The organism is Adlercreutzia muris, from assembly GCF_008831045.1.
GTDB lineage: Bacteria > Actinomycetota > Coriobacteriia > Coriobacteriales > Eggerthellaceae > Adlercreutzia > Adlercreutzia muris.
This window is the reverse complement of the sequence record NZ_WAJS01000004.1, coordinates 57,672-99,844: the sequence shown is the minus strand read 5'-3', so window position 1 is coordinate 99,844 and position 42,173 is coordinate 57,672. Positions and strand designations below refer to the sequence as shown.

Here is a 42,173-nt window from a genome sequence, read left to right as displayed (position 1 = left end):
GCAAGCGCGGGCGGGATGACGGGGCTCCCGAGGAGTACGGGTCCGGCATCGACTGGAACGAGTTCCACATGCCAACCCGGTACAGACAGTGAATAATGCTAAGAGCACACTTTTTGAGCCTTAACCCGCAACACCGCTCTCAGCCAAACGACCACATGCCGCACAATAAAATATCCCCCGAAGTTTGCATGCAAAGCAGAGGCCCGGGGGATTTCGCATTGCCTATGATAGCATGTACTTTCCCAAAGAGAAGGATTTATTTGCAATGAGCACACCACCGGCCGAGGAGCGGAAGCCGCATGTCAACGTCTATCTCGATCTTCACCGCAAAGGAGCTCCTCAGTTTTTAGCCGCCAAAGTGTTCAAAGGCATTGCCGATGGAATCACTTCCTTCAAATTGAGAGTGCGACCGGGACAGAGCGCTTGCTATCCCAATATTTGCGTTCCTATTGCGGGCATCATCGATTATTTCACCATTGAGCATGGCTGCTCGTTTTCTCCCGCAGCTAGCTGGAGAAACGCTCCTGTTCTCAATCAATCAGAAACCATCCATCCTTATGTTCACGATCCCCTTGCTTCCCCCTCCAGTCACCTCAGCAAGGTATGGAAGTTCTCTTCCGACGACCATTATGATGTCGTTCACGGCATTATTGGCTCCATGCAGCGGGCCGGCGAAATGCCCCGAGGAGTTCTACAGGGACTTGAGCTCGCTCTCTATGAAGTCACCGACAACATTCTCCTCCACTCTCAAGACGAGACCAACTCGCCCAATGCCGCTGGTTATGTAATGGCCCAGTACCATAAATCGGAGCAGAGGATCGCCGTTGCCGTCTTTGACCTGGGTCAGGGAATCCCCTCCTCCCTGGCAAAGGGAGGGATTCGGGCGAGCTCTCCTTCGGAGGCCCTTAGCGCAGCCATTCAGCGCGGTGTCGGCGACGGTGCAGGAGCTGGCAACGGACTTTGGATGATGAAGCAAATCGTCAGCTGCTCCTCCGGCTCCTTCGAACTGACTTCTGACGGAGCGCGCTATGCCGTGCGGCACCACCAGAATTCGGAAGCCGCCGTGCCCGCCATTTCCGCAGTAACCCCTTTCAAGTCGGGCACGACTCTGGTCGATTTTCAACTCCACACATCACGCCCTCTTGATATTCAAACGGCGCTCAATGCCGACCCCGTCAACCTTTGGGTAGATAATCATCTGATCGACCTGCAAATTCCCTCAAACCAATCCAACGAAGCACTTCTTATCTCAGTTGCCCAAGAATCTCGCGGCTGCGCCAGTCGTTACGAGGCGAAAGCCTTTGCCAACATAGCTGGGAACCTTATGGAATCGGCCCCAGGCATTTGCATACTAAACTTCAATGGCATCTCCATGGTAAGTGCGTCTTTTGCGGACGAACTTCTCGTACGCCTCATTGACCGATTCGGCATCATCACCGTCATTCAACGACTCAACTTCCAGGGCCTTACCCCCACAAATGCGGCAATGTTCGACCACTGCTTCCAAGGACGCCTCTTTGGGTCCAGCCCTCAAAGCGAATCCCACTGATCCCGAGAACGAAGAGGGCGCTCAAAGAGGCGCCCTCGTCTCATGGGTTTACGCGCTCGTCTCGACAGCCGCCCCGGGCGATGCCGGTGGCGCGACCGTGCCGAGACCTGGCTGGCAGTTCCCTACATGCCCTCGCTCTCGAAGCGCTTCTTCAGGGCCTCCTGGTGGATGGCGTGCTGCAGGGCCACTTCCCGGGCCACGATGCCGTCCCTCACCAAGCGGTACAGGCTCTGGTCCATGGTGCGCATGCCGGCTCCGGCGCTGCTGGCGATGACCGAGTCGATCTGGTGGGTCTTCTCTTCGCGGATGAGGTTGCGGATGGCCGGCGTGGCGGTCATGATCTCGAAGGCCGGCACGATGCCGCCGTCCACCGTGGGCACCAGCTGCTGGGACACCACAGCCTGCAGCACCATGGACAGCTGCATGCGAATCTGGCGCTGCTGGTTGGCGGGGAAGGCATCGATGATGCGATCCACCGTGGAGGATGCGCCTGTGGTGTGCAAGGTGGAGAACAAAAGCTGGGCCATCTCGGCGGCGGTCATGGCCGTGCCGATGGTCTCCTGGTCGCGCATCTCGCCAAGCAGGATCACATCGGGGCTCTCGCGCATGGCAGAGCGCAGGGCCTCGGCGTAGGTGGCCACGTCCGAGGGAATCTCGCGCTGGGTGACGATGCAGCCCTCGTGGCGATGCACGTACTCGATGGGGTCCTCCATGGTGATGATATGGCCGCAGCGCGCCTTGTTCAGTTTGTCGATGATGCAGGCGAGCGTGGTGGACTTGCCGGCGCCGGCCGGGCCGGTCACGAGCACGAGGCCCTTCTGGAAGTCGGCGCAGGCCATGACATCGTCGGGAATGTGGTAGTCGGCGGGGTTCGGCAGCGTGAAGGGAATGACGCGGATGACGGCGCCCAGAGAGCCGCGCTGGCGGAACACGTTCACGCGGAAACGGCCCATGCCGGCCACGGCGAAGGAGAAGTCGTCATCGTGGTTGTGGCCCTCGACGAATAGGGCCATGTCGCGACCGGACAGCCCGTAGATGGCCTCCACGAGCGCCCGGGTGTCGGCGGGCATGAGCGGCGCCATGTCCATGCGAATCTGGCGGCCGTCGGCAGTGTAGGTCAGCGGCAGACCGGCCACGATGAAAACGTCGGAGGCCTTCTTGTCGATCATTTCCTGCAGCAGTGTCTTCAGTTCCATAGGTTCGCTTTCTCCTATCTCTAGCCGAGCCACAGGGTTTCGCCTGTGCCGTCGTCAATCCATTGGGTCGTCATCTTCCATTGCTCTATGCGATAGGTGCCGTCGTCGTTCAGGCGCAAGGCCAGAGCCAGGGTGCGGCCGCTGTCCATGGCGAACGTCGCGGAGATGAGCTCGCCGTCGAAGGTGCCGGATGCCGTAATGGAGCCGGCGCTCCCGTCGCCATCGACGATGGTCACACCGGCGGCCGGGGCTGTGGTGCCCGAGGGGGTCTCGTCCTCGATGGTCTCGCCGGCCGGGGCGGCGTCGGGCGCGGCGGTCGCGGCGGCGCCGTCAGCGCCGGGGGCCGCGGCCGTCGTTTCCACGCCGTAGTCCGCGAGCACCGCTTCCAGAGCCGCGGCATCGCCAGTCGCCAGGGAGCCGTCCACCGCCGCCAGGAACTCCTGTCCCCGCACCTCCAGCTGGTAGGTTTCCGTAGTGGTGGCCGCCTGGCGCTCGGTGACCGAAAGCTCTGCCCGAGCCGTCGTGACCGACAGCACGGCCAGCACTGCCAGGCACAAGATGATGATGAGGGTGAACAGGCTGATAGGGCCGATGCGCACCGATCCGTGGGGTCTAGCCATGGGACACCTCCCCTTCGGTCGGAGCCGCTCCCGCACCATCGGCGGACGGGAGGGCGGGCCGAGTGCCGGCGCTGGCCACGTAGCGGGCCGTTTCCACGGTGTACACGGGCTCCTCTTCCCAGCGCTCGAAGACAGCACCCTCGGGATCGTTGATGACGTAGCCCTCATCCGCCGCCTGCTCCCGATCGGTGAGCACGCGCTCCTTCCACACGGTCAGGGTCAGCCGATGCAGCAGGCCGCCCTCGGTGGGCTCGGTGGCGAAGGTGCACTCCGCGCGGAGGATACCGGAACCGCTCTCCACCGCGTCTAGCGGGCAGGAGAACCACCGGTCGGCCGCCGGGTCGGCGGCGTAGGCCTCCTGGAGGACCACCGGGTCGGCGGCGAATTCTTCCGCCACGTTGGAGGCCAGAACCAGAGCACCCATGAGGTCGGTGCTCTGAGCGCCGGCGGCGTCGGCGTCGGCGTTCAGATCCATGAGCACCGCCAGGGACCCGGCCAGGAACACGAGCAGCAACAGGGCCTCCACGATGAAGGCGGCACCGGGCCACACCCGGCGCTCGGCCCGGTGGCGGCCCACGTACTCGTGATAGCGCTCCAGGCGCTCATCGCCGGCCGCCACGCCCCGGGCGTGGGAGGCCACCGAGTAGTCGGCCATGGAGCGGCGGGCATTTCCCCGAGCCATCAGCGCTCACCTCCCCCGCTGCGCAGGGCCACCGCCGTGGCGCCGGCATCGGTCTCAATGGTGAGCAGACCGTCTTCGTAGGAGAACGCGAACACCGAGGAATCCACGATGGCCGTGGCCTTCAGGGGATCGTAGGGGGCATCGGCCAGGGCGTACTCTTCCATAATGGTGCCGTCGTAGCGGTACAGCCGCGTCTCGTACACGCCGCTGGGCAGGGTCTCACGCAGCACAAGGGCCGGTCCTTGGAAGAGGCTGCGGCCGTCCTCTGCAGCGGCGGCCGCCTCAAAGCCGTCGGCGCCGGCCACTTCCACGGACACCGCATCCTCGGTCACCCAGGCCCGGGCCACGGCGTCGATCTGGTCGTTGGCCCGCACATCGTTGGCCAGCAGCGTCAGCGACAGGCGCTGGTTGTCGGCGACGGCCCCCTCCTGGTGCAGAACCCGGTACACGCCCGTGCCCACGAGGATGGCCATGAGCAGCGTGGCCACGAACAGCGCGAACAGAAGCCCCGTGAACACGCGGCCGAAATCGCGCTCCTGGCGACGGGGGCTGCCGCCGTAGGCCTTCGCGGTGCCCGGACCATCGGCCCCGGGCATACGGGCGGGATTCCACGGGCTCATCGGGGCCTCACCTCCACGCTCGGCGGCTGATTAGCGGCGAAGGCCTCGTAGGTGACCACATAGTCGGCATGGTTCACAATGAGCCCGTAATGCTCTTCCAGGTAATCGAGACTCGCAGGATAGGCCCCCTCCACAGCGGCGCACTGCATGGCAGATTCCAGCACGGCGTTGCGCACCGACACGGCGCTTTGGGCCGCAGTCTGGGCGTTTGCCGTATCCCAGGCGAACCACAGCACCGCAGCCAGCACACAGGCCGCGACGACCGCCACCGTGCGCCGAGCGCGGTCCCTTCTCATCTGGGCTGTCTTCCCGTGGATCATAGGGCTATCCGATCGATCCCATGATGCCGATGAGGGGCATCATGACCGAGATGAGCGTGGCGCCCACGGCCACGGTGAGGAAGGCGGCCAGGGCCGGTTCGATGTTGTCGATGGCGGAGTCGATCTGCAGGATGGCGTCGTCGAAAAAGTTGGCCGACAGGCGATCGAGGGCCGCGTCCAGGGAGCCCGACCGCGTGCCGATGGTGAGCATGCGGGCGTGAATCTGCTCGAATACCGCAGCCTCGCTGATGGCCTGGGCCAGGGAGCGCGGCTCGTCGCTGTCGATCATGAGGGCATAGGCGCCGGCGGCCTTGCGCTTCAGGCCGGCGTGCTCCACCACTTCCATGGCCTCCTTCATGGCCGTGTCGGTGTTCACGCCCGAGGCGGTGTAGGCGGCCAGGGCCGAGGCGAAGCGGGACACGGCCAGCTGCTCCATGGCCCCCTTCGTAGCGGGCACCTTCTCGAACAGGCTCATCACCGCCATGCGGCCGGCCTCGGAACGGCAGGCAATGACGGCGCCGAGGGCCACGATGGTGCAGGCCAGCGTCACGCCGAGGGCCACCCAGCCGATGGCCACCGACAGCCCCACGGCCCCCGAGGAGCCGTTGGTGAGCGAGCCGGCGATGGAGACGTACACGTCCTCGAACACCGGCAGGATGATGATGACCGTGAAGGCCAGGATAATGGACATGATGCACAGCAGCGCCGCCGGATAGCCCACCGCCGAGCGGATCTTCGCGAACAGGCGGTCCTCCTCGTCGTAGTAGACGCCCAAGGAGCGCAGCACTTCCTCGGTGCGGCCGGCATTCTCGCCCACCCGCACCATATCCACGGCATAGCGGGGGAAGGCCCCCGACGCCTCCATGGAGCGGGCCAGGGTCTCGCCCGCGTTCAGGCTGCGGTACACCGTCGTGCAAGTAGCCTGCAGCGCGGTGTCGCCGATGTCCTCGGACAGCATCCCCACCGCCTCGTCGGTTTGGATGCCCGCCGCCAGCATCATGGCGACGCTCTCGCAGAAAAGGCTGATGCCCGCGCTGTCGAGTTTCGGTTTGGCCATGTCCTTTTGCCTCTCCCTAGTACGTGTAACGGTCGGTATAGCCGGTCCCATCGCCGATGGTGCTGCTCGCGCCACTGGCGGCGAAGGTCAGATCCACCCGGGTCCAGCTGTTCGGTTGTATGCTAATTTCCACGCTCACCCATTCTCCGTCAATATATACCATGTTCCAAGCGTGATAGATGTCATCGGGGGCAACGTAGCCCGTTATGAGCTGACAGGGAATGCCCAGGGAGCGCAACATGGCGGCACCAAGCGAGGCGTAATCGAAGCAGATGCCCGTGCCCGCGGCCAAGGTGGCGTCGGGATCGGGCACGTAGCCGGTAACCGAGGCCAGCTCGGCGGCCTTATCATGGTCGTAGGAGATGTTGGCCACCACCCACTGGTAGATGCTGCGCACCACGTCGCCCTGGTTGGCAGCGCCCTGGGCCAGCTCGCGGGCCTTGGCCACCACCGCCGAGGACTCGTCGTAGTTCACGAACATATTGGGCACGAGGAAGGGAGCCTGCTCGCTGGCCAGCGACACGTCGGCCGTGGTGGCGAACAGCTCGACGTAGTTGTTGCCCGAGGTGTTCTGCATGACGCGGAAGCTGTAGGAGCCGCTGCCCATGTTGAGAGGCGCCACGATGGGCGTGCCATCGCTGGGCAGATCGTAGTTGTAGCTGGCCTCGCCCTTGCTCACCTGGAACTTGAGCCGGCTATCGCTTTTGGCCGACGCCCCCACGTAGCCGTCGGCCACCGCCGAAACGTCGATGGAGCAGCCGTTGCCGGTTTCGGCGAAGTCTCCGTGAAAGGCAGAGAGAGCCACCGAGCCCGGGACCGTGAAGGCCGGGCCCGCCGTAGTGCCCCCGTCGCCCTCGGCCGCCGGCTCCGAAGCGCCCGGGGCCGCCGGCGTGCCGCCGCCCCCGCCGCCATCGCCGCCGGAGCCGCAACCGGCGAGGGCCGTCGCGCACAGCAGCAGCGCCAGGGCGGCGGCCACCGGAGCGCTATGGCGACGCAGATGAGCCATGGCCCTACAGCCACTCCTTCAAGGTCTTCACCAGCAGCTCAATTTCCATGGGCTTGGACATATGGGCGTTCATGCCCGCTGCCCGGGCCCGGGCCACATCGTCGGCGAAGGCATCGGCCGTCAGCGCCACCACGGGAATGGTGCCCAGATCGGGCCGGGGATCGATGGCCTCGCCGTCGAGACCCGTTCCCTCAGCGGCGGCGCGGATGGCGCTCGCGGCCTGGTAGCCGTTCATCACCGGCATCTGAATGTCCATGAACACCAGGTCGTAATGGCCCGGTTCGGCGCGCAGGAGCGTCTCCACGGCAACACGGCCATTCTCGGCGTGATCCACTTCCAGGCCGGTCATGCCCATGATATCCAGAGCGATGGCCGCGGCGATGGAGTTGTCCTCAGTCAAGAGCACCCGGTGTCCGCTGAAGTCGCTCTGCTGGAGCACCTCGTACTCACTGGCCGGCTCGACCTCCTCGGACACCAGCAGCCCCCTCATCACATGGACGAGGCGGCTGCGGAACAGCGGCTTGGCAATGAAGGCGTCCACGCCCACGGCGCGCGCCTCCTGTTCCACGGCAGTCCAATCGTAGGCCGACAGAATGATGATGGGCATATCGTCGGACACGATCTCGCGGATCTCCTGGGCCGCTTCGATACCGCTTTTGCCGGGCATCTTCCAATCCAGGATGATGGCCACGTAGCTGCGGCCGTTCTTCTCGGCATCGCGCACGGCGGTCACAGCGTCGTCGCCCGACATCACGTAATCGGGTTCCATGCCGATGGAGCGCAGCACCTCGCACGCGCTCTCGGCAGCCGCCTCCTCGTCATCGGCCACGAGCACGCGCAAGCCCTCCAGGGGCGTGAGATCCTGGTCGTCGCCGTCGCGCAGCTTCATGTACACGGTCACCGTGAAGGTGGTGCCCTCGCCGAGCTTGCTCTTCACGTCGATAGTGCCGTTCATGAGGTTCACCACCGAGCGCACGATGGACATGCCAAGGCCGGTGCCCTCCACTTTGGTGACGCGGGAATCGTTGGCCCGCGTGAAGGGCTCGAATACCGTCTTCACGAAGTCCTCGGACATGCCGCAGCCCGTATCGGAGAAGGTGAACTCGTAGCAGCCCGACCCCTTCACCCGGCTGGGAAGCTCCTTGATGCGCAGGCTCACGGTGCCCCCCTCGGGGGTGAACTTCACCGAGTTGCCCATGATGTTCACGAACACCTGCTGCAGGCGCATGGGATCGCCCACCACATGCTCGTGCTTGATGTCGGCAATCTCCACCTTCAGGTTCAACTTCTTGTCGTTGATCTGCGGCGTCATGATGGACAGCAGGCTCTCCACGGTCTCGGGCAAATCGAAGTCCTCCTCGGACAGGCCCAAATTGCCGCTCTCGATCTTCGCCATATCGAGCACCTCGTTGATGAGGCCGAGCAAATGTCGGCTCGAGGTGGTGATCTTCGTGAGGCAGTCCTTCACCCGCTCCGGATCGTTCACGTACATGGAGGCAATGGCCGTCAGCCCCATGATGGAGTTCATGGGCGTGCGAATATCGTGGCTCATGGAGTTCAGGAAGTCGGTCTTGGCGCGGCTGGCGCGCTCAGCCTCGTTGAAAGCGTCCTGCAACGCGTTGTGCTGGGCGATCTCGCGCTCCTTCACATCGGTCACGTCCTGAACTGACAAGAGCACGCTCGTCACCACGCCGGAGCCGTTGCGCTGCAGCGGGATCATGGAGGCCTGGTTCCATTTCACCTCGCCGGTCTCCTGATCCTTAAGGCGATATTCGAAGTGTAGGTAGGGCACCTCGGGCGTCAGATGCTCGCGGACGTACTCGGGCGTCAGCTCCGCCTTCATGCGCTCGCGCTCGCCATCGTCGCAGAAGCGCGTCTCCCAATAGTAGCGGAACATGTGGTACTCGCCGTTGCGGGGCAGATCGTCCTTGATGCCCTCGTCCTTCAGGTACTCGTAGGTGTTGTTCTCCAGATCGATCACAGCGAAGCGCTGGAACAGGGCCAGCGATGAGTATACGATGCTCGTCACATGCTCGCTCTCGCTGATGAGCTTACGGCGCTGGCGCATAGTCTGCACGAGCAGGAAGCCCGCCACCAGGGCCAATGCACCGCCCACCAGGGCTACCAGCATGAGGCCGGCCAGATTGGCGCGAGCCTGCATGGCGTCGGTGATGGAGGCGGGGAAGGTGCGCATGAGCATCCAGTCGTAGTTGGCCACCTGCATCACATAGGCCGTGCCGGAGCCAGAATCGCCCTGGTAGCTGAAGGTGACCGAGGTGCCGTTGCGGAAGGCCTCTTCCAGCTCGGTGCGTGAGATGTTACCCGAGCCCTCCCCTTCCAGGTACAGATCGACGGCGTTGCGCACGTTGTTGCTGTAGGTGGTGGAGGAATGGGCCACCACTGCGCCGTCGCGGTCGACGAGGTAGGTATTGGTCTGCTCGTCGAAGATGTAGGTGCGCAGGAACTCCTCCATGGAGCCCTCGCGGTAGGCGCCGCTGATGACGCCGACTACCTCGCCCTGGAAGTACAGGGGCGTGTAGAAGATCACGGACAGATCGTCATAGAACAGAGAGTGGTCGGTGGCGCACACCCCCGAAGCGCCCTCCATGCCCTGCAGATAGTACTCGCGGTCGGAGGCGTCGCCCTCTTTCCCCGTGTTGTCGAAGGTTCGGCCGCCGGCCAGGGAAATGGTCGTGTAGTCGAACTTCGTGTAGTCGGCCAGCTGCTTGATGCTGTCGACGTCGATATCCTCCACGCTCTCAAGCGTGCTCTCGTACATGGAGGCCAGCAGCTTCACCTCGGTCTGCGAGTCGGTCATCCACTCGTTGATGCGGCGGGCCGACTGCTCGGTAGATCCCTGGAGGTACTTGGCGTTCTGCTCGGAAATGCGCTCGTTATTCATAGAGGTGAACAGGACGAATGCGGCAATGACCACGGCCAGGGCGGCCAGGATCACGATAATGCGCCCGCGTCTTACTTTGTTGTCAGTTCCAGTCATTCGTCTCAGTTCCTTTCGGAAGTCGTGCTGCGGCTTCCTCGGCCTCGTGCCTCCACGGCCCCGCCGGCGTCGGCGCGGACCCTTGCGATGCCCTCCCTACTTATATAATGGCGATGGAATCCACCACGAGGCTGTGGGCTGTGCGTACTGCCGGCAGCAGCTCGGGCACGGCGGCCAGGTCGGCGGGGGTGCCGGCATCGTCCAGACGCAGAGCGTCGGACAGGGCACAGGAGGCCTCGTACAGCGGGGTGAAGCCCAGATCGCGGCTCACGCCCTTCAGAGTGTGGGCACCGCGGTAGGCCTCGGGGAAATCACCGGCTTCCAGGGCATTCTCCAGCGTTTGCAGGGAGGTGTCCTGCAAGAAGATCTTCGCGAACTTCTCGATGCGCTCGTCGGTCAGCAATCGGCCGCGCACGGTTTCCAGATCGCCGCCCATGGCAGCATAGGCAATTTCCAAAGACATGATGTTCTCCTTTAACGTGACCCTCCCCAGCAGTCTACTGGTCTGAATCGTTTCTGTCTATGCCCGAAAGTGCCGTGCAGGGCTCATCGAGAGAGAACGCCCGCTCTTGGTCACTCAAATCGTCGTAGAAGACGTAGCCGCCACGACCATCGCGCTTCTTGTGGTAGAGGGCCACATCGGCGCGGCGGAACAGCTCGTCGTAGCCGCGCACGCCGCCATCGGTGGTGGCCACGCCCATGGACACCGACAGCGGGAAGCCCTCGAACTCCCCTTCCAAGGACCGATGGATGCGCTCCACGAGGGGACGCGGGTCCACCGAGCAGCCCATGCACAGCAGGAACTCATCGCCGCCCACGCGGGCCACCACGTCATCGCTGCGCACGCTGTCCCGCAGGCGGTCGGCGAAGTGCTGGAGCACCCGATCACCGAACTGATGGCCGTGGGTGTCGTTGGCCTGCTTGAAGAAGTCCAGGTCGCATACGATGAGCACGTGCCGATCATCATGGCGGTCGCACTCGCCTTCCGCGCCCAGGCGCTCGGTGATGACCTTGCGGGCAAACGCCCCGTTCACCACCTCGGTCAGAGGATCGTGGTAAGCCTTGAACTGCAGGTCGTGAAGCTCGGCCTGGCGGTCGTCGATATCGACGAACTTGCCGAGAGACCCCAGGTACGTGGGGGGATTCTCGTCGGACCACAAAGCCCGGGCAAGAACGTGGAGCCAGCGCGTTTCGCCGCCCACCGTGGCCTCCATCTCCATGTCGACCAAGGGTGCCTCGGGCGTAGTCGCGCGCAGGCGATGGCATAGGTCGCGCAGGTTCCCAGCGCCGAACACCGCGCAGAAGGCCTCGTCCTGGTAGGGGTCCATGATGATCTCCGGAAGCCCCAGCTTGCGGTCGCCCCAGTCGGAAAGCACGATCATGGGAGGCTCGGCGGTGTACTCGAACTGCACCTCGTTGCTCATGGACGCGAAGAAGTGGTACTTCATGCGCTCGTAATCCAGCAGCTCCAGGGTGCGGCTCGAGGCCTCGGCCTCGCCGGCCTCGCGAGCGGAATCCACCACGCGCAGGCTATCCACGGATATCTCGCGACCCGTGACGCCACGGTTCAGGCGGCTCTCCAGGTCATCGGCCACCGCGGTGAGGCACTCTAGGATGAGCGGGTTGAAGGCGCCGCACTCCCCCTCGCGAATCATGCGCAGGGCCTCGTCGTGGCTGAAGGGGGGCTTGTACACTCGAGCGCTCGTAAGGGCGTCGTACACGTCGGCCAAGGCCACTACCTGGGCCGAAATGGGAATCTCGTCGCCGGCTAGACCGTCGGGGTAGCCCCGCCCGTCCCAGCGCTCGTGGTGCCAGCGGCAGATTTCGCGGGCCAGCTTCACGAGCTTCTCGTCTTTGTACAGCTCCAGATCGTCCAGCATGTCGCTGCCCACGGCGGAGTGGGTCTTCATGATGGCGAATTCCTCGTCGGTGAAGCGGCCCGGCTTGTTCAGCACCTCTTCGGGAATGGCGATTTTGCCGATGTCGTGCAGGGACGAGGCCATGGTGATGAGCGAGATGTCCTCGGCCGTGAGGGCGTACTGGTCGGTCATGGCCGTAAGCTGGGTGAGGATCATCTCGGTCATGGCCTGCACGTTCAGCACGTGCATGCCGCTCTCGCCGTTGCGGAACTCCACGATGTGCGACAAGATGTACACCATGAGGTTGTTGGACTTCTCGCGCTCGTAGACCTGATCGGCCACCATGCCCATGAGCGTGCGCTGCTTCTGGTACAGCATGAGGGTGTTCATGACGCGGCGGCGCACGATGTTCACGTCATAGGGGCGGTTGATGAAGTCGGTCACGCCCAGCTCGTAGGCCCGCTCGATATAGGCGGCATCGGATTCGGCGGACACCATGATGACCGGGATGTCCTTGATCCACCCGTTGCGGTTCATGACCTCCAGCACATCGAAGCCGTTCATCTGGGGCATGACGTAGTCGAGCAGCACGAGCGAGATGCCCGTACCCTCCTTCTGCAGCGCCGCCACGGCCTGCTTGCCGTCCTCAGCCTCGATGATGCGGTAGGCATCGCCGATCATGTCGGCGAGCAGAGCCCGATTGAGCATCGAGTCATCGACGATGAGGATCGTCTGCTTGCTATGGTTCAAGCTCGTAGCGATGGCTAACTCCTTCCATCCCGGGCTTCGCGCTCGCGTGCTCCCGCATTCGAGCTCCCGTTTACCGATGGGGCGCTGGCGCGTCCCCGCAATCCGAGGGGCGTCACCGGCCGATTCGCGGAAATTCCGCGGGCGGCTCGGCAAAGACGAGCACCCCCCCCCTGCGTTCAAACGTCATGGCGCCTCCTCCGCTCTCGTACCTTAATAGCGGCTGTCGAAGATGCGCTTGGTCTTCTTCTCGGACCGGGGCAGCTCGCCTACGGCCACGCCCTTGGCCTCGGGGGTGCAGCCCAACTTCGCCTTGAAGATGAGCGCGAGCTCCTCCTCGCAGCGGGCGAGCGCCTCGCCCTCAAGGGGCGTCTCGAACAGCACGGTGAGCACGTCGTGGCCGTTCACAGCCTCAATCATCACCTGGTACTCGGAGCTGGTGCCGTTGGTGGCCTTGATGACCTCCTCCACCTGGGCCGGGAACATATTGCAGCCCTTCACCTTGAACATGTCGTCGGTGCGGCCCGTGAGCGTATCGATGCGCGGATGGCGGCAGCCGCAGGAGCAGTCGCCGGGAATGATGCGCGTGAGGTCGTGGGTGCGGTAGCGGATGAGCGGGGCGCCTTGCTTGCGCAGCGTAGTAAGCACCAGCTCGCCTACCTCGCCGTCGGGCAGGTTCTCACCGGTTTCCGGATCCACGATCTCGATGTAGACGAAGTCGTCCCAGATGTGCATGCCGGCGTGGGCATCGCAGGAGATACCGATGCCGGGGCCGTACACCTCGGTGAGGCCGTAGATGTCGTAAATCTCGATGCCCAGCTCGTTTTGGATGCGGTTGCGCATCTTCTCGCCCCAGCGCTCCGACCCGATGACGCCCTTCTTCAGGTGGATCTTGTCGCGCAGACCGCGCTTGGAGATTTCCTCGGCCAAAAGCAGGGCGTAGGAGCTAGTGGCGGTTATGACCGTGGATTTCAGGTCCTGCATCATCTGGAGCTGCTTGTCAGTATTGCCCGGACCCATGGGAATGGCCAGGGCGCCCAGGCGCTCGGCACCCAGCTGGAAGCCGATGCCGGCGGTCCACAGGCCGTAGCCCGGGGTGATCTGGATGCGGTCGAGGGGCGTGATGCCGGCCATCTCGTAGCAGCGGGCGAACTGGGTGGCCCAGTCGATGACGTCCTGTTGGGTGTAGGGGATGATGACGGGCGTGCCCGTGGTGCCCGAGGAGCTGTGGATGCGCACCACTTCCTCATCGGGCACAGCCTGCAGCCCCAACGGATACACCTGGCGCAGGTCGTCCTTCTCGGAGAAGGGAAGCTTCTCGAAATCGGCCTGGGTGCGCACGTCGGCCACGTCGATACCTTCGAACTTCTTCGCGTAGAACGGCGAGCGTTCCTTGATAGTGGCCAGCTCGTGGGTAATGAGCGCCAACTGCTCTTCGGTCATCTCCATGGGTGCGCGTCTCTCCTTAGGGCACAGTTTTTCGAGTGTGCTCCATTCTAACAAATTCGTAACAGTTAGCGCCTGTGAATCAAGACAATCACGCCGGTATGAACGGCGAGGTGGCGAGCGGAAAGAACGAGAGGGGAACATCCCGGAGAATGCGCACAGCGGCCGCCGGAGGGGAGGGACTCCGGCGGCCGCGGGAGAGAGGCGTCGGCTCGGCTACTCGAAGCTCGCCAGGAAGGGCTTCTCCTGGGCGAGATAGGGGGTGCACAAGTTGGGGTTGGCCACCCACTCGCCGCAAGCCGGCTCGAAGAACTTGTCGATATAGAGGAAGTGGAACGGCGTGGACATGTACTTGCCCAAGAAGGTCATGGGCTCGTCGAAGTCGCACTCGTAGGCGTAGGCCCACTCATCGGTGCCGGAGCTTTCCACCACCGGGGCGAACTTGCAGTTGCGCAGGCCGGGCACATGGGCGCACATATCGTTCATGTGAGCCTCCATCTTCTCCACCATGGCCGGATCGGCTCCCTCGCGAATGCTGAAGAACAGCACGCGATGGCAGGTGGATTTCTCCTTCTCCTGAAGGGTGAGGGTGCCCTCGCCAAAAGCAATGAACTCGCAGTTGGCCACCGACGTGCTGTCGTTCATGAGCGCCGTGAGTGCACTCCAGGCCTCGCCGCCCTTGGCCTCCTCGTAGGCAGCCTGGTCGGCAAAGCCCACTTCGCAGAAGAAGTTGCCGCCGGGCATGGGCGGCTCGAGCACCATATCGGCCAGGAACACCGGGCTCACGGCCTCGGCGGCCGCCTTGGCGTCGGCCACATACTGCTCGGCGTTGGCTCCCTCGGCGAGGGTCACCGAAAATACCGCATTAAACATTGTTGAGCACCTCCATGTAGCCTTCGGGAGCCGAGTAGACGCGGTCGTTGGACACCAGGCGATCGCTCATGGTCGCCCACCACTGCACGTACTCGGGGTTGTAGCGCGTACCCGAGGAGTAGGCCCAGGCTGCCTGCACGATATCGGCCATGGTCCATTCGATCTCGATGATGTTGGAATCGGTGTCGAGCCACATGGCCGGCGACACCGTGACGCGCTTGAGCGTCCAGCCCGCGCCCTCGATGAGCGGCTTCATGTTGGCCATGAAGTCGTCCAGCACGGCCTTGCCGTCGCCGGGTTTGGCCACCAGACGGTCCACGATGTAGATGACGTTCTCCTCCCCGGTATCGGCCAGATCGGCCGCGGGCTCAGACGCAGGTTCGGCCGCGGGCTCGGGCGCCTCGGGCGTCTCCTCCTTCGGCTCCGGTGCGGCAGCCGTCTCGGTGGCGCATCCGGCCAGAACGCCGAGGGAGGCCACCGTAGCGCAGGCTCCGGCGGCCACGAACGAGCGGCGCGAGAGCTGCGATGGGAGTTGTCTCATAGCATATCCCCTTTCTTGACAAAGAATCCTCCAACGGATAGGCTCGGCCCCAGGTTTTTCGCACTATCTTCTTCCACAAACATACTGCTGAGACCCAGGACCGAACCTATTGGAAGCATATCCAGCGGGCCGGAAAATGTCTGTCTCACGAAAGCGGGTACTTCAGCGTTTTCCCTCGTCCAAAAGATATGATTTGCTGATTTCAAGGGAGGGAACGATGCAAATCAACCTACGGGCCCACGGGGTCAACCGCATGCAGGCGGCGAAAATCGCCCTGGCCGATGCCATTATCTGGCTATGGCTGCACCAAGCAAACTACGACAGCCTCTTCACCGCGTCCTTCATCGAGCCGGCCATGCTGGCGCTGCCGAGCTTCGTGCTCAGCGGCGCCCTCGTCATTGGCATCACCTGGGCCCGATGGGATCGCATCCCCCGGGCACTGCGCGTGGGAACCGCCTTGGCAGCCGCGGTCGTGGGGCTTGGGCTCACCTTGCTGCCCCAGCTGCCCGCCGCCCCGGAGTTCGCCCATTCGGCCCTGGTTCTGGGCTTGGCCGTGCTGTGCGGTTTTGCGGCCCTGCTGCGCTTGGAAACCCTCGCGAAGTGCGATGATTTCTCCACCCTGTCTGTGGCGCTTTCGGGCTCATTGCTGCTGTTCTATCTGTTGAACCTGGTGCTCTTGCTCGTCCCCCGGCCCGTCTACGACTTCCTCGTCGTTATGGCGCCCCTGGCCATGCTCTTCGGCACGAATACGCCCGCGCCGTCCTGCAAGCGCCTCGGACCTCTGCCCAAGAAAGTGCGCCTATCGCCCCCGAGCATCGCGCCCTGCCTAACCGGCGCCGCGACGGGCCTGGTGGTGGCCCTCGGCACGGTGTCCATGGCCACATCCCCCGGTCAGCTGTTTGCGCACCCCGCGCCCTTGTTTCTCATCTCCCAGCTGCTGTTCATCATGCTCGGTGTCGTAACCGCCTTCGGCATAGACCTGCGCAAGGCCAGTTACTTCGCCCTGCTGAACTTTAGCTGGGGCTTCGGCATCGTGGCGGGAACCCTTGTCCGCGACCAGTTCCCCCTGATCCCCGAAGCCCTGCTCGTAGACCTGTCGTCCTTCGTCTGCCTGCTGACCCTGGTAGGGTTCTTCGCCTTCTCCGGTGTGTGGATCAATACCTTGGGTCGCACAGCCAGCATGGGGCGGGAGACGGCCTTGGAAGAGGTGGCGCAGGAAGCCGGGCTCACCAAGCGAGAGACCGAGGTGACGGCCCTGCTGCTAGAGGGCCGCTCCCTGCGCATCGTGCAGCAGGAGCTGTTCATCTCCGAGGGCACGGCCCGCACCCACGCCAAGCGCATCTACGCGAAGCTGGGGGTCCATTCCAAACAGGAGCTCATCGACTACTTCAAGCGCCACCTGCCGGAAGGGTAGAGAGCGGCCCTTCGGATGCGGGGATTTCAAGAGAGCGCCTCTCAGGGGCCTGAGCCCAAAGCGTCCCCGCGGGCCGGGGGCCCGAACCCGAAGCGCACCCGCGGACCGGGGGCCCGCGGCCGAAGCACCCCGCGGACTGGGGCCCTGCACCTGATGCGCCCCTTGGGCAAAGGGCGCATCAGGCGCAGGGCCCATTATGCAGATCGGCCCCGCAAAAGCGGGGCCGATCTATGAAAGAGGGGTCGACAACGGTGGGAGGGGGGCCGGCGCCGACCCGCGACAGAAGCACTTAGGCAGTGGCGCCCATCGCGTGGTTCACGGCCACCCAGCTCATAACGCCGCCGGAACCCAGGCTGATGCCGCCGTGCACGTAGGTGCCGCCGGACACGCCCGAGGAGCAGTTGCCCACGGCGTACAGGTGCTCGATGGGCTCGCCGGCCGTGTTTACGACCTGGGCATTCTCGTTAATGGTGAGACCGCCGGCCGTGCCGCAGGTGCCCGGCACGTAGATGGCGCCGTAGAACGGGCCGGTGGCCAGAGGCGCGAGCACCGGGTTGGCCAGGTCGGTACGGCTACCGGCCATGACGCCCGTGGTGTTGATGTCCAGATGCTTCTCGCCGCGGTGGTACACCGGGTCTTTGCCCTGGGCGGCGTTCTCGTTGAAGGCAGCAATCTCGGCGGTCAGGCCGGCCGGGTCGATGCCCAGTTTTCCGGCCAGCTCTTCCAAGGTGTCGGCCTGCACGAAGTGGGCGGGCACCTCGGCGGGATCGGTGGCCTCGCCGCCGTAGGTCTCGTCGAAGTAGCTGCCGTCGCCTTCGCCCACGGCGCCCACAGTGTGCCCCGGCAGAGAATAGGTGGCCCAGCAGGCGGCATCGCAGATGAAGTAGGCGGGGATGTTCACATGGCCCGGCTCGCCGGTGTCATAGTAGGCGAAGGCCTGGTTGAACAGGTCGTAGGGGCCGGCCTCGTTGCCGATGCGACGACCCTTCTTGTTCACGACCACAGCACCGGGCAGGCCGCGGTACATGGCCCAGTCGGTGCCGGCGATCTCCTGGGCAATGGTGCCCTCGGCGATGAGCGTGGCCGGGTCGTCGCCCGTGGTGAGGATGGCCGGGGCGCCCCAGCAGCGGTCCATGTAGGACACGTTGGCGCCGATGGCCATGCCCATGAGCTGGCCGTCGCCGGTGTTGGTGGGCACGGCATTGGTGGCCATGATCTTGAAGGGGTGGTACTTCGCGCGCATCTCATCGTTGTGGTCGAAGCCGCCCGTGGCCACGATGACCGCGCCGGCCTTGATGTTCTGGCCGCCGCAAACCGCGCCGAGCACCGCGCCCGCACCATCGGTAATGAGCTCGGTAGCCTCGGTGCCCATGAGAATCTCGACGCCGTAGCCCTCCATCTTCGCCTTCATTTCCTCCCACATCTGAACGGCCACCAGCGGGCCGTCGGCGTTGGCCGCGCCCAGGCTGCCGCGACCCATGGGAATCCAGCCCTCCATGGGCTCGTAGTAGTCGCCGAACAGCGGGGAGGCCACGAACTTCCAGCCCATCTCCTCGGAGATCCAGTCGATGAAGTCGCTGCCGTTGTCGATGAAGGAGTTCAGCACGGCCTCGTCAACGCGGCCATCGGAGGCGTTCTTAAAGTACTTGACGATCTCTTCCTTGCTGTCGGAGACGCCCGCATCTGCGGCAGCGTAGGTCAGGGGTACGGCCAAGCCGCCGCCCGAGGTGGCCGCCGTGCCGCCCCACATGGTGCCCTTCTCCACCAGGCACACCGAGCCTGCGCCCTTGGCCGCGGCCACCAGCGCGGCGAACGCGCCCGTGCCGGAGCCCAGAACGAGCACGTCCACTTCCTTATCCCAGGCAATGTCGCCGGTGCTGCTCAGCGCGGCGCCGCCATCGGTGCCCGCCGCCGGGGCGCAGCCGGCCAGGGCCGCAGCCCCGCCCAGCGCCAGACTTGAAAATGCAGCGGTCTTCAGAAAGCCGCGGCGATCCATTCCCTTGTTGTCTCCCATGAAATTCCTCCTTTCGGCGAACCGGCGTCCCTGCCGATTCGGGTACCCTTGCATCCTAGGGTCTCTGGGTACCGCCGTCAGTCTCACGAAAGCGGTGATCTGCCCCCAAGCGCTCATCCGAAAGGTATGATTTTGATAAAATCCCCGTTCAGCACCATCGTCAAAAAGCGCGATGATGCGCGGGCTCCGCCCCTTGACAGCTGCCCTTAATTCGTCAGAAAGGGCGCAGTTTGGCACTGTTCGGCGAGAAGCACCGCAGCATACCTGCATGAAAAATCTCCGTTTTGGGAGATTTTTTTCGCGAATTTTTCTCCCAAATTGGAGTTTCTTTTTCGGATTCTCTATAGACAGCCGATGCAGTGCACACAAGATTTTGGGCCGAGGGCTCCGCTGGAAACCCTCGATGCTCGATGAGGCTATAGGCGTCGCTGTTCTGACGCTGCAGGAGACGTTCGAGTAGATCCTACCCGTAGGCGTCGGCGGCGTGGTCGATGGCTTCGAGGTTCATGGCGACGAACTGGGGTTTCACGCAGGCTTGCACGGCTGCCTTCAGCTCGGCCACGGTAAGGGGGATGCGGCCCTGGGCCACGGCCACGGCGAGCAGCATCATGTTGAGCGACTTGCGGGAGCCGGCACCGAGGTGCGCCACGAGCGCCTCGTCATCCACGGGGATGAAGAGAGGCACGGGATAACCGTCCACGCCGGGAGCTTGGGTGTCCTTTGCGCCGGCCGCCCCATCGGCGGCGTCGAGGCTCGCAGCCGTCTCTTCGGCCGCATCGGCGGCAGCAGCCGCCTGCTCGCGCGGGGCCTCGGCCTGAAGCGAGTTCGCCAGGGCCGCCACCACGTCGCCGGCGCGGTAGGGCTGGCTGGCCAGGGCTGCGGTCACGGGCTGGATGGCCGTCGTGGCCGTCACGAGCACGCCGCCCGGAGCCAGGAACGGCAGCGCCCGGGCCGCCTCGCCGGGCTCCAGGGCAATGACCATGTCGGCCGTGCCTGGCGTGATAAGCGGCGAGAACACCGCTTCCCCGTTCGAGCCCATGCGCACATGGCTCGTCACGTTGCCACCGCGCTGGGCCATGCCGATGGTCTCGGCCGTGCGCACCTGCCAGCCCCTGGACTGCGCCGCCTGGGCCAGCACCTTCGCCGCCAGCACCGTGCCCTGGCCGCCCACACCCGCCAACAGAATGTCGATCATCGGGCACCCCCTTCCTCCAGCGAGCCTTCCGCCGCGCCCAGGACCTCGTCGGACGTCTGGTCAAGCTCACCGCGCAATTCCGTCTCTTGGAAATCGTTCCGCTCGTCGGCAAGCACCACGGGGATTTCCCCCGTTTGGAACGGCTCGGGATTCGGAGTGTATATGGCCGGCTCCACGGCCACCGCACCGCCGAAGCCCACGGCCCCCTCGATGGCGCCGAAGGGACACACCTGCACGCACAGGGCACAGCCGTCGCACAGGCTGCCATCCACGAAGGCCTGGCCGCGCTCGCCCGACTTCGGACCGCGCCGCCCCTCGTCGAAGCCGATGCCGGGACAGCCGATGGAGGTGATGCACTTCTTGCAACCGGCGCAAAGCTCGGTGCTAATGCGCACCGGCTCCGCCGGCTTCTTCAGCTGAATGCACGGAGCGCGGAAGATGATGGCCGAGGGCCCGTCGTAATCGATGGCCGCGCGGGCTGCCGCCACGGACATCTCCACGCTGTGCGGGTTCGCGAACCCGATGTGCTGGACGCCCAAGCCGTGCAGCACCTCCTCGATCACAATGGGCCGCCGCTTCTCGCCCATGAGCGTGACGCCGGTGCCGGGATGCGGCTGGCTGCCCGTCATGGCCGTGGTGGCATTGTCCAGAATGGCGAAGGTGACGTCGTGGCCGTTGTACACGGCATTCGCAATGCCCGTGAGCGCGCTGGCGAAGAACGTGGAATCGCCCACAAAGGCCACCGACTTCTTATGGGGCTCCACCACCGAGAAGCCCTGGGCCATGGTGATGCCGGCGCCCATGCACAGGCAGGTGTCCACGGCATCGAGCGGCTTGGCATTGCCGAGGGTGTAACAGCCGATGTCGCCGCACAGCACCGCCTCGCGCCCCTTGAGCGCCTGCTTCACGGCGTAGAAGCTGCCCCGATGGGGGCATCCCGCGCACAGCACGGGAGGTCGCACGGGCAAGGGGCCGTCGTAGCTGAGCGTGCCGCCGCCAATGGTGCGGGCCGCAAGGGCGGCGAGGGAATCAGTCCCTTCGACCTCAGACGAGTAGCGCGAGGACGGAGGCACCTCCTCGCGCGCAGATTCCGCAGACTCGGAAAAAATGGGATACACTTCTGATCCCATTTTTTCCGAAAGCGAGGACTTGTTTGAGCACGTGGAGGCGCCTCCGTCCTCGTGCGGCGAAATTGGAAGGGCAGCCCGTGTTCGATCGAAGAACCGTCCCAGGCGGCCGGCGATGTTCTCGGCGGTGTTCTCGCCGCGGTCGTTGGCGGCACCGGTCAGCTTGCCGTGCACGCGCAGGGGCAGGTGGCGCACGCCGGCCAACTTCTGCATCTCCTCTTCCAGCACGGAATCGAGCTCTTCGAAGACAATCACATCGGTGAGCCCCTCCGCAAAAGCCGCGGCCGTTTCCACGGGGAAGGGATAGGGCGTGCCCACGGCGAAGAAGCGGTAACGGGGCACGGAAATGCCCGCCCGAGCGGCCTGCCGCTCCAAAAGTGCCAGGGCCTCGCGGGCATAGGCCACCGACACGCCGCCGGCCACAATGCCCACGCGGGGCTCTTCAACCCCTGGGGCGCCCGCTTCCGGGGCCGCCGCCACAGGAGCCGCATTTCTTGCGGCCTGGCCGGCAGCGGAAGTGCGGCCAGCTCCTTCCCCGCCGGTGGGCTGCACGGCACCGGTCGTGCCGGTCGTCGCAGCGGAGGCGGCTGCGGCGGCTCCCTCTCCGCCCCCCTCGAACATCTCGTTGAACTGCGCCAGAGCCGGATCGTAGGCGTAATCCCAGGCAATCTGGGCCAGGCGGCGGTTGATCTCGCCGTGGCCCTCAAAGGCCCGCTTGGGGAAGATGACCCACTTCGGATCTTTCTGGAAGCCCTCGGCGGGCAGCGGACGGCCGTGGGTCTCATCGGCCACCTCGAAAAACGTGGACGCATGGTTGATGCGCGTGGTGGGACGCACGATGACCGGCGTGTGGTAGCGCTCCGACAAGTCGAAGGCCGCGCCCATCATGGCAAAGCCCTGCTCAGGGGTGGCCGGGTCGAGCACGGGCACCTTCGCGAAGGCTCCGAAGCGGCGCGTGTCCTGCTCGGTCTGGGACGAGATGGGGCCCGGATCGTCGGCCACAAACAGCACGCAGCCGCCGCCCACCCCCACGTAGTTCAGGGACATGAGGGCGTCGGAGGCCACATTCAGGCCCACCTGCTTGCAGGTGAACAGCACCCGGGCTCCGCAGTAAGACGCGCCCGCGAGCATTTCCAGGGCCGCCTTCTCGTTGGTAGACCATTCCACATGCACGTCCCGGGCCGCGCCGGACCCATGCAGCTTCGCCACGGTTTCCACCAGCTCGGACGACGGTGTGCCGGGATAACCCGCCACCACGTTCACCCCGGCCTCTAGGGCCGCATGGGCAAATGCCTCGTTGCCCATCAGAAGTTTCTTCATAAGCTCGTTTCCATCCCCATTTGCGCGGTCGGTTTCCTTCTCGCCCGTTTTTGCGCAACAAACTTCGCCAGATAGATGCTTCTTCCAGCCGAAACCTCGAAAGAGGCGCAGATTGCGCGTTTTGACGCCCTTTTCGGCCCCAAGCCCTTCCCCGCTGTCTACTTACCGTAATTTGTTGCGCAGAAGGGCCCCATTCAGCTACGAGGCCATCTCCGCCTTCAGGTCGGCCACCTTCTGCAGCATGGCCGGATCGTTCGTGCCCATCATCTGCACGGCCAGGATGGCGGCGTTCTTCGCGCCGTTGATGGCCACGCAGGCCACGGGCACGCCCGAGGGCATCTGCACCATGGACAGCAGCGAGTCCAGGCCGCCCAAATCGCTCGTCTTCATGGGCACGGCGATGACCGGCAGCGGCGTGAAGGCGGCCACCACACCGCCCAGGTGCGCGGCCTTGCCGGCGGCGGCGATGATCACCTTGATGCCACGATCAACGGCGGTTTCGGCCCACTCGTGCACCACGGCCGGCTTGCGATGGGCGCTGGCCACCTTCACCTCATAGGGCACGCCCATGGCGTCCAGCTGGGCCATGCACGGCTCCATGGCCGGCATATCCGATTCCGATCCCATAATGATGCCCACTACCGGGGTTGCCTTTGCCATGGTCGCGTCCTTTCCTCGTGCGCCTGCGTCTGCACTCCATCGATTTGTGCTTCGATCCTCGCTATTATAGCCGCCGAAGCCGGAAGACGCAGGGGGACGGAGATTTCGTTTCAGCCAACGGCCCTCCCCGCTTTTGGACAAATTTAACGGGAACAGCGGAAAGCGCACTGCGCCCCTCCGCCGTGAGCCCGAGGAAGCCTGTTTCCGTAATGGGCCTTTTTGCGCAGCAAACTCCGCGAAATAGACTTCATCACATCGGTCTCGCCTAGAAAGACCGCATTTCCGTTGCTTTTTGCCTTCACTACACCCCGAAACTGCGCACCCGAATCTACTTCGCGGAGTTTGCTGCACAAAATCAGGCACTTCAGAAACTCGCGACCCGAATCAGCGGGCGTTTCCCGCATCGCGGATCTGCAGAGCCGACTTGGCGCCCCCCGGCCATCAGCAAACATGCGACGCACTCGACCTTTCGGAGTCGTTGCAATTCGTTGACGCTTGGGGCGAAGCGCGGAGAAGCCGCCTCCTATGGCCCACAATGAGCGGCATCTAAGTGACACAGAAACCCGTTTGGCATTGCCCGGAAAAGGAGCTCCCATGAGCCAGCAAACGTTTGCCCAGCATGAAGAGCAGAAGGAAAAGCACGTCGAGGATCACATCGGCGACGAAGCACGCGCCGCGCGCGACCGCGAGTACCGCGCCGACCATAGCGAGCACGAGACCATCGGCGACGAGATCGCCCACGAGAAGAAGGCCTGTCGCCGCCAACAGGACGAGACCGATGCCGCCCTTGCCGAGACCGCCAACGCCATTCTGCGCGGGGAATAGGTGCATTCGGACATTTCCCGAAAAAAATTCTTGCACGGGTCCCCTAAGTCGGGTATTATCTACTACGCTCTTTTGGTGATACCGAAGCAGCACCTGCGGGCGTGGCGGAATTGGCAGACGCGTACGGTTCAGGTCCGTATGGGGGCAACCCCATGGAGGTTCAAGTCCTCTCGCCCGCACCACTTTAAAGCACCAGGCCAGCTTGATAAAACGAGCTGGCCTGATTTGTTTCTCCGTCCCCCAGGCGCAAATAAGTCGCAAGTGATCATCCGATCAAATAAACAATAGCCTGGAAACCCCTTTGAGCCTTAACCTCGAAGCTGCCCGGGCGTGACGGAGCACCTGCCGCCATTGGAGCGCGCACTGATAGCTATTCGGCGATAAGCGCAAATGAACGTCAGTTTGATTTCCCTCCCGTAACGAGCATCCCGGCAGCGCGCACCCTTCGCATTGAAAGCGGGACAATGGGAGCGTCGGGGACCCATACCCGACGCTCTTGCCGTCTACTCCAGGAGGTGCGTTGCCATGAAGCACTCCACCATGCCCGCGGCCGCGAAGATTGCCGTCGGCGCTGGCGCTGCGGTCGCAGGCGCCGCGGTCGCCTTCGCTGCCGTGCTTGCCAAGCGCCATCGCGTGCGTGCTACCTGCAAGCCCTTCTACAGCGAGGCCACGCGCCGATTCAAGATTCCCGGCATCAACCACGGCTTCGTGCCCCAGGACCTCTTCTATCTGGACGATGAGAAGACATGGTTGTTCAGCGGATACATGGCCAACCGCAAGCCGTCGCCCATCTTCCAAGTGGGCGAAGACGGCGAGGTGCGGCGCCACGAGGTGCGGCTGCCCGACGGGTCGCTCTACCGCGGACACGGCGCCGCCATCACAGCTTCCGGCCCCTACGTCTTCCTTACCGTGCGCGACGGCTTCGTCGTGCTCGACCGCGCAGCCCTGGCCGCCGCGGCCGACGGCGATACCCTTGAGGCCACCGACCGCCGCGCCATCCCTCTTGAGCCCGCGTTCATGAACGTGCAGAAGGGCATGCTCTACATCGGCGAGTTCCAGCATCGGCTGTTCTATCCCACGCCGAAGAGCCATTGGCTCACCTGTCCCTCTGGCGAGACGAACCCGGCTCTCGTGTACGCCTACGCGCCGCATGCCCACGGGCCCTTCGGCTTCGGCGAGCATCCGGCGGCGGTGTACTCCATTCCCGGCAACGTGCAGGGCCTATGCGTGACGCCCGACGGTAACATCGCGCTCAGCCTGTCCTGGGGCTTCGGCGATGCCGAGGTGCACATCTACGACCCGGCCGGAGCACACCGAGGCGGAAGCTACCTGGTGGACGGCCATCGCTGCCCGCTGTACTTCCTGGACGACGCGACGCTCGTGCAGACGCTGACGGTGCCGCCCATGGCCGAGGGTATCGACGAGGTGGACGGCGAGATATACCTGGCCAGCGAATCGGCGAGCAACCTGTACCTGCTCGGCAAGTTCTACGGCGGCGGCCACGTGTACTCGTTCCCCGCGGAGTAGATGCTAGGCGGGCGGCACAGAGCCCGAACGAGCGGACACCATATCCCCCATGCGAGGCACCGGCGAGAACACCTGCTTCTTGCCGACTTCGGCAAGGGAGAGAAAGCCCATCTGCACGAGCTTCTTCAAATCGGCGCGGGCCGTAACGAGCGTGACGTCATAGCGGCGCTCGTAGGTTGCTGCGTCGATGCTTCCCGACGGATTCATGACCAACTCCATAAGCAAGCTCTGCTGGCGATGGTTAAGCCGCGTATCGGCCGCCAGCGCCTCGCGGCGTCGGTCGAACTGGGCAACCATAGCGTCGGTTTCGCGCTCCAAGTCGTCGAGGCCGCGCTCTAGAAACTGCAGCAGCTGCCTCAGATAGGGCGTCGTGTTGTTGCCGTAGCGGCTGTGGAGGATCGCTTGGCCGAAGGCAAAGGGCAGTTCCTGGGCCGCAGGCAGCCCCAGCTCCCAATCGAGCAGCGCTCGAGAGAACGGCACGAAGGCCAGCGCCCGCATGCCGATACGCTCGAAGAACAGGCGCCGCAGAATGATCTCCATGAATCCGTTCCACCGCGGGAAGGGAAGTTCCTCGCAAATGAGGTCGCAGGCAATGACAACCGCCACGATGCCTTCGGCGCGACCCCGATACACCTCGTTCACACGGGTGCTGATCAGGTCGAGGCACCAGCTCTTCTGCTCGGCGTCGTAGCGCGAAAGCGGGTCGTTGCCGTCGGCGCTCCCGTAGGCGTTATAGCTCGTTTCCGGACGGAGCATGGGCCGATAGGACAGCGCCGCACAGCCTTCATCGAGACGAGACTGGATCTCCCCGTAGAGGGACTCGTCGAAGGCGCGGTCGCAATACTCGTCGAGCGACCGCAAAACGGCGAGGGCGTTTGCTGCCAGACGCTCTGCCGGCGTTGCAGGCGTGCGCGTCCCCGCCGCAAGAGCGACTACCGCATCGGGGTCGATCTCAACCCCATCGCGGGCCGCAGCAGCGGAAAGATCGGCCACGAGAAACGGAGACTTCCCGTAAGCGCTCCGGTATTGAGCCAGGCGGGCGTCAAGGGTGCCGGCAGTGCGACCGCGATGCATCAAGCGTGCGAGCACGGCGCTCATCTCCGAGGAGATGCCGTACCAGGAGCTTTCTCCCACACATGCCTCATCAGACTGGCTAAACGGCATCTGCTCGTCTACCCCCACCAAGCGGACAAATTCGATGACCTCCCACATCGTTTCGGGAGACAAGCCGGCCGGCATGGGAAGGCCCTGGAACTGATCCCAGGAAACAAGCTCTCCGGCATGCCGCGTCACAAAAGCCGCAACCTCCTCGTTGCGAATGAACTCGCTGATGCTCATGGAATCGCTCACCGCAGCCTCACCTCTCCCCGCAAACTTCCCCTGCCCTGTGCGCCCTATAATAGCGCCAGCTTTGCTTCGGAGCACTCCAAGGCTTCTGAAAATTATTTTCAGTTGTTCGCAAAATTGACTTTGAACTGCGCACTTTCCTGAAAATAACTTTTCTTGAAGCCCGTTTTCCCCTCTGCCTACAATGCAGCCGTTCCCTAAGGGACGCAAATCGACAAGGAGGAGAAAGCATGGAGCGAAGGGATTTTCTGAAACTGGGATGCGTTGGCGCGAGCGCCGCGGTAGTGGCCGGTCTTGCCGGCTGCGCGCCGCAAACCAAGTCGGGCCCCACGGAACTTGCGGGCACCAGCGCCAGCGATGTGAATTGGACTGATGAGTACGATGTCGTCGTAGTCGGCGGCGGCGGGGCCGGCTTCTGCGCCGCCATCGAAGCCGCCGAGGCAGGTGCAAGTGTGGTCATCTTGGAGAAATCTGGCACCTGCGGCGGCGACACGGCCCTGTCGAACGGCATGATCCTCGGCGCCGGCACTCCCCAGCAAGCAGAGCTCGAGGGCTGCACCGACGACTCGGGCGAGAAGTTCGCCGAGGAGCAGATCGCCTACGCCCAAGGCTTCGGTGACGAGGACATGATCCGCGAGATGTGCATGGAGAGCGCCGCCGCCGTCGAGTGGCTTGTGAACGACTGCGGCCGCGTATACGCCACGGTGGACGTCGTCGCCCCCGTAAACGCCTACACCGACGAGTTCTACCCGCGCTCTCACTGGGACTACTACGCTCTCACAGCGAGTATTCGCGGCGAGGAAACCGACCCCACGGCGACGCATTTCGGCTGCCTGCAGAAGAAGGCCGACACCTACGAGAACATCACCGTCAAGACCAATACCGAGGCGGTGCACCTCATCACTGAAGGCAAGGAAGTCGTAGGCGTGCAGACCGCTGACGACGATTTCTTCAAGGCGGCCAAGGGCGTCATTTTGGCCACCTGCTCCATTGGCGACAACATGGAGATGGCCCGCGCCCTGAACCCTCAGCAGTACTGGGGCCTGTATCAGCGCGAGGTAAACGGGGCCCCGGTACAGGTAGGTGCGAGCCCCTACAACACCGGCGATGGCATTCGCATGGGTCTGGAAGTAGGGGCCGACCTGGCCCTCAGCGAGGCCTGCGTCATGCTGGACACCCTCTACTTCGGCGGCGTGGGCGAGGGACGCGGCAACAAGGACGAGAACATCTACAAGTCCACGCCGGTTAAGGGCGCGATCATCGTCAATCCCCGCGGCAACCGCTTTGTCCAGGAAGATGCTGACTGGGGCTACATCAGCACCATGCAGTACTTCGAGAACGCTAAGATGGGCGGCGGCCCCGATTGCAAGATCTGGTGTATCGTCGACTCCAACCAAACCGACTACATGGAGCGCGTCGTGCAGTGGATGATCGAGCAGGATACCGAGAGCCGTTTCGTGAAGGTCGCCGACACGCTGGACGAGCTCGCCGCCGCGGCCGAGCTGCCTGCCGATAACCTCAAGCGCACGGTGGAGAAGTGGAACGAGTACTCGAAGGAGGGCTTCGATCCCGATTTCGACCGTCGTACCGACTTCGGCCCCATCGAGAATGGCCCGTTCTACGCAATCCGGATCGTACAGAACCCGCTTGGCGCCTGCGGCGGCCTGCGCACCGACATCGAGACGCGCGTGCTGAACACAGCCGGCGAGCCCATCGAGCGCCTCTTCGCCGCCGGGCAGATCGCCTCGGGCATGTTCACTGGGCCGTTCTACCCCGGTTGCGGCTGGGCCGTGCTCGGTACGGTTCACTGGGGCCGCAAAGCCGGTCGCAACGCTGCCGCCCTGGACGCGCGCGCCTAGCTCGCTCTCCCAGGCCCTACCCACACCCTCCCCTCACGAGGGGCCGCTGCTACGCAACGCAGCGGCCCCTCGTTCTGATTCCCCTCGTCGCTACATTTTGTTGAGGCTTTTCTCCGCTACCGCTCGGGCTTGGAGGTGAGGTGCCAGCCGTTCTTCCTTGCTACCCTTCGAAGGGGTTGACCAGGTCGATGTCCAGGTAGTCGAAGTCCTTCACGTTGCGTGTCGCGAGCACGCAGTCGTTGCGCTTGCAGATAGCGGCGATCATCAAGTCCTCGATGGTAGGTGTGCGCCCCTGGGACAGTGCCTTCTCGTGCAGCTCGGCGCACAAATATCCGCTAAAGGCATCGAACGAATACGTCTTGTCGGAACAGTCCATCACAATGCCCGTAATCGCCTGCCGCAGACGGTCTTTCCGCTTTCCCTCCGGCAGGCGCAACATGCCGAAGTACAGTTCCTTCACGGTAATCGACGTCAGATATACGCAGCCTTCATGGTCGTAGAACCAATCGATCACGTTATCGTTCGGCTGGGGCCGCATGAGCTCGGATACGACGTTGGTGTCGGCGATGAAGTTCACAGCCACCCCCGCACGTCGATTTCCCGCGCGGGATGGCGTATCGGCTCTTCCAGATCGATGCCATCCGCCGCTTGGGCGGCATTCCGCAGGCGCCCCACCCAACCCGTAGATCCTGAATCCTGAAGCGATGCCTGGAGAATAGCCCGGGCCTCGCCTTGCTGCGAGCGACCGTGCCGCAATGCCTGCTCTTTCAGCCTCCGCTTCGTGGCATCGTCAAGATCGCGAATGAGAATATCTGCCATGCTGTACCTCGATTCATTAGGTGATATCGATGATATCACCTTGGAATTCGCATGGCAATACGAAGATGGGGCGATCACTCAACCCGCCTCCTACCGCTCGGGCTTGGAGGTGAGGTGCCAGCCGTTGCAGTAGGGACACTGGTACACGTGCAATAGAGGGGCGCCGTGCTCGGCGCATTCGGCAGCGGTGAGCTCCGCCTCGTAGCGGCTGGCGTAGCGGTTCTTGCGCTCGCAGGCCCTGCGGCGCAAGGCTGCCTCGTGAGCTTCGTCGCGCGCGGCGCGGGCAGCCGATTCGCGGGCGAAAGGGTCGCGGCCGGAATCGTCCCCGAGGCCGAGTTCCGCGAACAAGTCGCCCTCGCCGAGCGATGCGGCGAATTGTGCCTTCTGCTTCTGCCATGCCGAGCGCTTCTTGCTGCCCATGATGCTTTCCCTCCGAACCAAAAACAGGGGCTGTGCTGCCGCGGCCACCATGCTATAATGCGAACAGACGGTGCCCCGTTCTGCCGGGCGGCGTCGGTTATTTGATTAAGCCGGGTTTACTTTCGACAGGTGGCCCGGCTTCTTCTTTGGCCAAACACCGTCCGTCACTCCTTCCTCATCAGAACAAGCCCGATGATTCCGATCACCACAAGCATGAGGTCGCACAAGGCAGTTACCGTTTGTGTGTCCATGGGTAGCTCCTTTCTCGAAGCCGCCCAGGCGTGACGGGGCACCTACGGCCATTATAACGGGAATCGATAACTGTATGCCCACGGCTGTCGGAATATTCACCCGTCCCCTTCTAGAAGCACCCGCAACAACCTCCCCGGAAACTACCACAGCCAACGATCACCTGCGGGCAGCTGTCGCGGCAACCGCATTTCACGAACTTATCGCAACGTTGACGGATGGCCTCAGCGATGAGGACCTAGCCGTCACCTGCCGTACCATGAAAGCCATGCAGGCGAACGTGAACGCCCGCATCAACCCGTAAGGAGCACCCATGAACCGCACCATTTCTCTCACTCGTACCGCTTTCGCAATCCGCGGCTCGCGCGTCCGCCGCGCCTTCATGGCCGTAGCGGCCGCCGCCCTGCTGGCGCTTTCCTGCGTGCTGGCCGGCTGCTCGTCGGGTAGCACGGGCGCCGATAGCAGCACCTCCCCGGCAGCCGACGGTGCCGCAGCCAGCCAGGGCTCCACCCTGCGCGTGGCCATGGAGCTGGCCTACCCGCCCTTCGAGACCAAGGACGACGCGGGCAACCCCGAGGGCCTCGCCGTCGACTTCATCCGCGATTTCGGCGCGGCCTACGGCTACGATGTGCAGATCGAGAACACCGCATGGGACGGCCTCATTCCCGCGCTGCAGACAGGCAAGGCCGACCTGGTCATCAGCTCCATGACCATCACCGACGAACGCAAGCAATCGGTGGACTTCTCGGACGCCTACGCCATGGCCCAGCTGGCTATTCTGGCGAACGCGAATTCCGGGGTGGCTTCCATTGACGATTTGAACCAGCCGGGCAAGAAGGTGGCCGTGAAGACCGGATCGACCGGCGATGTGTACGCCACGAAGAACCTCACGAACGCCGAGATCGTGCGGCTGGCCGACGAGAGCGCGTGCGTGACCGAGGTGGTGCAGGGCAAGGCCGACGGCTTCCTGTACGACCAGCTGACCATCTACCGCAACCACCAGGCGAACCCCGACACCACTGAGGCGGTGTTCATCCCCTTCCAGGATGCCGAGGAATGGGGCATCGCCGTGAAGAAGGGCAACACCACGCTGCTCGACCAACTGAACGCCTTCATCGCCCAGTCGAAGGCCGACGGCGAGTTCGACCGTCTGACCGAGAAGTACCTCGCCGAGGAGAAGAAGGCCTTCGACGAGTACGGCTTCAAGTGGTTCTTCGACTTCGAGTAAGCTAGCCCCATGAATCGCGTACCCGCCATCTTCCGCCCCTTCATCGCTCGCGCCGGCACGCCAGTACGCCCGGTAAAGGCCGCGCTGAACTACCTGGCCGTGAGCATGGTCGTGGTGGCCGTGGTGTGGGCCTCGCTCGCGGCGGCGGGCATCGCGCTGAATTTCGACTTCATCGCCCAGTACCGCGTACGCCTTTGGGACGGTTTCTGCATGACCGTGGGTATCTCGGCGGCGTCGCTGGTCATAAGCCTCGTCATCGGGATTGCGGTGGCCGCCGGGCAAGGCGCGGGCGTGCTGCCCGTGCGCTACCTGTGCGACCTGTACGTGAAGATCATCCGGGGCACGCCGCTCATCGTGCAGGTGTACTTCTTCTACTACATCATCGGCACGGCCTGGGGCGTGGACAACCGGGTGCTGGCGGGCATCATCATCCTGTCGCTGTTCTCGGGCGCCTATATCGCGGAAATCCTGCGCGGCAGCCTGCTGTCGCTCGACGCCGGCCAGCTGGAAGCGGCCCGCGCCGTGGGTTTCACCCGCGCGCAGACCCTGCGCTACGTGGTGGCGCCCCAGCTGGTGGCGCGCACCCTGCCGGCGCTGACGGGCCAGGTGGCGTCCATCATCAAGGACTCGTCGCTTCTGTCGGTCATCGCCGTCATCGAGCTGACCCAGACCATCCGCGAGATCACGGCCACGAACTACAACTTCTTCGGCGGCTTTCTGCTGCTGGGGGCGCTGTACCTGGCGCTCACGCTGCCCATCATGGCCGTAAGTCGCCACTTCGAGAAGAGGCTCGACTATGAGCACTAAACCCGAAGCAGAACTGGGAAGGGCCGCGGACGGTCGCGGCGTCGGAGAGCGCAACGAGGCGGCCATGCCCCTGCGGCTAACGCTGGCGAACCTGAGCAAGTCCTTCGACGGCACCGAGGTGCTGCACGACATCAGCTTCGACGAGGACGTACGGGCACTGGCCATCATCGGGCCGTCGGGCGGCGGCAAGTCCACCTTGCTGCGCATCATCGGCGGCTTGGAGGCGCCTACCTGCGGCACCGTCTCTGTGGACGGCCGCCCCATCGGCACCGACGAGAAGAGCCTGCGCGCCTACCGCGCCACCTTGGGATTCGTCTTCCAAGACAGCGGGCTGTTCCACCACATGAGCGCGTTGGAGAACGTGGCCCTGCCCCTGCGCGTGGTGCACGAGGCGACTCCGGCGGCGGCCGAGGAGCGCGCCCGCGAGCTGCTCGAGCGCCTGGGGCTCGCCGAGGCCGCCGCCAAGCGGCCCGCGCAGCTGTCGGGTGGCCAGAAGCAGCGCGTCGCCATCGCTCGTGCCCTCGCCGCCCGACCCCGCCTGCTTCTGCTGGACGAGCCCACGAGCGCGCTGGACCCCGAGTTCACCACCGAAGTGCTCGACGTAGTGCGCGACCTGGCCGAGGAAGGCACGCGCTTCATCATCGTCACCCACGAGATGGGCTTCGCCCGCCGCGCCTGCGACCACGTGGCCTTCCTCTCCGGCGGCCGCCTCGCTGAATACGGCCCCAGCGAGCGCATCTTCGAACACCCCGAAACCCCCGAGTTGCAACGCCTCCTCAGCCGCCTGCTGGAATGGAGCTGGTAGGGAAATCAAAGAGTCCGCCGGCCTCTGAGCTCCATGGCGCGATCCACCAGTTCCTGCTTGGTGTGCACATCGACCTTTCGGTAGATGCTCTTCGCGTGGGACTGCACCGTGCTGTCGCTCACATACATGAGGGCCGCTATCTTCTTGTAGGTGTTTCCCTCCAAAAGCAACGCGAGCACTTCGGCCTCCTTCTCGGTAAGTCCATAGACCTCTCGCATAGCACCGGCAGTTGCATCAGGACCAGCAGGCGCTTCCGAGCCCAATGACGTTTCCGAAGAAGATGTCGCGCCCGGCAAATAGCGAATCACCAACGAAGACAGGAACACGAAGAGAAACACGCCGAGGGCAAATCCCAGCAGCAGCGAAAGAACGCCCCAGAAGTCGCTGTAAGCCAACCCGAGTCCCTCGGCAATGAGCGGAACGACCAGATAGCTGATGAAGGTGCTCGCCAAGGTGGGCACCACGAACTTCAGCAGAAGCGAGCGCTCGGTCATGGACGCATCGGATCGGGAGTTCTCCAGCAACACCAGCATGAGCAGAAGCAGCGACACGCAAGATTTGCTGGTTTGCATAAGCCCAATGCCCACCGTGAACCAACTCTGCTGGAACAACGTCGCCAAGAAAATGCCGCTGAAGAGCAGCACGATCAGCACGACAACAAGCGTGAACTTAACGCGCTCCAAGGATTTAGACGCAGCAATGAGCGCTATGATGGCCAGTGTCACAATGACGTTGAGCGTGTCACGCACCAGCGTGTTCATCGAAGGCGCGTAGGACGCCGTTCCCGAGTTGATGAACCCCGTGGCAACGCTGCTAACGAGGAAGATAACCAGCACGAGCACATACAGGCTCCGAATGCTAGAGGCGCCTTCCCGGGAGGGAGGCACCGCAGGGCTCGAAGCGATGCAGCAGCCAGCCCTCTTCGCCGCCATCATCCTGCAGCAGAACCACGCGGCACCGGAGATAAGCGGGGCGCCAACGGGCCTTATGAGATTCCACGGCGCAGGTGCATAGGACAAGTACCCCACGAGGAAACTCACCGCGTAAGAGGCCGACATGACGAGCAGGAGTCGTTTGGGAGAAGAGGCTGTCATCTCCAGCAAGAGAGCACCCCACGCTATGGGCAGCGCGACGTAGGCAGCAGCCAGCACTACCACATTTGCGATTACCAAGGCACCGCGAGCGGGCACTGGAGATTCAACAAGCAGTAATCCCAGAACACTTGCCAGCACGCAGGCAACGAGCAGCCCTACCGCAGCCGCGAGGGGCAGTGGCACGGAGAAGAGGCGCTCCCTTCCTGGGCTCAGTGCCATTCCGATTGCCGCAATAGCGGCCAAGACGAGGAAAAGGCACACGCCGCCATGGCCCCACGCCTCTCCCACCCGATCGGGCGAGAGCAGAAAGCCCACCACGCTGTTGCGCAGCATCGGCCACCAGAAGGCCATGCCGAACACCGCCACGATGAAAATGTTGCGTTCCCCCTTTTCCATAGAAACAAGTATAGCGCTGTTCCAGGCAGCGACAGCCCCTCAACGCCGGTGCCCCAGCGCCCAACAAAGTGGTCGAAGGAAAATTTACATGTTTTATGGGAGACGGAAAGCGCACGGAAAAGGCTTTTATGGGATGCGCAGGAGGTCGCAAAAGACGACGATGGGAAACCAGCGAAGCCCCGAGCTCCGCCAAGTCCCGTCGGACGAAGTTCCGCAACCCGAAGGAGGGGTTACCCATGAATGACATTCTTTCCCGCCGCAACTTCCTGACCGGGTCGGCCCTCGCAGCCGGCAGCCTTCTCGGCGGCGCCGCCCTTGCCGGATGCGCCCCGCAAACACCCACGGCCACTACGGGAGAAGACAGCGACGCCTTCGAGCGCTCCATTGCCTGGGACGCCGAATACGACGTGATCGTCGTCGGCTTCGGAGGCGCCGGCGCCAACAGCGCCATCGCGGCCGCGGACGAGGGAGCCCGCGTCCTCTTGCTGGAGAAGGCACCGCAGCCGGAAGCGGGCGGCAACTCCATCGCCTGCATGCAGCTGCTCTGCTGGTCGGAGAGCCTCGACGACGCCATCTCCTACGTGAAGGCTATGCGCGGCAACTACGAAACCCCCAGCGATGCCATCATCGAGGCCTATTGCGGCGAGATGGTGAAGAACAAAGAGTGGATCGAGTATCTCGGCGCTGAAAGCCCTGCGTTCGTGGAAGGGAAGATCGAGTACCCCGAGATGCCCGGCGCCCAGTCCTTCCGCGTGCTCACGGTGCACGAGGGCCGCGGCGACGGCGCGGCCTACAAGCTGTTCCGCGAGGCCGTGGCAGCGCGGGCAGACCATATCGACGTGTGGTACGAAGCCGCCGGCCAGCACCTTATCCAGGATCCGACCACGCGCATCGTCCACGGAGTGGAGGTGGCCGTCGATGGCCGCACGGTGAACGTGCGCGCCAAGAACGGCGTGATCCTCACCTGCGGCGGCTACGAATCCAACGACGAGATGCTTCAAAGCTTCAACGGCTATAACGGATGGGAGTCGCTCGGCCATGCGCTGCACAACACCGGCGACGGCATCAAGATGGCCATGGAGGTGGGCTGCGACTTGTGGCACATGGGCAACATGCAAACCAACAACTTCGAGTTCGTGGACCCCGATACCCTGGACTGCACTTGGAAGTACGACAGCGACCTGAAAGGCATTCTCGTGGGCGGCAACGGATGCCGCTTCATCAGCGAGACCGACACCGGCGCCACGAACCACGGGCACTTAAACTATGCCGGCACCTGGCATGTGCCCGTACTGCCCGAAGTCACCTACGAAGTGCTCGACCAGGCCATCTTCAGCCGCGGACCCCTCTATAAGTCCTGGTCGGCCGACGGCCAGGAGGAAATCGCCAAGGGCTGGATCCTGAAGGCCGACACCCTAGAGGCCCTGGCCTCCGCCATGGGATTCGATGAGGAAGGCACCCAAAATCTCGTGGCCGAGGTGTCCAAGTGGAACCGCTTTTGCGAAGAGGGCACCGACCTGGCCTTCGGGCGCAAGGGCGATCTGTCCCCCGTCGCCGAGGCCCCCTTCTACGCGGTGAAGCTCACCCACACCCTGGTAAATACCCAGGGCGGCCCCGTGAAGAACGAGCAGGGCCAGATCGTGACCCCGCGCGGCGAGGCCATCCCCCACCTCTACGAGGCCGGTGAGCTCGGCGACATTTGGTCGAACCACTACCAGGGCTCGTGCAACCTGGGCGGCGGCATGATCTTCGGGCGCATTTCAGGCCGCAATGCCGCGGCGGCCAAGGACGACAACCTGCAGGAATCGGTGATCGAAGACGGTGCCGCCTTTGTGCCCACGACCCTGGCCGTCTTCGGCGAAGAGGTCGATCTCTCCCAGTACACAGCCGGCGACGGCGAGTACCTCGGCGTGGCAGACGGGAAGAAAGGCCCCATTGTCGTGAAGGTGGCCTTCGACGGCACCACTATCAGCGCCGTGGAGATCCTCGAGCAGAACGAGACGCCCTCCATCGCCACAGATGCCGTGACCACCATGCCCGGCCGCATCGTGGAGGCCAACAGCACGGAGGTAGACGTCGTGACGGGAGCCACCCTTACCAGCAAGGCCATTATGGCCGCCGTGGAAAACGCCCTCGGCAACGCCGCAGCCTAAGCCCACGAGCCCTCCCCCCCCCTGCGAGAGGCGCCGCGGCTCCCTTCCGGAGCACGGCGCCTCTTGGCAGAAGAGGGGCGCCTCTACTCCCGGAACAGGGCGATAAGCTCGGCCTTGGTGGCCACGCCGAGCTTAGCGTACAGGTGGCGCGCGTGGGTCTTCACCGTGTTCTCGGACAGGAACAGCTCCTGCTCTATCTCGCGGCGCGTCTTGCCCTGGGCGATGAGAGCCATGACCTCGGCCTCCCGCGCCGTCAGATTGCGCTCGGCGGCCATGCGCTCGCAACGAGCCATGAACCGCTCGCGCGAGCTGACTACCTGCTGGTTCGTCTCTACCGCCACGCCGGCGGCGCCCCAGTCTCCGTTGACGGACTTCTCGCTCTTCCATACCAGCACGCAGCAGAGCACGATCACGATTCCTGCCAGGGAAAACACCATCGGAAACGCCGGATTCGCCAAATAATCGCCCAGATGGAGGAACCGGCGCAGGGCCACCCCCGCCAGTATGCCGAACTCACTTGCGGCGCGGGCGAGCGCGAATATGCGCAATGTGGGAACCTCGAACCGATAGCAGATGCTCGCCAGCAGAATAAGCACGAAGAACGTGAACCACACATAGGCGAGCTTCAGCAGAAACGCGGCCGCGTACCCCAGCCCCACCCCGCCGAGCGGAATGAGCAGCAGCGCCAGTATCGCGAGCGGGAGCGACACCCTCGCGAGGAAGCGCACGTCCATGCGATCGCGCCGCACGATGGCCATGGCCAATATGACCACGCCGGCAAGCGCCGTGGCCAGCACGCGGAACATCGCCCCCACGCCCTCGACGTTCTCCATCGCCAAGGCGGACACGCCCGACAAAAAGCCGGCGATGGCCATGATGAGGATGAGTTTGCCCGGCACCGGATAGCGGGTGCCGGAAGCGCGCTGAGGCTCGCGGGGCGCCAGCTGCGCGCTCGCCAGGGCGCAGCCGAGCGACAGAAGGGGCAACAAGCTCGTGGCCGCCACGGCATAGGGCGGCCTCATGGTGCACACGAGAAAGGCGAGGACCGCGGCCACGATGCAGGAGCAGGCACCATACACCATGGTACGCGTGGGCCCGAGCTGCGCATACACCTCGGCCCACAGACAGAACAGCACCGCACCGCCCGGCGCAGCCAGAACGGACACGGCCCACAGCCACGCCGGCGCCACGGCCAGCGGGAGCAACACCCACCCCACGACGAGCGTGCCCGCCGCGCTCAGCACCACCGATGCCACGCACAGGACGGCGTGCCGCCCGATGCTCCCCAAGCCCATCGCCACCAAGGCCAAGACGAGGAACGAGGCGATGTCGAAAACTCGCATGGCCGTATCGTAGGCATTGCGCGGAGCCATCTCGTAGCCGCTTCCAGGAAAGACCGCCACGATATGCGTGCAGCACAGCCACGCGATGAACAGGCCCATGCCGAGAAAGCGCAGGGGCACGAGCGGCACAAAGCCGTCGTCTTCCTCGCTCTGCTGCGGCACAAGGGACTGCAGGGCATTTCCCGCTCCCATAGCTCCCTCCCTTCGTTTGCGCCCATTGTACCAGGTGAAACCCAGGGGTGAAACAAGGGGTGAGCCAACAATCACCCGGAGGATCGGGCAACTTCACCCGCGACAGAACGTCGCAGCGGCCCCATGATGAGCTCGGCCGCCGAGAGGGCGGTCGCCCCGCCGCTGAAGTGCGGCGCAGATTCCGAAAGCCGCCCTGGGCGGCATCGATTCCAACTCTTGGAGGGAGAGATCACCATGAGCAACACCACGTTTTCCCGTCGCAGCTTCTTGACCCTCGGCAGCATCGCCGCCCTGGGCGCTGGCGCGGCCCTGGCCGGGTGCGCCCCGAAGGCCCCTGCCGCCGACCTCGCCGAGACGGGCGAGGAGCCTGGCGGCGCGGCCGCCATGCAGACCGCCGACGAGACCAAGGAATGCGACATCGCCATCGTCGGCGCCGGCGGGGCTGGTATGTGGGCGGCCGTGGAGGCCGTGCGCGCCGGCAAGTCGGTCATCGTCATCGAGAAGGGCGGCGACGTGGGCGTCTCCAACGGCTCCATCGCCGGCGGCCCGTTCATGGTGGGCTCGAAGCTCCAGCAGCAGGCCGGCATCACCTTCTCCATCGAAGAGGCCTTCAACCACATCATGGAGTACTCCCACTGGTCCACGAACGCCGCGGCCGTGAAGCGGGCCCTGGAGCTGTCGGGCAGCACCGTGGACGAGTTCACCGACGAGTTCGGCGTCGCCACGGGCCTGCGCCCCGACAACTACGGCGCCGGTCACGACTCGGTGCGCTGCAACTTCCAGTCCGATCCGAAGGACTCCAAGACCCAGGCCAAGGGCGTGGACCGCATGGGCCCGCTGCAGAGCTTCGTTGAGGCCAACGGCGGCGAGTTCATCTTCAACACCGCCGGCAAGCGCCTCATCATGGAGGACGGCACCTGCGCGGGCATCCAGTGCGAGGGCGATAGCGTCATCGACGTGAAGGCCAAGGCCGTCATCGTGGCCACCGGCGGCTTCCTCGGCAACGTAGACATGATGACCGAGCGCTTCGGAACCTTCGTGAACCCCCTCGGCAGCATCCTGTCGGTGGGCGAGGGCATCGAGATGGTGCAGGAGATCGGCGGCCAGGTGTCCACCCAGTGGGGCATCGCCGGCAACGAGTTCTCCGGTTCCAATCAGAACGCCGACGGCCTGTGGGGCAAGGGCAACGCCGCCTTCTCCATCGGCATCTACGGCACCCTGCTCGTGAACAACCAGGGCCGCCGCTTCAGCAACGAGGGCAAGTTCGCGAACCTGCCCCTGGCTCTGGGCGGCGCTATCTCGCTGGTCGGCGGCCAGTACTACGCCGTGGTGGACCAGGCTTACGTGGACGGTCTGGCCGGCGGCACCGACCCGTGGACGCTGTGCGGCGCCGACGAGGCGAACTGGCGCACCGGCATGATGACCCTGAAGGACAAGCCCCTGGAAGACGTGCAGGCGAACATCGACGCCGGCGTGGATGCAGGTTGGATCTTCAAAGCCGACACTGTGGAGGCCCTGGCCGAGGCTATTGGCGCCCCCGAGCTGGTGGCGACGCTGGACGAGTACAACGGCTACTGCGCCACGGGCAAGGACGAGCAGTTCTACAAGCCGGCCTGCTTCCTGCAGCCGGTGGAGACGGGCCCCTTCTACGCCATGCAGTACGAGCCGAGCGCCTGGGTGACCATCGGCGGCATCCGCACCAACGACCGCTTGCAGGCCATCGACAATGCGGGCATCGCCATCCCGGGCCTGTACGTGGCTGGCGCCGACAACGGCACCCTCATGAGCGCCCCCTATTGCGACTACGAGGGATTCTCCCTCATGTGCGCCTACAGCGGCGGCCGCATGGCCGGCATGTACGCCGCCGAGGCCGTGGCCTAGGGAAACTCGGCCACCCGGGGCATCGCGGGCTCTCCCTCCCCGGCCCGCGATGCCCCTTCGCAGGCGCTCTCCCGCTTCCTCCGCAAACCCCCTGCGGGCTTTCCCTCCCCGGCCCGCATCCCTTCCAGTGCCGTCCCGTCATCCGGGACGGCACCTCGCATAGGAGGCCCCGTTTTTGCGTCACAGCCCTTTCCGCCCCCTCGGAAGAAGGCGTATTTGGGTTGAAAAAAGTAGAGTGGAAAGGTTGAAAAAAGTAGAGTAGACGGCCCGAAGCCTCAGCAACAGCGAGATCTGTCTGCTCGACACTGAAGGGGCCTTCCAAAACCAAGAACTGGCGCGCTTACCCCCCCCCATCAGGCGCTCCAAGGCGACCATCCCCGCCTCATCGACGAATGGCAAGAGGTGCCCTCGCTGTGGGATGCCGTCCGCAACGCCGTTGACAGAAGCGGCAAACGGGACACGTTCATACTCACGGGATCCGCTGTTCCCCGCCGGGTTAAACCGCATCACAGCGGCGTGGGCCGTATCGAAAAGGTTCGCATGAGGCCTATGACGCTCTTCGAGGCGAACCGATCCTCGGGAGCCGTATCGCTGCGGGCCCTCTTCAATGGAGGGAGGCCGGCAGGCCGCGCCCTTCCGGCGACCTTGGATGATCTCTGCGATGTCGTTATCCGCGGCGGCTGGCCCGCCGTTCAAGCCATGGAGCTGCACCGGGCATCGCGGCTCGCGCGCAGTTACGTGTGGCAAGTGTCCGAAGACGATCTCTCGCGCGTCGACGATGTGGCCCGTGATCCACAGAAAATCAGCCGGCTCCTCCATTCGCTCGCCCGCAATGCAGAGCAGGCGACGGCCACCAAAACCATGATTCGCGACATGACCGGCGATGCAACGAGCGAAGCGCTCTCCAAAGAAACGGTTGACGACTACCTTCGAGCCCTTCGGCGGATCTTCGTCATCGAGGAGACCCCTGGATGGTCTCCGAACCTGCGGTCGTCAATCCGAATCAACAAGCGACCCAAATACCACTACGTCGATCCCTCTCTGCCAGCGGCCATCCTCGGCGCCACCCCGCAGAAACTCCTCGGCGACCTCAGCGCCTTTGGGTTCCTCTTCGAGAGTCTTTGCCTGTGCGATCTGCTGGTATACGCCGAAGCCTCAGAGGCGCAGGTGCGCTACTATCGCGATAACACCGATCTGAAAGTGGATGCGATTATCGAATCCTACGACGGAAAGTGGGCCGCACTCGAAATAAAGCTCGGGCACAACCAGGCAGACCAAGCCGCTAAAAATCTACTACGCCTCAAGGCCAAGATGGAATCTGCCGGAGCAGAGCCCCCGTCATTCCTTGCCGTGGTGGAGGGACTCGGCCAGCACGCCTACGTTCGGGATGACGGCGTCTGCGTCATCCCGATTACCAGCTTGGCCCCCTAAAGAAATACGAACGTTTCCATGGCCGAAAAGCACATTAAGCCTAAGTCGCAGAAGGGTGCCCCTCACTGCGGCGGCCCTTCGGGATGCAACGTAAACGGCCTGCCGCCCACCATAAGCATAGATTCTACCAGGCATTTTTCAAAAATACCCCAATGGGGGTGACGCACCTCCCTCCAGGAAAAACCTAGGATGAACGCCGCCCGCCAAAGTGGGGCGGGCGGCTGGCAAGACCCATTCTAGGAGGGACCTCTATGACTCAAGGTATTTCTCGCCGCAACTTCCTCTCCGGCGCCGCCCTGGCAGCCGGAGCCGCCGCCGTGGCCGGACTCTCCGGCTGCTCGCCGAAGACCATGGCCGAAACCGGCCCCGATGCAGCGGCTACAGCGGGCGGCACCGACAGCGGCATGGCCGTTGTGGGCAATACCCCCGCATGGCTCGGCACAGCTCCCGAAATCGCCGAAGCGGACATCGTCGAGACGCGTAGCACCAAGCTCCTCATCGTGGGCGCGGGCAACGCCGGCCTTGCCGCCGCCGTCACCGCCCAGGAACTCGG

General features: G+C 64.1%; 35 protein-coding genes and 1 tRNA gene (1 of these 36 only partly in view). 13 read left to right on the top strand and 23 right to left on the bottom strand.

Features of this window, described 5'->3' with window-relative positions; translation table 11 throughout:
* Positions 1-265 precede the first annotated feature (265 nt).
* Positions 266-1,549: an STAS-like domain-containing protein gene (locus F8D48_RS02215; RefSeq protein ID WP_151429782.1), complete on the top strand. Its 1,284-nt coding sequence runs from the start codon at positions 266-268 to the stop codon at positions 1,547-1,549.
* Positions 1,550-1,671: 122 nt separating this feature from the next.
* Here the strand turns inward: F8D48_RS02215 and F8D48_RS02210 are convergent, their stop codons facing one another.
* From F8D48_RS02210 to F8D48_RS02150, 13 genes are all read right to left on the bottom strand, one after another.
* Complete coding sequence (locus F8D48_RS02210) at positions 1,672-2,745, bottom strand: type IV pilus twitching motility protein PilT (RefSeq protein WP_135970281.1); 1,074 nt, start codon at positions 2,743-2,745, stop codon at positions 1,672-1,674.
* A 20-nt stretch (positions 2,746-2,765) separates the two neighbouring features.
* Positions 2,766-3,365: a S4A5 electrogenic sodium bicarbonate cotransporter 4 gene (locus F8D48_RS02205; RefSeq protein ID WP_151429781.1), complete on the bottom strand. Its 600-nt coding sequence runs from the start codon at positions 3,363-3,365 to the stop codon at positions 2,766-2,768.
* Positions 3,358-4,047: a hypothetical protein gene (locus tag F8D48_RS02200; protein WP_151429780.1), complete on the bottom strand. Its 690-nt coding sequence runs from the start codon at positions 4,045-4,047 to the stop codon at positions 3,358-3,360. Before F8D48_RS02200 ends, F8D48_RS02205 begins: the two co-directional genes overlap by 8 nt.
* Positions 4,047-4,667 carry a DUF4860 domain-containing protein gene (locus F8D48_RS02195; RefSeq protein WP_240806179.1) on the bottom strand — a complete coding sequence of 207 codons (621 nt, stop codon included), beginning with the start codon at positions 4,665-4,667 and terminating at the stop codon, positions 4,047-4,049. The genes F8D48_RS02200 and F8D48_RS02195 overlap by 1 nt, the downstream gene beginning before the upstream one ends.
* Entirely contained in the window at positions 4,664-4,963 is a 300-nt protein-coding gene (locus tag F8D48_RS02190) for a hypothetical protein (protein ID WP_240806178.1), read from the bottom strand. The genes F8D48_RS02195 and F8D48_RS02190 overlap by 4 nt, the downstream gene beginning before the upstream one ends.
* A gap of 28 nt (positions 4,964-4,991) precedes the next feature.
* Positions 4,992-6,044: a type II secretion system F family protein gene (locus F8D48_RS02185; protein WP_135970277.1), complete on the bottom strand. Its 1,053-nt coding sequence runs from the start codon at positions 6,042-6,044 to the stop codon at positions 4,992-4,994.
* 16 nt (positions 6,045-6,060) lie between these two features.
* Positions 6,061-7,050 carry a transglutaminase-like domain-containing protein gene (locus F8D48_RS02180; RefSeq protein ID WP_151429779.1) on the bottom strand — a complete coding sequence of 330 codons (990 nt, stop codon included), beginning with the start codon at positions 7,048-7,050 and terminating at the stop codon, positions 6,061-6,063.
* 4 nt (positions 7,051-7,054) lie between these two features.
* The gene (locus tag F8D48_RS02175) at positions 7,055-10,048 is read right to left on the bottom strand and encodes a hybrid sensor histidine kinase/response regulator (RefSeq protein ID WP_151429778.1); all 2,994 of its coding nucleotides are present in this window, start codon (positions 10,046-10,048) and stop codon (positions 7,055-7,057) included.
* A gap of 100 nt (positions 10,049-10,148) precedes the next feature.
* Positions 10,149-10,511, bottom strand: coding sequence for an Hpt domain-containing protein (locus F8D48_RS02170; RefSeq protein ID WP_151429777.1), 363 nt, complete (start codon positions 10,509-10,511; stop codon positions 10,149-10,151).
* 34 nt (positions 10,512-10,545) lie between these two features.
* Entirely contained in the window at positions 10,546-12,657 is a 2,112-nt protein-coding gene (locus F8D48_RS02165) for a bifunctional diguanylate cyclase/phosphohydrolase (protein ID WP_205717309.1), read from the bottom strand.
* A 210-nt stretch (positions 12,658-12,867) separates the two neighbouring features.
* Positions 12,868-14,103 carry a phenylacetate--CoA ligase family protein gene (locus F8D48_RS02160; RefSeq protein WP_151429776.1) on the bottom strand — a complete coding sequence of 412 codons (1,236 nt, stop codon included), beginning with the start codon at positions 14,101-14,103 and terminating at the stop codon, positions 12,868-12,870.
* A gap of 213 nt (positions 14,104-14,316) precedes the next feature.
* Positions 14,317-14,973, bottom strand: coding sequence for an antibiotic biosynthesis monooxygenase family protein (locus tag F8D48_RS02155; RefSeq protein WP_135970271.1), 657 nt, complete (start codon positions 14,971-14,973; stop codon positions 14,317-14,319).
* Complete coding sequence (locus F8D48_RS02150) at positions 14,966-15,514, bottom strand: hypothetical protein (RefSeq protein WP_135970270.1); 549 nt, start codon at positions 15,512-15,514, stop codon at positions 14,966-14,968. The genes F8D48_RS02155 and F8D48_RS02150 overlap by 8 nt, the downstream gene beginning before the upstream one ends.
* Positions 15,515-15,731: 217 nt before the next feature.
* On the opposite strand from F8D48_RS02150, the gene F8D48_RS02145 reads away from it, so the two are divergent.
* Complete coding sequence (locus F8D48_RS02145; RefSeq protein WP_236650584.1) at positions 15,732-16,928, top strand: response regulator transcription factor; 1,197 nt, start codon at positions 15,732-15,734, stop codon at positions 16,926-16,928.
* Between the two features lie 289 nt (positions 16,929-17,217).
* On the opposite strand, the gene F8D48_RS02140 is transcribed toward F8D48_RS02145, so the two are convergent.
* From F8D48_RS02140 to purE, 4 genes are all read right to left on the bottom strand, one after another.
* Complete coding sequence (locus F8D48_RS02140; RefSeq protein ID WP_160324265.1) at positions 17,218-18,942, bottom strand: FAD-dependent oxidoreductase; 1,725 nt, start codon at positions 18,940-18,942, stop codon at positions 17,218-17,220.
* 463 nt (positions 18,943-19,405) lie between these two features.
* Positions 19,406-20,137 carry a 2-oxoacid:acceptor oxidoreductase family protein gene (locus tag F8D48_RS02135; RefSeq protein WP_151429773.1) on the bottom strand — a complete coding sequence of 244 codons (732 nt, stop codon included), beginning with the start codon at positions 20,135-20,137 and terminating at the stop codon, positions 19,406-19,408.
* Positions 20,134-22,584 (bottom strand): thiamine pyrophosphate-dependent enzyme, encoded by a 2,451-nt coding sequence (locus tag F8D48_RS02130; RefSeq protein ID WP_151429772.1) that lies wholly within the window; start codon positions 22,582-22,584, stop codon positions 20,134-20,136. Before F8D48_RS02130 ends, F8D48_RS02135 begins: the two co-directional genes overlap by 4 nt.
* A 198-nt stretch (positions 22,585-22,782) precedes the next feature.
* The gene (gene purE, locus F8D48_RS02125; protein WP_151429771.1) at positions 22,783-23,244 is read right to left on the bottom strand and encodes a 5-(carboxyamino)imidazole ribonucleotide mutase; all 462 of its coding nucleotides are present in this window, start codon (positions 23,242-23,244) and stop codon (positions 22,783-22,785) included.
* 594 nt (positions 23,245-23,838) lie between these two features.
* Between purE and F8D48_RS02120 the strand changes: the two genes are divergently transcribed.
* From F8D48_RS02120 to F8D48_RS02110, 3 genes are all read left to right on the top strand, one after another.
* Positions 23,839-24,069, top strand: coding sequence for a hypothetical protein (locus tag F8D48_RS02120; protein ID WP_151429770.1), 231 nt, complete (start codon positions 23,839-23,841; stop codon positions 24,067-24,069).
* 95 nt (positions 24,070-24,164) lie between these two features.
* A tRNA-Leu gene (locus F8D48_RS02115) sits at positions 24,165-24,251 on the top strand.
* A 343-nt stretch (positions 24,252-24,594) separates the two neighbouring features.
* On the top strand, positions 24,595-25,596 hold the full coding sequence (locus tag F8D48_RS02110; protein WP_151429769.1) for a hypothetical protein: 1,002 nt from the start codon (positions 24,595-24,597) through the stop codon (positions 25,594-25,596).
* Positions 25,597-25,599: 3 nt separating this feature from the next.
* On the opposite strand, the gene F8D48_RS02105 is transcribed toward F8D48_RS02110, so the two are convergent.
* Positions 25,600-26,946, bottom strand: a complete 1,347-nt coding sequence (locus F8D48_RS02105; protein ID WP_151429768.1) for a Fic family protein — start codon at positions 26,944-26,946, stop codon at positions 25,600-25,602.
* A gap of 227 nt (positions 26,947-27,173) precedes the next feature.
* On the opposite strand from F8D48_RS02105, the gene F8D48_RS02100 reads away from it, so the two are divergent.
* Complete coding sequence (locus F8D48_RS02100; RefSeq protein WP_151429767.1) at positions 27,174-28,802, top strand: FAD-dependent oxidoreductase; 1,629 nt, start codon at positions 27,174-27,176, stop codon at positions 28,800-28,802.
* A 160-nt stretch (positions 28,803-28,962) separates the two neighbouring features.
* On the opposite strand, the gene F8D48_RS02095 is transcribed toward F8D48_RS02100, so the two are convergent.
* From F8D48_RS02095 to F8D48_RS02085, 3 genes are all read right to left on the bottom strand, one after another.
* Positions 28,963-29,385, bottom strand: coding sequence for a type II toxin-antitoxin system VapC family toxin (locus F8D48_RS02095; protein ID WP_151429766.1), 423 nt, complete (start codon positions 29,383-29,385; stop codon positions 28,963-28,965).
* Positions 29,376-29,621 carry a FitA-like ribbon-helix-helix domain-containing protein gene (locus tag F8D48_RS02090; protein WP_151429765.1) on the bottom strand — a complete coding sequence of 82 codons (246 nt, stop codon included), beginning with the start codon at positions 29,619-29,621 and terminating at the stop codon, positions 29,376-29,378. Before F8D48_RS02090 ends, F8D48_RS02095 begins: the two co-directional genes overlap by 10 nt.
* 90 nt (positions 29,622-29,711) lie before the next feature.
* Positions 29,712-30,041 (bottom strand): hypothetical protein, encoded by a 330-nt coding sequence (locus F8D48_RS02085; protein ID WP_151429764.1) that lies wholly within the window; start codon positions 30,039-30,041, stop codon positions 29,712-29,714.
* Between the two features lie 562 nt (positions 30,042-30,603).
* Here F8D48_RS02085 and F8D48_RS02080 point away from each other — a divergent pair.
* The 3 genes from F8D48_RS02080 to F8D48_RS02070 are packed head-to-tail and all read left to right on the top strand — an operon-like array spanning position 30,604 to position 33,130.
* Entirely contained in the window at positions 30,604-31,518 is a 915-nt protein-coding gene (locus tag F8D48_RS02080) for a transporter substrate-binding domain-containing protein (protein ID WP_151429763.1), read from the top strand.
* Positions 31,519-31,527: 9 nt separating this feature from the next.
* Entirely contained in the window at positions 31,528-32,325 is a 798-nt protein-coding gene (locus F8D48_RS02075; RefSeq protein ID WP_151429762.1) for an amino acid ABC transporter permease, read from the top strand.
* Entirely contained in the window at positions 32,315-33,130 is an 816-nt protein-coding gene (locus F8D48_RS02070) for an amino acid ABC transporter ATP-binding protein (protein ID WP_205717308.1), read from the top strand. Before F8D48_RS02075 ends, F8D48_RS02070 begins: the two co-directional genes overlap by 11 nt.
* A gap of 5 nt (positions 33,131-33,135) precedes the next feature.
* Here the strand turns inward: F8D48_RS02070 and F8D48_RS02065 are convergent, their stop codons facing one another.
* On the bottom strand, positions 33,136-34,620 hold the full coding sequence (locus tag F8D48_RS02065; protein WP_151429761.1) for a helix-turn-helix transcriptional regulator: 1,485 nt from the start codon (positions 34,618-34,620) through the stop codon (positions 33,136-33,138).
* A gap of 236 nt (positions 34,621-34,856) precedes the next feature.
* Here F8D48_RS02065 and F8D48_RS02060 point away from each other — a divergent pair, with 236 nt between their 5' ends.
* Positions 34,857-36,773 (top strand): FAD-binding protein, encoded by a 1,917-nt coding sequence (locus F8D48_RS02060; protein WP_170272693.1) that lies wholly within the window; start codon positions 34,857-34,859, stop codon positions 36,771-36,773.
* Positions 36,774-36,856: 83 nt separating this feature from the next.
* Here F8D48_RS02060 and F8D48_RS02055 read toward each other — a convergent pair whose 3' ends face one another.
* Positions 36,857-38,308 (bottom strand): helix-turn-helix transcriptional regulator, encoded by a 1,452-nt coding sequence (locus F8D48_RS02055; protein WP_151429759.1) that lies wholly within the window; start codon positions 38,306-38,308, stop codon positions 36,857-36,859.
* 234 nt (positions 38,309-38,542) lie between these two features.
* Here F8D48_RS02055 and F8D48_RS02050 point away from each other — a divergent pair, with 234 nt between their 5' ends.
* The 3 genes from F8D48_RS02050 to F8D48_RS02040 form a co-directional block, all read left to right on the top strand.
* Positions 38,543-40,189, top strand: a complete 1,647-nt coding sequence (locus F8D48_RS02050) for an FAD-dependent oxidoreductase (RefSeq protein WP_151429758.1) — start codon at positions 38,543-38,545, stop codon at positions 40,187-40,189.
* A 384-nt stretch (positions 40,190-40,573) separates the two neighbouring features.
* A complete protein-coding gene (locus F8D48_RS02045) occupies positions 40,574-41,620 on the top strand; it encodes an ATP-binding protein (protein ID WP_257475594.1) in 1,047 nt (348 codons plus the stop codon).
* 251 nt (positions 41,621-41,871) lie between these two features.
* A protein-coding gene (locus F8D48_RS02040) for an FAD-binding protein (RefSeq protein WP_151429756.1) crosses the window boundary here: on the top strand, positions 41,872-42,173 show its start. 1,456 nt of this gene lie beyond the right edge of the window; 302 of the gene's 1,758 nt are visible here — the first part of the coding sequence; it begins with the start codon at positions 41,872-41,874; its stop codon lies beyond the right edge, outside the window.

Bases quoted from the DNA above. Each gene is read 5' to 3' on its own strand.
- F8D48_RS02190 (WP_240806178.1), bottom strand. From the start codon at position 4,963: ATGAGAAGGGACCGCGCTCGGCGCACGGTGGCGGTCGTCGCGGCCTGT.
- F8D48_RS02205 (WP_151429781.1), bottom strand. From the start codon at position 3,365: ATGGCTAGACCCCACGGATCGGTGCGCATCGGCCCTATCAGCCTGTTC.
- F8D48_RS02160 (WP_151429776.1), bottom strand. From the start codon at position 14,103: ATGGAGATGACCGAAGAGCAGTTGGCGCTCATTACCCACGAGCTGGCC.
- F8D48_RS02170 (WP_151429777.1), bottom strand. From the start codon at position 10,511: ATGTCTTTGGAAATTGCCTATGCTGCCATGGGCGGCGATCTGGAAACC.
- F8D48_RS02215 (WP_151429782.1), top strand. From the start codon at position 266: ATGAGCACACCACCGGCCGAGGAGCGGAAGCCGCATGTCAACGTCTAT.
- F8D48_RS02175 (WP_151429778.1), bottom strand. From the start codon at position 10,048: ATGACTGGAACTGACAACAAAGTAAGACGCGGGCGCATTATCGTGATC.
- F8D48_RS02075 (WP_151429762.1), top strand. From the start codon at position 31,528: ATGAATCGCGTACCCGCCATCTTCCGCCCCTTCATCGCTCGCGCCGGC.
- F8D48_RS02150 (WP_135970270.1), bottom strand. From the start codon at position 15,514: ATGAGACAACTCCCATCGCAGCTCTCGCGCCGCTCGTTCGTGGCCGCC.
- F8D48_RS02055 (WP_151429759.1), bottom strand. From the start codon at position 38,308: ATGGGAGCGGGAAATGCCCTGCAGTCCCTTGTGCCGCAGCAGAGCGAG.
- F8D48_RS02155 (WP_135970271.1), bottom strand. From the start codon at position 14,973: ATGTTTAATGCGGTATTTTCGGTGACCCTCGCCGAGGGAGCCAACGCC.
- F8D48_RS02140 (WP_160324265.1), bottom strand. From the start codon at position 18,942: ATGGGAGACAACAAGGGAATGGATCGCCGCGGCTTTCTGAAGACCGCT.
- F8D48_RS02080 (WP_151429763.1), top strand. From the start codon at position 30,604: ATGAACCGCACCATTTCTCTCACTCGTACCGCTTTCGCAATCCGCGGC.
- F8D48_RS02200 (WP_151429780.1), bottom strand. From the start codon at position 4,047: ATGGCTCGGGGAAATGCCCGCCGCTCCATGGCCGACTACTCGGTGGCC.
- F8D48_RS02130 (WP_151429772.1), bottom strand. From the start codon at position 22,584: ATGAAGAAACTTCTGATGGGCAACGAGGCATTTGCCCATGCGGCCCTA.
- F8D48_RS02065 (WP_151429761.1), bottom strand. From the start codon at position 34,620: ATGGAAAAGGGGGAACGCAACATTTTCATCGTGGCGGTGTTCGGCATG.
- F8D48_RS02070 (WP_205717308.1), top strand. From the start codon at position 32,315: ATGAGCACTAAACCCGAAGCAGAACTGGGAAGGGCCGCGGACGGTCGC.
- F8D48_RS02050 (WP_151429758.1), top strand. From the start codon at position 38,543: ATGAGCAACACCACGTTTTCCCGTCGCAGCTTCTTGACCCTCGGCAGC.
- F8D48_RS02210 (WP_135970281.1), bottom strand. From the start codon at position 2,745: ATGGAACTGAAGACACTGCTGCAGGAAATGATCGACAAGAAGGCCTCC.
- F8D48_RS02100 (WP_151429767.1), top strand. From the start codon at position 27,174: ATGGAGCGAAGGGATTTTCTGAAACTGGGATGCGTTGGCGCGAGCGCC.
- F8D48_RS02060 (WP_170272693.1), top strand. From the start codon at position 34,857: ATGAATGACATTCTTTCCCGCCGCAACTTCCTGACCGGGTCGGCCCTC.
- F8D48_RS02145 (WP_236650584.1), top strand. From the start codon at position 15,732: ATGCAAATCAACCTACGGGCCCACGGGGTCAACCGCATGCAGGCGGCG.
- F8D48_RS02180 (WP_151429779.1), bottom strand. From the start codon at position 7,050: ATGGCTCATCTGCGTCGCCATAGCGCTCCGGTGGCCGCCGCCCTGGCG.
- F8D48_RS02085 (WP_151429764.1), bottom strand. From the start codon at position 30,041: ATGGGCAGCAAGAAGCGCTCGGCATGGCAGAAGCAGAAGGCACAATTC.
- F8D48_RS02135 (WP_151429773.1), bottom strand. From the start codon at position 20,137: ATGATCGACATTCTGTTGGCGGGTGTGGGCGGCCAGGGCACGGTGCTG.
- F8D48_RS02185 (WP_135970277.1), bottom strand. From the start codon at position 6,044: ATGGCCAAACCGAAACTCGACAGCGCGGGCATCAGCCTTTTCTGCGAG.
- F8D48_RS02090 (WP_151429765.1), bottom strand. From the start codon at position 29,621: ATGGCAGATATTCTCATTCGCGATCTTGACGATGCCACGAAGCGGAGG.
- purE (WP_151429771.1), bottom strand. From the start codon at position 23,244: ATGGCAAAGGCAACCCCGGTAGTGGGCATCATTATGGGATCGGAATCG.
- F8D48_RS02120 (WP_151429770.1), top strand. From the start codon at position 23,839: ATGAGCCAGCAAACGTTTGCCCAGCATGAAGAGCAGAAGGAAAAGCAC.
- F8D48_RS02110 (WP_151429769.1), top strand. From the start codon at position 24,595: ATGAAGCACTCCACCATGCCCGCGGCCGCGAAGATTGCCGTCGGCGCT.
- F8D48_RS02195 (WP_240806179.1), bottom strand. From the start codon at position 4,667: ATGAGCCCGTGGAATCCCGCCCGTATGCCCGGGGCCGATGGTCCGGGC.